Source organism: Inconstantimicrobium porci, from assembly GCF_009696465.1.
In the GTDB taxonomy this organism is placed as follows: Bacteria; Bacillota; Clostridia; order Clostridiales; family Clostridiaceae; genus Inconstantimicrobium; species Inconstantimicrobium porci.
Map to the genome: position 1 here is coordinate 1 of NZ_VULX01000010.1, position 57671 is coordinate 57671.

Below are 57671 nucleotides of genomic sequence, written 5' to 3' on the forward strand. Positions count from 1 at the left end.
AACTTATTCCTTTTTCATTTAAACTTAAATCATACATAAACTCAGCTCCATTCATTTAATATCGACAATTAAATTATAATGGATAATTTATGTATTGGGGAGATGTTTTTACATCTCCTTTATTTTTTATCAATTTTCCTGCCTACAAAAATTATACTCTAACATTTTCAACACCTTACAGCATAAAAATTTCACCTTTTTCGATGCACTTTCCTAGACATTAAAAAAATAGGTAGACCTGCTACAGATAGTAATTCTATTCCAGCTATCTTTTATAAACATTATCCTAAATTTGTAAAAGGCGAAATAAATAAGAAAGAATTTTCTAGACTTTGTAATCTGTCTTATCCTACTATTTATAAATATTTAAAACTAATTGAAACTGCAAAATGAAAGGATTGATTTTATGTCAGATACTATGAATGATTTTAATAATTCTTATAATCAGAAAATTTTAAAAGATTCGATTTCTCGCCTTGAAAATGGACAAGGAATAGTTCATGAAATTATAGAAGAAAATATCTATACTGATGATTCTGATACCAACAAATAAATATTTATTTAAAAAATTATAGGAAAGGATTTGTGCTCCTCTCCTATTTTTTATTATATGATATTAATTTTCACTTAGACTGCTAAACAACAAAAATATCCAATACTCTATATAAACTAAGCTAACACATACCCTGTTAAATTTTTCTCTATAATTCCATCATTATATAATTTTTTGATTCCTTCCAAAATATCATCATTACTAAATCTAGTTGCTTTATCAATTGACCAGCCCTTAAAATGCTGTAGTATCTCTTCTCCACTTAATCCATTTTGCTTTTCTATTATAAACGCAACTGTAGCTATACATTCTAATTCATGATTTGTTTCAATTGAATTAACATACTGAGTAGCCTTTAATATTGAAGGAGTTAATATCTTCATTCTATTTTGAATTTTTTCACTTATTATTTTATTATATAAAATTTTATACGCTTCTTGAGTATTTTTTACATTATGATATTTCTGAAACTCCCTTATAGTTCTGCTGATTATAGATATAGAATTAGCATATGGACCATACTTATGTTTTTTAAATTCAAAGTATTGTTCTTTTGCAAATATATTCATAAAGTATGCTGTCTTTTGTAAACGCAATGTATCAAATTTGTTTAAATCCTTTTTCATCTCCATCAGTACCAAAGCTGACATACTTAATTTAGGTTCAACTGTAGGTAAAGATACATAGTTTTGAGATGGTTCATAAATAAATATATCTATTCTGTCATCTAAAACAGATAACTTCTTTTCTATTATTTCTTTAACTTCGCTCCATATAAGCCCACCATTACCACTACCTAATGGTGGAATTGCGATACTTTTGATATTTAACTGATGTATTAATTTTATTAATTCATCAAGCCCGTCATTTATATATTCAATTTTTGAATTTGCTCTCCACTTATTCTTAGTAGGGAAATTCACTATTATCTTTCCTTTTTCTTTAAAATAGTGTAATTTTCCAACTGTAAGTTCTCCACTTTTACAAGCTTTAACATAATCTTTATTATTTTCTGGATATTGCATTTTAAATTGATATGCTATTCCTTTTCCCATATACCCTTCACAATTAACAGTGTTAACAAGAGCTTCTGCTGATGATTTTAATAAATCTCCAGTTGTATAATGCATCATATCTTCACCTCCTCATAAAATATAAATTTTTAAAACCACTTTTGTACATTTACAAATGGTGGTGGAAAATCCACATCATTTTTGTTTAATAATGATTCCACTAATTCCTTAGTTTCATCATCTTTTACATATATAGATGCAAACCCATCAACTGGTATCATTAAATCTGTTATACATTCTGCCATTTTTACATGTTTTATATATTCATCCTCATTTCCTGGCGTATGCATAGCTTTCCAATCAATTTTGTTAAATCCTTCATCATATTCATATAAGATGCATTCCGATATTGATAAAGGATGTTTCGGTAATATTTTAAAACCATTTGCTCTTGCATCTTCTCTTTTTATACATATGTATATTAAATCATCACCACGATGGTCACTTTTTACTGCTACATCAAATGCTGAGTATGGATGAAAATGAAATGGAACATAATTATCCAACCCAAATTTATTTCTTTTCTCAATTATTTCTGGATTAGCAACATCTTTAAATTTAAGCTTCTGAGCATCTTTTCTTGGTAACAATCCATATTTTATTATAGAAGGTAAATTTTCTAATTCTGTTAAATGATACAGTAATTTTCCTTCTCTAATATTATTTATTGCCATACTTTCTCGTTCCCGCCTATGTATCTTAATATCTTTATTATAATAAATGTTTTAACATAAATATATATTATAATTATTTATTATGACTTTATCTTCGCAAGTAAAACATACTTTCCATTTTCTTTTTCTTCTTTAACTTTTATACTGAATACTTTTGTTGCTTTATATCCTCCAAAAGTGAATTCACCAAATTGACCTGGTAATAGCTCTGTCCCCATTGAACTTGTATATATTCCTCCAAGATTGTATTTACTATTTAACGCTTCTTCAATTTTATAATATGATAAATTATCAACGTACAGTTTATTAAAATTTTCTCTTTCTACTTTATTAGTGTTATTTACTATTCTATTATGAATAGATTCATCATCATTATCCATTTCAATAACATCAGATATATCACAAATTTCTTTCAAATATGAATAATCATAACTATCATGATTACTTACCCAAAACACTTTCTCTGCTTCTCTATAATTTAATATATCACTTATATTAGGGTCACTTATTCCCTTTAAACTATCTATTGGATAAACTACTATGCAATTAAAATTTCTTGGTGTATTATTTTGTGATTTAACATTCATACTATCTACATAGATGGTTAAGTTCTGAACCTTTTTAGGAACACCTGTCTTAAATTTTCCTAATAAATATTCACATTCATTCATCGCATTAATTCTTATAAGAACTTTTAGTTTCATTCCTAAATCATTTAAATACTTAAGTACGTTCAAATGTTTTTTCTGTACATCAGTCCCTAAAACTATGCAGTTACTTGATTCTGATTTGATAAATTTATTTAAGTCTTCAATAACCTTATTTTTATCTCTCATTATAATATTTACCTTCCTTTATTATAATTGTTATTATATATAATATATTTTACCAAATAGTACCAAGCATTTTACTCTTTTTAATAAATAATTCTCAGATACCATTTCTTTTTATTTGTTCTCATATCTAATCAATATATCTAAAGCATCATCTTTCAAGAATTTATCTAAGTATTTTGTTGTAACTCGTAAGGTATCTTCATATTTGGCTTTATAATATTCATTTTCTTCTCTATACCTTATTGTTATTTCCTCTAAAAGCTCTAATGGTAAATAAGACTGTATATTTCCAGTTGCTGAGTTCATATAAAGATAACCATTTTCATTTTTCACTTCTGGATATTGATGCCATCCTGTATATGCTCTTGAAATAAGCTTTGCTGATATATTATAAACTTCATAATTCTTACATATATACAGTATTGATTCAATCATGTCTTCAGGACTATTAAAAATAGAATCTTCTCCTGTTAATCTGTGCATATTAATTCCTCCTACCTTTCAATAGTTTTGTATTTTAATTCTCTCCACTGTTCTTAAAGGTTATTCTTTATTTTTTTGTTCGTAAAATTAATATTATTGTTCTATTTAGGCATCTTCAAAAACAATAAGAACACTGTTGTGCAGTGTTCTTACAATCATAATTTTTAAATAAAAATCTTTTCTATGTCTGTATCTAAATTTCTACATACTATTTTATTTAATATGTAAAGAACTATTTTCTAATTCATATCTTTCTAAATCTTGTTCTGGATTGGTTATAATTAATTAGACAGTAATTATTCGGTCGTGATATAATATAAAAAATTGTGAAAAAGGAGAAGAATATCATAAAGCAGGCAGCGCTGATAATGGCACGAAAATAGAAATAATATTATCTAATAAAAAAAAGTACAGTATCAGCGCAATGTGCAGAGTTTTAAATATTCCTAGAAGCTTAGTATATTATAAAAGGAAAATTAGAGTATGCAATACTAAACTTGAAAATGCAATTATTTCAATATTTAGAGAAAGTAAAAATAACATTATTGATGAAATTCTAGAAACATTTGAAATACAAAGATCTTTAAGTAAGAAAGGCTGTCCTTATGACAACGCCGTGGCGGAAGCTGGATATAAAATAATAAAAACAGAATTTGCATTCAATAGAATTTTTAATAGTTTAGAAGAACTTAAGTTAGAATTAAGAAGTTATGTATTATGGTATAACAATAAACGCATTCATAGTTCTTTAAACTATATGACTCCAGTTGAGTATAGACTTGCAAATATGACCGAATAAAAAATGTATTAAAAAGTGTTGACAATCCATATATGTAGGCATGTTACTTACCTATAACCTTTGCCTGTTCTTTTTGTAATACTAAATTTGAAAGAGTCATATAAAAATCTTGTTCATCTTTTGTCTTTGCTTTTTTAAACATCTCTTTTAGCTGACTATATGAATAATGGCTAAATACATCATATAAATTTATATCATCTTTATTCATTTTATTTCCTCCAATAATAAATACATTTATACATTATTATATACCAGAAAACTAAATTCATAAACTAATCTCTTTTTATTTTGTTTCTCCACATATATGGTTCACTGTATCATAATCAAAAGACAAAACCTTCCCAATATATATTATTACTAGATTTTTTTCAATTTTAAATTTTCATCTTATTTTTTTACATAGAAATAACATAGGAAAACTCAGCCTATCTCCACTATAAATTATTATATAATACTTTAACCTTCTTTAAGAATTTAAGCTTATAGACCCTTGTGGTAATGTGTTAACATTACTTCAAACTGCATAAAAAAGATGGACAATTCCACCTATAAATTATAAAGGCTATATTTCACAACAGATTGAAATATAGCCTTTATTTCAAATAAAGAGAACTCTAATACTAATTGTTAATGATATAGTAATTTAGTAATTTAAATATTTAATATTATATTACTTTATAATTATAATATTAGCTTAAGTTCTTCAGCTTCATTATCATCAGATGTAATAAATGTTCTTACTGATTTAAATCCATGTTTCATTAATATCTTTTGTGATTTTAAGTTTTCAGGTCCAGTATAGGCAGTTATTTTCTTAACTGTTTTAAGCTCCTTAGCCTTTGCAATCATCTTTTCTGCAATTTCTGTGCCATAACCCTTCCCCCAAAACTGTGGCAGAATCATATATTCAATTTCAGCTTCAGTTGAGTCATCATTTACTGTCATTGCCCCAAGTCCAACATATCCTTTTCCTTCTGCTTCATACACTTTATAGTAGCCCGCAAGTTCATTAACATCAGCTTTCAGCAGCCCAGCAAAAGTCTTGTTAGTTTCCTCCATAGTAAATACACGTCCGAAGTTCATATTCATAACCTCTTCATTGCTGCAAAGTCTTGCATAATATTCAAAATCGTCTTTACTAAACTTTTGATAAATTAATCTTTCCATAACAGCCCCCAAATTTAATATATATTAAGATATCTTAATACCTAATTATTTTAATTATAAGATACTATAATCATAATATCTACAATTATTATTAAAAAATAACTCCCAGAAACATTCGCTTCTAGGAGTTTACTTCATAAAATAATATTATTTTTTCTTTTTAGATAAGATAACGCCTACTGCTGCAGATATTGCTCCGATTACTGCTATTACTGCAACTACTATACCTGTTTTTGATGTTTTTTCACTAGCTGCTTCAGTAACTATATTATTGTTAGTACCCCTAAATGGATTGTTTCGATTGGTATGTGGTTTAGCTGCTTCAGTAACTATATTATTGTTAGTACTTTCGTTATTATCAGCTTTATCTGTTGTATTATTATCATTATCTACAGATTCGCTTGTAGAAGAATCAGCTACTTCATTTTCTGAATCAGCTATTAATTCTTCTGCTATATCAGTTGTACCTGTACTATCTGTTTCTTCTGTTGTTTCAAGTGGCTTGCCATAAGTGAAAGCAGAACCGCTATTGCTATTATTTGCGTTATCGTCCTTATTTGTTACAGCAGAGTTTCCTGTAGAATTGTTTACAGAAGGCTTTATAACAGTAGATCCTGAATTTGAATCAGTTGATGGCTTAACTGTATTGTTTGTGTTGTTATTATTGCTTGTATCTACTATATCTATTGTTGTTAATTTTGCAATTTCTTCACCATCTGTAAAAGCAACGCCAATGTCATATCCACTATTAGGACTTAATTTCAGTGTTTCAAATAATTTTGCAAATAAAACTATTCCCCCATCTGTTACAGTATAATACTCATCATTGTTATCTACTAAAGTATCAACTGTTTTAAGTCTAGATAAAGAAGGTTTAGTAATCTTCACTCCGTTTACTACTATGTAATCAACACTTTTGTTAGCTAACTTATTAGAAACAATTTTTATATTATTAGGCTTAGCCTTATCAAAAGTTACTTTTTGTCCCTTATCAATATCTATTACCTGACTGTTGTTTTCAGGCTTCTCTGGTTTTACATCTGTTCCAGGCTTCTCTGGTTTTACATCTGTTCCAGGCTTCTCTGGCTTTGCTTCTGTTTCAGGAGTTTCTGGTTTATTTTCAGGCTCTGATGGTTTTTCTACTACTTCATCATCTGGCACAACTGGAGTATCTGGTACTGTTGGCACATCTGGCTTTGCTTCTGTTTCAGGAGTTTCTGGCTTATTTTCAGGCTCTGATGGTTTTTCTACTACTTCATCATCTGGCACAACTGGAGTATCTGGTACTGTTGGCACATCTGGCTTTGCTTCTGTTTCAGGAGTTTCTGGTTTATTTTCAGGCTCTGATGGTTTTTCTACTACTTCATCATCTGGCTTACTTTCTGAATCTCCACCTGTTCCTGGTGCTTCTGGTACTACCGGTGTATCTGGTGCTTCCGGTTTTACTTCAGTTGGTGGTAATACTGGTTTATTCTGAGTATTATCGTCATTTCCAGGAGTATCAGGCTTTACTTCTGTCTGTGGCTTCTTTTTAGTACCAGTATAAATAATTGTTGGCTTCATTTCTTTTACTATTTCTGTAGTAATAGTTGGTTCACCAACTGGCACACCATTTTCTGTTTTCCATACCTTAGTAACTTTTTCAATTCCATCTTCACCTTGCTCAGTACGAGTTTCGCCTTCCCACATTGTATCGTCAGTCTTATTAACTACAGTTGATTTTATTACATTTTCACTTACTTCAACTTTTTCGCCTACAACTATATCCTTGTATATAGATGTTGTAAAATCATCAGTACTCTTTAAATAAGATTTTAGAATCTGAGTTTTTAAAGTTTTTACTGCGCCTACACCTTGATTAATGTTAACTCCGTATTTCTTATTTGCTCTCATAGCTTCTAAATCTTTCTCAACAGCTTCGTTCATAAGATTTTGTAATTCTTCATAATCAGCAAAAATATCATTTTGTTTTAGCTGCGTTAGTCTACTTGCTCTAAGCGCAAACATTTCCTTTTTAAACTCTGCTAAATTACCATTGTACTTAGTATCTAAAATTGCATTTAAAGCCTCTTTATCATTAGCATATTGATTAGAAATATAAGCTGCCATACCCTTACTGTAGCCATACTGAGCTAACAGTTCATAAGCATTTCTCTTGAAAGAAATATCTCCAACTGCACCCTTATCATTCTGCATAGCTGCATAAATTGGTTCAAATAAAGGTACTACATAATATCCATTATCTTCAGCTGTTCCTGTTGTTAATATACCTTGGAAAGCAAGTCTGCCTGATACTATATTATTATCAATTAAATCATCAACTGTTTTTAACTTTTCTGCAGTTTCATTGCTTATGTTTTTAAAAGTATCATTAACTACATTTTGTTTAGTGCTATGGTCAGTTAATTCAAGCTGGTTATAAAGTATAGCCTTATCTTCAGCTGTTTTGTTTAATGAACTCATAGCTTCTACATAATCTAATGTATAGATAACATCCATTAAGCCTTGCATATACTTTTGCAAATCTGCTTCTGTCTTAAACATCTCTGGTGATTTATTTTGTATTCTTTCATCACCTAATTCATAAGATAAATTCAAATTAAATATTGGCTGTGTAATTAATGATCCACCAGCATTATTAACTATTTCAAATAATCCTCTAGCATAAGTTTCTGCACCTTTGCCTTCTCTTCTACCATAACCATTTAAGAAGACAACTTTATCTAAAAGATGTGTTAACTCGTGAGTATATGTTTCCTGTCCTCTATCTGTTAAAGCTTTAGATAAGAAGTAATTAACTGAATTATCTGGTCCAGCTTGTCCTTCTGCCCTCATGAATGATGTATAAAGACCTAACGGCGTAATAAATTCACGAACACCTTTTAATGCATCTTTTCCTGTTTCCTTAGACCATAAAGTACCTGTAGCATCTGCCTTCCCATAATCTAATAAGCTGTCAACAACAATTATATTTTTAGATTCTAAAAGTTTGTTGTTAACGCTGCTGATTCTATACCAGAAGTCTAAAAATAACTGCTGTTTCTTTGCTGTCTTTTCCATATCAGCTTTTAAATCATCAATTGATGCATTTTTTGTATCTTCAATATAAGCATCAACTACTCCATAAGTTACACTGCTCATAGTACTTATAGCGTAAATACTATTTTCGCCCACTAATAATAAAGGAATAAGGTGAGATTTCAATCTTTCATCCTTAGCCATCTTTTCGTAAATTGAACTTGTACCATATTTACTTTCTGATTCAACTATCCAAGCTTTAGTAGAATTTTCAAACCACTCTTTAGCCGTATTTTCCGTAGCATATGCTTTAACTGCACCTTCAATAAAGTCTAATATATTTTCTTTACCTGTGATTGGTGCAATATTTTTCTTATATGTATTTAGGTTGTACCTTAATTCTAAATCTGAATAGCTTACGTTACCTATTCCAATAAGATAAAATAAAGCATTGTGATTATCACCTTGTAGTCCTGAATTATACAGAATTAAATCCTTGGCAGTTTTATCGCCAAATTTAAAACTATACTGCTTTTCTAAATATGTTAATCCAAGAAGTATTCTATCCTTATTATAAATAAGATTATTTTTCTGAACATAACTTGTCTTTGTAATCAATTGCTTTAATTCCTGTCTTAAGTTTGCTTTTACCTTATTAAAGGCTTCTTCTAAATCAATCTTATCCATATAGAAAGTTTTTAGAGCCTTCTTTATTTCATCTTCACTTGGTTCACGGCCTAATTGCTTTCTTAATTCGTTTATAATATTAAACCTATCTACTCCTTTTTCATAAGGCTTTAAAATATCATATAAATCTTCATATTGAATAGCGTTATATAAATCTATAACTTCATCAATCATTTTTTCTGCATCAGCATCACTTAAAAATTCATCGCCATTTGCTATAGCTTCTACTTTATCTGACTCTAAGACAGTATCTTTAGGCAAATTGTTTTCAATCTTCGCTTCTTTAGAAACTACTATATTTCCTTCGCCAATTTCAAGAGTGTTAGCTGACACTGCTACTGGTGCAAATATAGAAGTTGAAATAGCAACTGAAACTAAGCCAACTGTATATTTTCTAAGAGCATATTTCACTACTCGTTTTTCTTTCTTCTTCTTGTCAATTATCTCTTTCATCATTGTCCCTTCTCTTTATCATAAAAAGTATTTTCCTGTCGTATTTATGTATATATTCGTGCTATTATTTAACTTCTTTATAATATTGTCAAATGTTTTGTTTATAATTTAATTTATTTATATAATTAATTAAAAAGATTAGAGATCTGAGATCAGGGATAAGAGAACATGATGAAATTTATTCAATTATAAAACAGCATTTAGTGCTGCAATCACTAAGGGAATTGTAATCAGTGATAGTACTGTTGTCATGAACACAGCTGATGAAGCTGCTTTCTTATCACCATCATATTTTTCTGCAAATATTCCAAGGAGTATTGCTGCTGGCATTGAAATTAATATTGTACATATATTAATCATTTCTTTATCAGCTTTGATTAATATAAGTACAGCGACAGTTAAGGCTGGTGCTACAATAAGCCTCATAAAACTTGCAAGATAAACTTTCTTATCGCTTAAAATTTCCTTAACCTTGCTGTCTGCAAGCATTGCTCCAATAATAAACATTGCTACTGGAGTTGTCATATTTCCTACAGACTTAAGTGTACTAAGTACAGGCTTAGGAATTGGGATTGAAAAAATAAATATCAAACAACCTAAAAGTACAGCAATGACTGGTGGATTTTTAAAACTGTTTTTTATACTTTTTAATCCTCTCTCCCCTGAAAATAACATGACTCCGTATGACCAAACAAATATGTTCTGTGGAATTGTAAATATTGAAGTGTAAAACACTCCAATGTCACCATAAAGTGCCTGGGCAATTGGATATCCTACAAATCCGCAGTTTGAAAAAATCATGCAAAATTTAAAGATGCTCTTTTCTTTGTCCTCCATCTTCAAAAAAAGCAGAGAACTTACAGCTAAAAGCATCATATGTACAATAGTTGAATAAATAATCATATTTATACTGTTTCTTGCCATGTCTTTAGTAAACTTTATATTAAATGAAGATATTATAAGACACGGAAGGGCAACACCCATAAGTATATTGGTCATTCCTTTGCTTACTTCATCAGTAATCACATTCTTTTTTCTTAGAATAATACCAACAACCATCAATACCGTCAGTACAAATATCTGATTCAGTATATTATCCATCATAACCTTTCTCCTCCAAAATAAACATCTACCTTTAATTATACAATAATTAAAGGTAGATAGGAAAATAATAATTGTATTGTGATATATATGTGTGTCTTTCATTTAAGATATTTATATAAAACTTATCACCTTTATTCAGCTTATCAAGATCAGTAAAAAGTTTTGCTGTAGGCAGTCCTCTATGAGCACAAAGTACAGAATGATTTCCGCATCCTCCTATTGGCAATGCAGTTTCCTTCAAATGCCCTGCTCCTTTTGCTAAATCATCATCATTAACTCCATGATATATTGGTAAGCTTACTTTGATTTTAGGTATCATTGAAAGGATCAGCCTTTGCTTTTACAGCTGGATTATCTTTTTAAACAACTAGAAATAATCCACATAAAATTACAGAAAGACCTGCACCATAATTTACATCATAATAATATACTTCTTTAGTTTCATTATTTATACTTTATTTTTAATCGAATTTTGTTTAAAAAAGTTTTAACATTTATATTATCTTCTATACTAAGTCCAAACCAATTTGATTCAAAGAATATATGATTATATAGTTCATTTGTTTGTACCTCCATATGAGGTAACTTAGCTACATCTAACTCTATTTTCATTTCATTTACTAATCGTGACAACTCAAAAAAAATATTTTTGTAGTATTATACTTCTATATTTAATAAAATATTTCATAATTATATATAATTTAGCACATTACTGCTATCATGTATTTTAGTTATTTTAAACATAAAATAGAATACACATAATCATTTACAGTCTCTTGTAAAGAGAAATTACTAGTGTTGAGTCTCTTTTAATTTATAATTTTCAATTAGTTTTATAGTTCTATCTAGAGCATTGCAAGGATTAACAAGTAAATCCGGCTTAAAACCGCATTCTTCAAATTCATCTCCCAATGGTGTTAAATACAGCATAGAACCCATCTGGATAGCTAGAGAAGAATTATTAAGTTTATAGTATTTTTCGTCTAGTGATAATAGTGCGCCAGCTGAGTTAGTACCTACTGTTATTACATTATCAGCATTAGTAAGAGCTTCAATTAGAGTTTCAGATGCAGATGCTGTGTTTTTATCCATTAAAACAAATAATATATTATCTGTTTTAAATGATTTAGAGGCATGACCAGAGCAATTTAAAAATTCTTCATTATAATTAGTTTGATTTATAGAGCTTATTACTGATGATTGCAAATTTGAGTAGCTACCTCTTAAAAATGGATAAGAACTAACGTCCACATTGTTTTTAGTAATTCCTAAATATGAATTAATCCAACTCATGGCAATAGATATATCACCACCAAAATTACCTCGTAAATCTAAAATTGCTGCTGGTGATTTACGTGCTGTATATGCAGAATTAATAAAGTCATAAACAGATTTATCGTCAGAAGAATCTTTCTTTGTAAATGATGATAAAGATATTATCGGGATTCCTTTATCCTCTGTGTATTTATACATGGTATTATAATTTGAAGTATAAGAGTTTATAGTTGCATTTAACACTAAATCTTTTGATATTTCTTTATTGCTATTGCTTGGCTTTAATTTCAATTCACATGTAATTTGATTTGTACCTGTAAAATCTTTTAATATAGCAATGTTATATACTATATCTCCAGTATCACTAATTGCATAAGTAAGAAATTTATCAATATTGTTATTACCATCTATAGATTTTATATAATATTTTACTGATTTAATAATTAAATAAAATCCTGCCGAATCTTTATATATGGGTTCATCATTCATATAATAGTATTGACCTTTACAAATTGGACCGATAGAGTTTTCCAATATTCTAAAATGGTAATCTTTCAAAAATGATAGATTAGAATTTAGGATATCCTCAAATTGCGACATTAATACTGTTTTATCCTTAGGAAGAGCATTTATCATATCACTTTTTACTTCGCTAAATTTTGAATCACCACCAAAATAGCCGTAGGCTCCATACGTATATTTAAACAAATTAAATAATTGATCTATATCTTTTTTAGCTTCATCATAAGTAAGTTCTTTATTTTTATCAAACTTTTTATTAAAATTAGTATCCAAAACATTAACTGAGTTATTATATTCTCTCATACTAAGAAGTTCATCATTATTAAATGGACAAATATCATCCTTTATCCAATCAGTATAGTTAGATTTTATTGATGTTACTGAATTTCTTACTGAATTTCTTGATTCATTAACTGATTTTATAAATGTATTAAAGTCAGTCTTAGTATATAGTGTCGAATTTTTATTAGTAGTATTTAATGTTGAATACATAATTCCTATTACGATTAATGTTATTACTGTAATTATTAGTGGCAGTTTTAATTTCTTTTTCATATTTAACTCCTTTTATAATATATTTGCATCCTTTCTTCCTGAGCAAACAATAAGTTACTATCGTACCTTCTTCCCTTTTTAATCAGAGCATAAAAGCAAATAACTATTTACATTGTCATTACGATAACATATAACGGAATATTTTTCAATATATTTACTTAATTAGGCATTAATTTCATATTTGATTAAATATATGTCCTTCTTTTATATAATTTAATATTTTGAGCACTATATAGAGTGCTTTCATAATTAAATTAATACTGTTGTGATTAAGTAAAGTTGTAACATGAGTACCTAATAAATTATAATTTTATTATGAAAAGGGGAATGGATTATGGTACAACATTTTGAGGAAGAAGCAAAAAGAAAAATAGTGGGGCTGTCGCATTAGCAGTTAAAAACTGCTGGCGGCAAGCTCCTTCTTTCATATACATTTTTTTAAATTCTACATAAAAAATACACCTATTTAAAAATAAGCGCACTTTAATAGACTATATTAAAAATATAGTTTTTTTATTATTTTATGCTGTTTGTTTTAAATCAAATAGATGTCGTCCTGTATGTTCTGATTGAATTGCTTTGATGTTTCGAGACTTCTGAAATTTCACCAATTTCATAAAGGAAATTAGTTGTTTGAGCAAGAATATGTTCAGCACAAGATGCAAAATGAAGAGTCCTAAATCTTGCGATAGTTGAATGATCTGGGGCTTTTGATCCTTCTAGTAAAAACATAAAATTAATATCTCTGTAGCAGGCTTTTTCAATATCTCTTGATGAATAAAGTCCGTTCATATATCCATATAATATGATTTTTAGTAACTTTCGTGGCGAAGCTTGATTTTCCTTAACTTTGGAATAAGTCATATATAAATCTGATAAATCCTATTCTCTTTGAGTTTAGGATTTGTTTTTTTTTGCATAAAAAAAGAGCCGCTACACAACTAATTTCTAATTAGTTGTGCGACAGCCCCTTTTTAAAAACTATTTATATAAGGAGTTTATTTAATTTTATATAAAAACAGCTGTTGAAAATCTACTTAAGAGCAATCTTAAGAAGAATATTCTCGTTACTGTTAATATATACATGAAGATTGTTATTGTCTAGTATGCAACAATCTTCTCTACCAAGTATAGTTTGTACTTTTTCTGTTTGTCCAATACTATCTAAACTTAAAGTTAATTTCTTATACTCATCATCTTGTGAATTTATATATATTATTGCAGTCTTATCGTCAAATCTTGCATAACTTAATATCCTTTCATCAGCCTTTATGAACTTAAAGCTTCCACTTTTAAGGACCTCTTCTGACTTTCTAAGACTAATCATCTTTTTATACAAATCATGAATTTCTTTATCATAATGGCTGCTGTCCCAATCCATACAGTATCTGCATCCCTGATCATTGCCATCTTCACCATCAATAAGTATCTCATCTCCATAATAGATACATGGAACTCCTATGAAAGTGAGCAGCATGATTATAGAAGCTTTAATGTTATCTTTATTAAGCTTGCCATCATGCATCAAATACTTTGAGTGATGGAATCTAGGAATATCATGACTGCCTAATAAATTAAACTGCAGCTTCTGCATCTGGAATGGCAATCTTCCATAGTGAGCCATAATTTCTCTCATAAATATGTCAGCACTGCCTGTCTTCATTTTCAAGTCTTCAATTACCCATCTGATGTATTTATCAGGTTCACCAAGATATCTTCTGACAGGTCTCATGAAGCCTATATAATTCATTGTGCCGTCCCACATATTACCCTGAAGATATTCTGAGCAGTCTGTCCAGTGCTCAGCAATTATATATGCATCATCATTAGTGTCCTTTATGCTCTTTCTCACATCCTGCCACAATTCCTTATCCATCTGTGTTGCATCCATTTTGGCAACTGTATGTCCAACATCGAAACGCCAGCCATCTAGATTGTAAGGCTTCTTCAGATAATGTTTAAGTACGCAGTCTTCGTTTCTGTAGATAACATCCTGCAGCTCTTTGCAGTTGTAGTTAAGCACTGGCAGAGTCTTTACACCAACCCAGCACTCAAGGCTTCCATCTTCCTTGTTGTAATAATACTGCCTCTTATCCTTAACCCACTTATTTGTAATACCAGTATGATTGATTGAAATATCAAGCATTATCTTCATGTTGTTCTCATGCAGCTTGTTTGAAAGACTTACTAATGCCTCATTTCCACCAAAATGCTTGTCCACATTAAAGTAATCTTCGCAGTCATACTTATGATTAGAAGGTGACTGGAATATAGGATTTAAATATAGTGCATTTATGCCAAGGTCCTTAAGGTATGGAATCTTCTGCTCGACTCCTTCAAGGTCTCCTCCATAGAAGTTAAGATTGCCAAACTCATCATAGCTTCCCGGCTTTTCACCCCATGGAATCTTTCTTGCATGATATCCATACTCCTCATATTCATTATCCTTAACATCATTCTCCTCACAGCCATTGCAGAACCTGTCCACAAAAATCTGATAGAATACTGCATCCTTTGTCCATTCTGGATTAGAAAAGTCACTGATGATTTTGAAATCATAATCTTCATTTAAGATACATTCTGTAAGCCCGCCCTGATTATAAAAATAAGTCCTGCTGTCTGTAAGCAAAATAAAATGATATCTTATCTCTCTCTGGTTGATTTCTATTGATGTCTTGTAGATATCATAAATACCTCTTGTTTTACCATTCATAGGAACAATAGTTCTTTCGCCATTTCTTAAATATCTTAAAAAAACTCTGTTTATCGGTGAGTCTTTACTAAGTCTTATTTTAATCTCAACCTCATCACCTACTTTGGGATTACTTTTGCTTAAAAATAACTTGCTTCCATCTGAAAAAACAGTATCTTGCCAACTGCCATTATATTGTTCCATTTGCTTCATGCCCTCCCCTTAATCTTCTTAAATTTAAGCGTTTAAATTAAATTCATAATATTTTTCATGCTTGGCTATATTTTCATAATACCACTTTTGTAAACATTGTCAATTAAAGTTTCTGCAAATTTATTTGTTTTTTTATTTAACCGTTTAAACTATTTGTATACCTTTTGTAGTATAATACTATTGTATAACTTTTTTGAATGTTTTATATTATTAATAACTTAATATATAGGAGAAAACTTTTAATGAATAACTTAGAAAAAACTACAATAAAAGATGTTGCAAAAGAAGCTGGAGTTTCAACTGCAACTGTATCATACGTTATAAATAATTTAGATAAGATTAAACCTGATACAAGAGAACGTGTCCTTGCAGCAATCAAAAAACTTAACTACACACCGAATAGTGCAGCACGATCACTTGCCAAAAAAGAAGCTAAACAAATAGCACTGATTATGCCTTTTGAAGATAAATCAAAGCGTTCCATACTTACTGAGAACCCCTTCTTTCAGGAATTTATCGGCGGTGTACAGTATAAGTGCAGCGAAACTGGCTACAATGCAACTATCCTTGGAATAGATAATGAGCAAAGATTTTCAGAGCTTATTAATTCTGGTGATTTAACTGGCATCATTGTGCTTGGATATATTGGCGAGAATAACTACAGGCTTTTATCTAAGCTTAACCTGCCTACTATTTTAGTAGATCAGGAAAGAAACGAAAACTGCTTCACAAACCTGCTAGCAGACGATGAAAATGGTGGTCTTATTGGAGCTGAGTATCTTATAAATAATGGACATACTAAAATAGGTTTTGCAGCCGGTAACTTTTGGTCTACACCTATTTACCAATATAGATTTAATGGTTTTCGAAAAGCCTTAAGCCTTCATAATATAAACTTTAATCCTGCTTTAATATTTCAGGATGAAATTTCATATGACGATGGTTTTAAACTGGCCTCAAAGATTAAGGATAATCTTGATAATATGACTGCATTATTCTGCGCCTCTGACATTCTTGCACTTGGAATCATAAAAGGTCTTCATTCTCTAGGCATTAATGTACCTGAGGATATATCAATAATTGGCTTTGATAACATCAAGCACAGCCAATTCTTCATCCCTGGCCTTACAACAATAAATCAGGATATTTTCTCAAAAGGAGAAAAAGCAGTAGACATTATAATAAACAAAGTCTCTTCAAGTGAGAAACTGCAAAATGAAACAATTATATCTAATGTATCACTTGTTGAGAGAGAATCAGTAAAGAAGGGATGAAAGACATATTCCGAAGTCGACGTCGTTCCTTACAGTCTCTCCAAGTCGTTTCTTCATATGTCTTTCACCCCTTAGATTACTAAAGGACGAAATTGCATTCCACCATTTCTTTACACTAAAGTGTGAACCCTTTATCTTCAAAACTTTATAGTATTAAAAAGCGATCTTTTTAAATGCAATTTCCATACATTGAAAAAGATTTGAGAGATGAGATTAGAGATATGAGAAAAGGATGAAAATTAAATGGACTCTGCAAACAAACTGAATGCAGAGTCCCATAATCTAATATGAGGAATTTTGATTATGCAAATTAATTTTTAATTAGCAGTAGGATTTAACCTTTTACTGCACCTGCAACCAGTCCCTTTTCAATATATTTCTGAAGAGACATAAATAAAATTACTAGTGGGATAGCTGCAAGTACAGAACCTGCTGCAAATGTTGTCCAGTGCTGATTAAATTGTCCATTTATATAACTTCTTAATAAACACATTATTGTCTGTGTTTCATCTGTATCTAGAATCATGTTTGAAAAAATATATTCATTATATGTGCCCTGAATACTAAAGAAAAACATAACTGCAATCATTGGTCTTGCTAGCGGATGAATCTCCAGTTCCTAATGATGCTCCTATTATTGATACTATAGGAAAGAATACAATAGCTATACATATCCATATAAATACTCTTTGTAACCACAGTTCTCTTTTCTCAAAACCTGTCAGTTTCTTTTTATATTTCAATTTTTCTTTTGATGATGTATTTATTAAATTACTTGATAAATTGCTCTGCATACTACTCAACCTCCTCAAAAGCACCAGTCTTCTTCATCTGGATAAAACTTAGTGTTCCTATTATCAAAAATATAAGTACACTGTATGCAGCAGAGTAATTATACTAATATTTTTATATTAATTCACATCATCGATTTTCACAAAATTTTAATTTTCAATAGGTTTATTTACTACCTTTTCTACTCCTGAATCATTTTTAGCGTACGCAAACTTCAGCAGAATAGGTGCACTTATTGCAGCAATTATTACTGTTATTATTATTGGTGTTAAGAACATATCATTCATCATGTTCATTTTCATGCCTTTGCTGGCTATTACAAGGGCAACTTCACCTCTTGGAATCATGCCGACACCTACCTGAAGAACTTCATTTTTATTGTATCCGCATACTTTAGCTCCTATGCCACATCCTATTATTTTAGTAATAAGAGCCATAAATGCTAGTGATAATGTTATGATAACTGTGGTCATTCCCATATGAGGAATTTTTATATCAATACCAATGCTTGCAAAGAATATAGGTGTTAAAAGAATATATGATAAAGTATCAAATCTTCTGCTTAAATAATCAGTTTCCTTATTTCTTGATAAAATAAGTCCAGCTATATATGCTCCTGTAATATCGGCAACTCCAAAAAATGTATCTGCACTATATGAAAGAAGAAGGCATACAACAAATGCTGCAATAACAAATCTTCTTTTATCGATATTATATTTCTCAACCCATTTTCCAAATAACTTTGAAACTACCATACCTGCAATAATTGACACTACAAAAAATGCTGCAACCTTACCCAATACTTTTACTATGCTTATTTTAGGATCTGTAATGCTTGTGATAACTGTAAGTACTATTATGCCCATAACATCATCCACAATTGCTGCACCAAGTACTGCGTTTGCTGACTTCATTGACATTTTGCCCATTTCTCTTAAAGTCTCCACTGTTATGCTTACTGATGTAGCTGTAAATACTGCACCTACAAATATATTCTGCATAAGCACAGTTCTGTTTGAGATATGAGGATTAAAAATAGATGCTATCAAAAAACATCCTACCAGAGGCACAAGAACTCCAAGTAATGCTATAATCACAAGATCCTTTCCTGCACTTTTAAGCTGTTCTATATTACTTTCAAGTCCTGCATTAAACATCAGAACAATAACGCCAAGTTCAGCCACCTTGCTTATGAAGTCGCTTTCATGGACTATATTTAAAACAGCAGGTCCCATTATAACACCTGCAACAAGTGCTCCAACTACTTGAGGAAGCTTAAACTTCTTCGTTATAATCCCAAAGAATTTTGTGCTCAATAAAATAAGAGCAATATCTAATAAATATCCCTCTGACATAAAAAATCAACCCCTTTCACTCGCATTCCATTTTATTCCATATTTTTATTATATACCTGAGGCTTGTATTTTAAAATCTAAATGTTAATTTATCTTGTTATATATTACTTTTTCTTGTTCTTCTATAGTTCTTACTTCATGTTGTAGAAGCCATCAAATATAATATGCTCATATCTATAATACATAAAAAACAGCTGATTAATATTATGAATTAAATTCCATAATACTAATCAGCTGTATTCATAATATTACGCAGGAATTATCCTTAACGCTATTACCTATTTCCTTCAATTATTATTATATATTTACTATTCGCGCAAATCAATACAAAACAATATTGAATAATTATGATCGAAATTATCTCTATTCTTAAAGACTCTGACTTTGCAAAAGTCATCTGTATTGGTGGCGAATTTAACAAGGAAGCTGGCGGTATAATAGGCTCTGCTGCAAATAACTGTAGTTTGTCGGAATAATATAATGATACAATAATATTTAAAGATTGAAATATTTTAATACATTAGTAGTTTAGTATTATAGTACTGTAATACTAAACTATTTTTATATTTAATTATTAATGTATTTCACTATTATCATACTGTAGTACCATCCACTTATTTCTTCAGTACTTCTTAATATTAATTGATACTATCGTACTAATATACCTACATATTAGAATACTTTAATACTAATATATCTTAATATTATGCTCTTAAAATAAAATGCTGAGCTGCTTCATATTGTTTAATACTATACTATTATAATATTGTAATACTAATATATTATTAATTTCTAATATTTAAGTATTATAATAATATAGTATTATATGTATCAATGTAGATTTAAAGCCAGGTCCAGCTATTAACATGAGGATTATTTCACATTCTCATCATTAATAATACTAGTACCTGGCTTATAATATCTTGTTATTTAAGAGAAAATAATGGTTTATAAATTAAGGGTTCAAGGAATTATTCAATTTTAATTCTGTTACTATTAACTTGTGTTTTATATTTCTTAGGGAGTATAACCTGCAGCTCATTGTTCACAAATCTTGCTCTTATATTTGCTTCATCAACATTGTCGATGTGAAAGCTTCTTGTAAACTGCTGACTACATCGCTGCCTCATCATATAGTTGCTGTTGTCATTATTCTTCTCAGCATTTCTCTGTGCAGAAATAATTAGATTGTTATTCTTATATTCAAGTGAAATATCTTCCTTATTAACGCCAGGAAGACTAGCCCTTACTGCATAGTTATCTTCATTTTCCTTAATATCAATAGGTGAATATGAATTCATGTTCATATTATTATATGATGCCATAAAACCATCATTAAAGAACATATCTATAAAGTTTTCAAATTCATTCTCAAAAGCATCAATATCATAACTTCTACGTCTAAAAGGTATTACACCAAACATGCTAAAGACCTCCTAATTGTATTAATATTATTCAATTGCAATCTTTCTAGAATTTTCAATATTTTTATTTTTCTTAGGAAGAGTTATCTCAAGCTCACCATCATTGAATTTTGCTTTTATATTTTCTTCCTCAATATTTTCTACATAAAAGCTTCTTGTAAATTCACCATAGCTTCTTTCTTTTCTAATGTAATTTTCCTCATTCTCATTTTTCTCTTCATTTCTCTTTGCTGAAATAACAAGATTATTATTGTTATAATCTATAGCAATATCCTCCTTCTTTACTCCTGGAAGATCAACCTTTACTGTGAAGTTGTCCTTGCTTTCCTTGATATCAGCTCTTAAATCACTTCTTCCGTGAAATACTGGTGCAAAATCATCATTAAAGAAGTTATTTACAAATCTTTCAAATGAATCACCAGCCTCCTGTAAATCGTTATTTGTTCTAAAAGGTATTAATCCGAACATACTAAAGACCTCCTAATATATTTAAATTTTATATACTTGCTGATTGTTCGAGAAGAGAAACTTTAAAAAGATCTATCATTTCATCTTCTTTATTTTTCTCTCTTTCTCTTTACAACTTTATTGTAGTTTTAAGGTCAAGGAAAGTCAAAGTTAACAAAATAGTACTCTGACCTTCCTTATTTTTTAGAAGCTGTTTTGATTAAATTATCTTCGTTTTACTAATTGTATCTTAATATTACTAATTATTTCTTGTGTTTTTGACCTTTATATAAAATTCCTTCTAAATTATTCATTAAAATTTGCATAAAAAAGTAGTGGACAATCTTTATTGCAATGATTTTAAATAATCATCTTATAAAAGCCTGTCCACTTATCTATATTAGGATATTTAATTATCTCTACAAACTTCGCTTAACACTGTATTTACAGACTGTCATATGCAATATTTTAATACCTTTATATTTTAATATTATATTATTATAGTATTAAAGTATATTGATATTTGGATAGTTTTATACTCTAGTATTTTAAATTTTTAATAACATGATAGCCTATTACTAAAATAATAGGTTATAATATTTTGATTATTTCCTTTAATTCAGCTATTTCTCTATCTGGTATATATCTATCATCTATGGGAACCTGCATTCCTCCAAAACCCTGTTTGATCCAGATTCTTTGAGTGCTATTTCAAAAAGCTTAACATCAGGCTTCATAACCTTATAGTCCCATGATGATATTATATAATCAAAATATTTAAGTATTCCCCCTAATCGCTGTATTTAAGCAGTTTAAGCCTTATTATTTAATATTAATATTAATATATTTGTATTAACATATCTTAGTATTAACATATTGTGAAATCAAAACATCTTAATATTAAGATACTAAATAGTTATGTATTCTGACACACAAATCTTACGTTATCTTACTATCTTAATATTAGGATATCATTTTACTATAGTACTATATTACCAACATACTGTGGTATTACTATACTACAATATCTTATAATTTTATATTTTAATAATTAAAATATATTAATACCCTGATTACTTAAATACTTTATTATAAAAATATTATAATACCAAACTATTAAGGTATTAACTCTGTATTGCTTAAACTTCAGATTTTCTTTACTTTATATTAAGAAATTACTGCTATACTTTAGATTATTAAGTTGAGCGATAAATCATATTTTTTAAGTTAGGAGTGTTAATAATGAAAAAGTATAATTGGCTCTTTTGTACCAAGCATAACAGCACTTTTTTTTATTTACCATTATGAAGGGAAGGAGAAATTAAAAAAATGTCTTAAGAAAGTTGCTGCCTTTAAAACTAATCCTCTAATTTATTTATTCATATTTTCCTACTCAGTAATCATCATATTCTTACCACTTTTTATATGTAATTCTCTAGGATTCAATTATTCAATAAATATTTCCAGCAATGTGTTTGGTTATAGTACGCATTCAGTAATTCAGGTTTTTCTCTGCCTGCTGCTAATATCTATAGCGGGTAGTCCCTTAGGTGAAGAAATAGGATGGAGGGAAACTTGTTTATAGTAATCTTGTTTCATGCAATAGATGATTTTGTAAACTATAGCTGTCTTCATGATCTCATGAACCTTTTAAACACTTCAAATATATATCGCACAACATACTATGCTGTACTCTTTATCATTCTCTTGTTAATCAGTATTGATATGATTAGAAAGCCAGTAAAATATGAAATATAAATCATGTTTTGGTGGGTTACTTTGATATTCGTATACTTGAATACTTTATTATTAAAGTATTATGTTATATTAGTATTTGAATTATTGAGTATTTTAGTATTTTAGTATTAAAAGTAAAACTAATAATATAAGTTACGAGCATAGTATTTAATTATTATAGTACTATGTTATCTTAATATTAGTCCTTTTAGCCCGCATACTTTCTATACTTTACAAGATACTGATAATATTAAAGTATACTGAAATACCTTAACATTATAATTACTTAATATTTTATAATTATAATATTAAAAAATCTTATACGTGTTTCATATTTCTTATACTGCCAAATCTTTTGTATGTGAATCAGCAATTACTTCAATTTTTATTTCTGTGTTCGAGTTAGAATTTACTTCTGGAAAGAATTCGTAATTGATATCATTCATCTATTTATTCCTCAACTTTAATTATATTCTTTATTTAGAATACAGGAGACAATCTAAAAATTCGATTGTGATATTATAGTATAGTAATACTATAATACTTTTATATTTAAATATTTTATTATTTTATCACCTTAATATCTTGTCTAGTCAGCTTAGTTTTCTTTATTATCATATTTACAAAAATAAACATGTTTCACGTGAAACATGTTTATTTTAAGCTCATTTTTTAGATGATTTTTAACAATAATTAAGTGATGAAATATAACTCAAATTCTAAATAGATTTTGTTAATAAAATACATAAATATATTCTTGAAATATGAAATTATATTCACCAGTTAATTAAGAGTATTAAAGATAAAACTTAATATAAAATGGATTGCAAGACATATTACGAAGCCTCCGCTCTAACACGCTACAAGTCCGCTTCTTCATATGTCTTGCAGCCCAACGATTAACTACAGTATATGCAGTTGGAAGTATACGTGCACTTTCATGCATGGACATACCTTCATCAATAATCCTACTAACAGCTTCTAATCTTTCTTCATATGAATATTTAGTCAAAAAAATACACCTACAAATGATAGATAATTAGTCTAACATTTGTGGTGAACTTTAAATTAACTGATTCCTAATCATAAAAAATCGAAGATTTGGAATGCCTGCTTAAATTCGAGTACCCAAATCAAAGATTTGGACTCTCACTTAGCACCCTGTAGATTTATAGTGTCTTATGCCAAATCTCCATAGGATTTCGCATGGGATTGCAAAGAGTAGTGTAACTAATGGAGAAAACATATATAATATGCTGTTGCCTGGACATTTATCTATAAGATATAAAAACGGATAATAATTTATAAATGCAAGTGGTACAACATAAGTAAAGAATAGAAGTACTCCTTTCTTATAAATATCTAGTGGATATGAAGCGATTTCTCTTCCTCCATCAGTAAAGATGTTCATGAATTCTAATCCTTCTATAGTAAAAAAGCATAAAGAAGCATAAATTTTAAAAAGACAAAAGAAGAAAAATGCTCCTGAAAATATCATTAGTAAGAGAGTAATTGTTTTAGAAGCTGTCCAATTAACTTTGCAGGTATTAACTGCATAAATCATGATGATTATAGCTTCAATAAATCTTCCTATCCTGCTTAGTTCTATCTTTGTGCCAAGAACCTGTAGCGTAATGCTTCTTGGTCTGACCATTATTCTATCAAACTGTCCATTTGAAATTATGCTTGAAAACTGATCGAATCCTCTGGCAAAACATTCTCCCAGTGAAAAAGACAATGTTATAGCACTAAAACATAATAGAATTTCATTAAATTTGTAGCCTTCAATTGATCCAAACCTGTCAAAGAGCGCATATATTCCTATAAATGAAAACAAAGTAGTAATAGCCTGTCCTAATGCTGTTAAAATAAATGATGTTTTATATTCCAGCATTGATTTTAGATGAATAGATAAATATTTTAAGTAAAGCCTCATATCTTAACCTCCTTGTACTACAACTTTCTTTAACGTTCTTCTCATTAGCAGTTTTCCAAAGGAAACAAGCACTACAGCCCAGAAAAACTGAATTAGTATTACTGTTAATGCTTTTTCAGCACTTATATCGCCACTATAAATCCTAAAAGGAGTGTTCTGCATATAAGCAAAAGGAGTCAGATTGATTATCTTTACTAAATTATCAGGAAGAAGCGGTATAGGGACAACCCCACCTGCTAAGAAATCAGCAGTAGTCGTAAAGACTATTTTAAGTCCTATAGGAGAAACTGTATAAAAACTAAGAATATAAATAAACATGTTATAGGATACAATCACAATAAGAGCTAAAATAATTGAAATAAGAAATAATATAAAGCTCTTAAAACTATATGGTAGTGAAAGATTATAAGGTTTAGGAATTAAAAGAGATACAATTATTATTGGAAAGCATCTAAGCACTGCTTTGGCAACTCTATTAGCACAGCTTTTGGAAAACCAGGTGTCATAAAGACTTATAGGTCTTACAAGTTCATATGCCACATTTCCTGATGTAATAAGCTCTAATATGTCATTATCAACAAACCAAGTCATAAAAAGAGCTAAAAAAGCCTGCTGAAGCCATATATAACTAACTAGTGAAGGTAATTTCATACTAGCAGCTGCTGGATTTGATTTATAAAATGCTTCATACATCATGATGTACATAAATCCCCAGGCAAGCTGAGTAATAACTCCTGCACAAGCTGCAGTTCTATATTGAAGCCCATTGATAAACTTTATTTTAAAAAATGATAAATATGATTTCACATTCATATTTTGTACTCCTTATAAAGACCTACTACCAACTGCTCAGTAGTTATATCCTTAAGGCCATTTTTAACTTCAAATTCTTCTTTGAGCTTATTTAGGTTTCCGTCTAAAAGAAGTTTTCCTTTACCAATAAGTATTATTCTGTTTGTCAGTGCTTCAATATCCTGAGTATCATGTGTTGTTAGAATTACTGTAGTTTTTCTTTCCTTATTTATTTTATTAATAAAGTCTCTTACAGCTATTTTAGAAACGGCATCAAGGCCAATTGTAGGTTCATCAAGGAATAAAATCTTGGGACTATGTAATAAAGACGCCACTATCTCACATCTCATTCTTTGTCCAAGACTTAACTGCCTAGTCGGCATTTTAAGAAGTTCTTCAATATCAATCATATCAGTCATCATTTTTAATGTTTCTTTGAATTCTTTATCGGGAATTTTGTAGATCTGCTTTAATAAATCATAGGAATCTGAAACAGCTATATCCCACCACAGCTGACTTCTTTGTCCAAATACTACACCGATGTCTTTAACATAGATTTTTCTGTCCTTCCAGGGAACTTTACCATTAATAATGCAGTTTCCGCTGTCTGGATAAAGAATTCCACTCATAATCTTAATGCTTGTACTCTTTCCAGCACCATTAGGACCAATATATCCTACCATTTCCCCTTCATCAATATGAAAAGAAATATCATTCAGCGCATTTACCGTTTCATATTCTCTCTTCACAAACGATTTAATGGAGCTTACCAATCCAGAATTCTTCTTGTGGATCTTAAATGTTTTTGTAACATTCTTCATTTCAATCATAGACTCACCTCATATTCTATTTTTATTTGTTATCATACTACTTTAATTTAAATAAGATAAACATCAAATAAAAATATGAATTAATAAAGCAGCTTTAGCAATTAAGGATGGAATTGCATTCATCAATCCCACAGAATGCTTGGCGGAAAATCCTCCAATAAAATTAAAAATACTTAAGCTTTGCAAGAGTATCTCTTTCCTTTATTCATTAATCTTCATTCTGCTTTCATCATTATCTCATCCATCTAAATCAAAGTAATTTGTATATTATACTATTATATTAAATATTTCTCAATACAGTAATAAAATATATTTTTTGTGTATATTTATTATATTTAATGTCAATAATCACAATAAAGAAGATGAAAGGAAGGTTTTTAAATATGAATAAAAAAGCAATTTCAATGGTTGCTGCAATATTAGGAACAGCTGCGGTATGCACTTACATACTCTTACCTAGAAAAGATGCAACTGTTAAATCTGCAGACAATACTAAACAGATAGCTGATAACAACAAAGTACAATCTACTAATCAGGAGGGAGAAAATACTGCACCAAATTCTCAAAATAAAGATACAACAAATGTAGCTCCAAATGCATATAAAGAAAAGGTATCTGCAAAAAATACAGATTCAAAGCTAGCATCACTGACACTAGCTGATTATGCTAAGTCATTAAAGTGTACTGATTACACTGTTAAGATGGGAGATACAATTGACTCTTTGAGCAAGAAGTACACAGGACACTGCAATTTAAACACAGTTAAGAATTTATTATGCCTTGTTAATAATAAGAAAAGTTCAGATGACTTAATTGTTGGTTCAACTTTTAAGATTCCTGAAACAGCTTTAACTTCAGGTACACTACACAAAGTAGCAAAAAATGATACATGGTATAAGCTTGCAAAGCAGTATTATAAGAATTACAAGGTTGAAGATGTAGAAAAGTTTATATGCAGCTTAAATGATATGAAGAATAATACTCTTGTACTTGATACAACTGTATATCTTCCAAATATACAGTAGAAATTATATCTTGCTATTTGCATAAACACATAATTTTGTCCACCAAAAAAGCTATGCTGGGAATTATCCTGGCATAGCTTTTACATATTAAAATATTAAATTACTAAGTAATTTTAGTATTACAGTATTTTTATATCCTATTCTCTACTCTCTTAGTTCTTATCTCTTATCTAAATTAGTGACCAACGCTTATAAAACTAAAAATAAAACATAGCAAAGTAATATTCCTGCAAATGATGAAATGACAAGTGCCTTATTTTTCATCTTATCTTTGAATGTAAGAAGCAGAAGCATAAATATGTTGGCTAAAAGACCAAAGAACACTAAGTTCTGTGTCTGATGATCTGCGAAACTATATATGCTTCCCTTAACATATAAAACGTCTACGACAAATAAGATAAAGAAATTAAAGATACTGCTTCCCACAATATTTCCTATTGCCACATTGAAGTTTTTCATCTTGAACAATGACACTGAAGAACTTAGCTCAGGAAGAGAAGTAGCAATTCCAAGGAATAGAGCTCCTGCAAGACCTGCTCCAAGATTTAATTCTGCTGCTATCTTATCTGTAACATTCGTAATCATGATACTCGATACTATAAGACAGATACTTGCTAAAACAAACCTAAACGCAATTTGTTTTGTCGTAAGACTGCTGTCTATAGCTACTTCTTCATCAGCCTCTGCAGAATTGTCATCTGAAGACATATACTTAATGCTAAAAATATAACATACAAGAATGATAATTGATGTTATAGCAACCGTAGCAATCTCTATATTAAGAATACCGAATACGTTAAGTAAAAGCACTATATATACTATTAAAACAAAAATTGTTGTCTTTGCATGACTGCTGCCTATTCTACTATTTAATAATGATTTTGCAGTAAATAAGCCTAGTACTCCTATAATCGCAAGGTTGAATAAATTACTGCCTAGAATGTTTCCAAGGCAGAGACTTGGATTCTTAAGCCATACAGTAGCAGATATGCTTGTAAGCAGTTCTGGTAGCGATGTTACTGCTGAAAGTATAATACCTCCTATTAATGCTCCTGAGATATTTGTAGTTTTATCAATTAAATCCACGTATTTAGCAAGCTTAATTGATAGGAAGACTACAAGTACTGCCAAGATTATATACTCTATATAAATCATAATATCCCTCCATACTTTATATTTTGACTATATTTCACTGTAATATTGTATCAATATTACCACAAATTCTTTTATTGATACAACTTATTTTAAGATTTATTTCATATGTATCTTATTATATAGGTTTAATAGCAAAAGAAAATTTCCACTTAGTAACGTAAGATTACGGACAGGTACAAAATTATCTTAGTTTATTTCTTATCTTACAATTTATATTCTTATCTTTCTATTTATTTATTATCATACAGTTTATTATATTTACTTACAGTTTATCGTCAGCGTAAAATCTACTCTAAGCAAGCATCCATCAAGGATTACACGGTTTTTATTTTTAAACAGCTTTTTCGCATTTTTGACGAAGGTACAAATTATTTTGATGAAGTTATCCACAATTTTGACAACTAGAATATTTCTTTAAATAACTTTACATGAAAATGGACAGTAAATGTAACTGTATTTTTAGTATTTGTAATTTCATTAAATTTATTTGTAAAGTTGTTTATCTATTTTGTAAAAGTATTTAATATATATCCAAAGTTGTTAAATCATTTTGAAAAGTTATTTAGATATAATGTAAAGTTATAAAATTATTTTGTAAAGGTGTTAAAATGCAATGTAAAGTTGTTTAAAAATTTATTTGGTAGGGTGCTTTTGATGAAATCATATGTGGAATTAGTATAAATAAAAAAAAGAATATGAATTTGCATTCATATTCTTAAAAAAAGCTATATTTATTGTTTTTTTGCTAACCACAAAAAGCCCTAGTGATTTTTACGAAAAAATCAAGGGCTGCATTAGAATAAAGATAATGATTTTTCAATATCATATGAGATATCTTCGTTAACGTTATTATCAATATATTCCATGAAGTATTCGCCAACCTCGTACTTTTTAACATTTTCTAATGAGATTGATGATTTAAACTGTCTATATTCTTTTACTACGGCTTTTACAACAGCTGCAGCGTATGCTGGAAGAGATTTAATGTTTTCTCTGCTGTGGTAAACCTGAATTGCTCTGTATTTATTAACGATAAGCTGGACAACTCTCTCTTTGATGAACCATTCCTTAATATTCGAAATAGCTCTTACAAAATGCATAACTAGTTTCTTTGATAAAGTAACTTCTGCAAATTTAAGCTTATCCATTATCATATTGTATTCTTTAATGTTTGCAAGCTTAACAAGCTCAATAGTATCTTCTTCTAGTTTTCTTGTATCCAGTGATGGACAGTAGAAGGAGAATTTGAACTTCTTGTTTCTGTCTGGAGAATAATCTCTCTGTCTAAAGTCTTCAGATGTATCTTTAAACAGATCTGAGTATTTATTCAGCAGTTTTTCAATTGTATATTTTGCATAATATCTGCATTTAGTCTTTAAGACCTTTAGCCAGCCACTGTTATGCTTTAAAAGATTCATTGAGAATCCATTATGGAATTCTGATGCTTTTGAGTCAGATAGCTGTGCCATGTACACAATAAGCCTTTTTTCTCTGGCTTTCATATTACTAAATTCGTCTGTGAAGAAGAAACTTCTGATCTTTGTATAACCAGTAAAAGCATTATCTTGTAGCGTTATTGCATTGTCAGCTGACTTTGTCATGTTCTCCATGTCATTAAGAGTCCATGCACCTATAGTGTTGTCGTATGATATGATCTTCTTTTCTATAAGTGTATTTAGACAGTTAAATACTGTCTTGTATGACGCTTTTACATATCTGTTTCTAATTAAAGATATAAGATCAGCTTTTGAATCACTATAATTCTGTATAATGTACTTTGAATTTACTTCGCTAGATATATGCACTAATGCCATATATGTGTCTAGTATGTAATATTCATTGCAGCTATACAATATAGTAGATAAATGTGAGTTATACATCTTAGTTGCCATAGTCCTTCTTCACCTCCTTATAGTTCATTTCATATGATAAAGTAAAAATCATCTTTGTGCAAAGAGCTCAAAATTTCCACACAGTAACGTACTATTTTGGACAGCTGTCACGAAGTAATGCCACTTTGCAGAGTTTTTTCCACACAGTAACGTATATCATAGGACAGCTCTGCAAACTGTGTTATCCACAGGGGTACGAGCTAGTCAAAAGTTATCCACTGTGGATAAATTCTTAAATTCATAAAATTTAAATTTTTTTTTCCACTCAGTAACGTACAGATTTGGACAGCTTCAAGGCAAAATGATTAAAATCATTAAAAATTCCACTGCGTAACGTACAGATTTGGACAGATAGCCTTATTTTTTACACATATTGACATAAAAAAAAGTTAAAAAAAATATAAAAAAACGCTCAAAAAAGCATAAAACCCAATGAATTTATAAAATTTTACGGTTTTTTCAATGATGTCATGCAAAATTTCCACACGGTAACGTAAATTCCTGGACAGTTTCCACACAGTAACGTAAGTTTTTGGACAGTTTCCACTTAGTAACGTACATATCTGGACAGCTCCAGGAAAAGTGCATATATCCTTTAAAATTTCCACACAGTAACGTAAATTCTTGGACAGTTTCCACACAGTAACGTAGATTCTTGGACAGCTTCCACACAGTAACGTAAGTTTCCGGACAGCTCTCATAGTGTATATATGCAATAATTTAAAAATTGATAAAAAAAATAAAAAAAATACTGCAAAGCTGTTATTTTCAGTTTGACAGTATTTTTTTCAGTGCTATTTCTGTCTTTTTAATGAATTATTCAATTCTTTTTAGATGATTTCCTTCGATAACATTCTGTTTTTCGGAAACTGGAGTATTGATTCTTGCCAGTTCTATTGGTGAAAGTGGAATGTATTCTACTTCGAATGAGAATATCTTCTTGGCATAAGTAAAATCTTTAATTATAAGATTACTTTTCTTAAGTTCATCAAGAGCCTTTATAATTCTGTCTCTCTTTCTGTCCAGTCTTTTTGTATTCCAGTATATCGCTGTTGAAAACTTTGAAAGATGGATTGTTTCATCATATCCTTCGTTTGTAATGCTTGCTTTATACCTTCTCTTCTGTAGCCATATTGCAAGCTGCTGGGCATCTCCACCCAATGAATTGAATATATCGCCATCATATTCTAGTGTACTCTTCTTGATTATCAGTTCTTTAAGTATGCTACCTAAATAAACTCTTGCCATCTTTACACCATTGCTTACATAGATAGAACTTTCAAGAAGGATACCATTAACAGAGTTTCCTTCCAGGTTGTAGCTTAGCTTAGTACTACCTAGCTTTGCTATTGAGTTTTCTACAGCTTCATAATTCTTAACCTGGTTTGACAAGCCAAGGTCAAGAACTATCTGATAGATACTTTTTTCAATTGGATCACCTAACACTATCTTGTGGAAGTGAGTATAATAATAACTTATTATTTTTACATCAAGAGGGTTTAGGTATTTTACTGATTTAATCAGCGCTATCTGAGTAAGTAAGTCAGACACTTCACCTGAGTTACCACCTTCCTTTATCTGAATGTATGTCTTTTGCTCAAGCTGTAGAAGAAGTTTGTTCTGTTCATTTTCATCGATCATTATATATCTGTCGATTGTCGAAGGAGTATCTATATTAGTTCGCTTATCAAGGTCTTTCTTTTGCTCTTCTGTTAAAAAAGACATCTTAGATGTTGTATCAACAGGAATCTGCGATAATATTGTCGGGACTTTTGTAGTATTATCCTTTCTGCTTTCTTCTTCATAGCAAAGTTTTGAATAAACAACGATAATATCATTTCTAAATGCACTCTTAAGTGCAACTTTATTCATAACTTTCAGCATTGGAAAATCAGTAAGCAGTGATTCTGTACTGTTTTTCCACTCTTCAAGAGGCTCAAGTTTATTTTTGATATATGTTTCAAGGTCTGTTGTTCCAAAGTAACTTTCAAATTTCTTTAGGGACAGCTTTTTGTTCAGTACTTTATTAAATTCACTTTTGGCAAATTCTATATCCTGCATATACTGAGATGATTTATCCCTTAGGATTTTATCAAGCCATCTTTTTTTAGTTTTTTTTACGTTTGAGAAAATATTTTTTAAAATAAGTTCTCGACCTTGGATATCATCTATGCTTGTTAAATCTGCTCTTAAACTGTCATAGAAAGAGTCAAAGTCTCTACCTAGGAGATTTTCATAATTCACTTTAAATTTATCAAATAGTACTGTTCTAAAAATTTCACCCATAAACTTACCTCTTAGATTAATAGATTTATTAATATTATATCATTTATTGTCTTGCTATAATAAATTATTTTTGTTTTTAGCGCAAAAAAAGGCTTCTGGAAATTAATCCAGAAGCTTGATTAATAATTACTTAAAGTCATATTTTTCTGTATTTTTACCTACAAGTTGTGCACTAGCTTTTGAAACAAGTGATCCCTTTGATGTAATGAAGATATCTTTTTCTATTATGGTGTCCATAAGAGCAGATATCTGTTCCTGTGAAATTTCAGATTTAACATCAGATATTCTGATAGCAGCTTTCTGCCCTTCTGATGTGACAAAATTCAATGTTAGTGAATATTCCATCGTTATTCCTCCTCCCTATATTATTTTTTTAATTATTCATTGATTACTGCTGATGAGTCGTTAAGATAATAACCTTCTGCAGGCTGTAATAATACATTCTTTATAGCTTCTGCTACTGCATAGACATTATCAGATGGAGCATCAGTTTTTACATTTTTGAAGTTTTTCTTTGCATAAAGCTTCTTACCGTTTTTGTCAGTTCCCTTTTCAACTTCAATGCATAGAACTGTTGTTCTTAATACCTTCTTTACTGCCATGTTAAATTACCTCCTTTTTTGTTCTTTCATCTTGTATATATGCGGGAGGAAAAAAAGTTGGTAAAAAAATATAAAAATTTTTGAAGTAGGTTGAAGTGCAAAGATAGGGCACAGGTCACAGATAAGAGATAAGAACTAATAGAGAAGAGAAAAGGAGGAAACTCCATAACGGGAGTTTTGAGATAATAGCGTGGCTGGACAAGCTATTCTTCAACGTGGAATTGCGTTAGCAATCCCACAGGAGTTTTGGAGGATTTGCCTCCATAAAAATTAAGGAATCAGTAAGCATCGCGAACTGATTCCATCATGTTCTATTCGTTGTTCTCTAGTCACTATTCGTTGTAACTAGATATTAAAATATTAATTCTAAATGAGTTATGATCTTTAATAATTCTTTTTTATTTGATTTATGAATTTAAATATTGTTGATGAGAGCATGATGCCAAATGCTATAGCACCGCCAATTGCTAAGGTGAAGGCTGCTTTTCTAAGTGCTTCATTAAAATTGCCCTGAACTATGTAATTTATTGTGCTGTAGGCTGTTATTCCTGGGACAAGTGGGAAAATGCCGGGTACATAAAACATTGAAGCAGGCGTTTTTTTAATTCTGGCCATTACTTCACTGTAGATATTAACAGCAAAGGCACCAAAGAATGAGCCTATTACTGTGCTGCCACTGTAATCAAGAGTAATGCTGTAGGCTATCCAGCCTAAAGCTCCCCCGATTCCTGTCCAAATAATTTTTTTTCTGTCGATGTTAAAAAGAATTACAGGAAATACACTGCCGAGAAAAGATAATATAGTCATTTTTAGTAACATGTCTTACATTCCTTTCAAAGATAATAATGCTGTTGCTATTCCTGCACTGACTGCAGCTATGACAATAAGTGCTTCTGAAAAACGAGATATGCCTGATGAAAAATCACCATAAAGCATGTCCTTAATTCCGTTGGTAAGGATAACTCCTGGAAGCAGGATCATTATTGATCCAGTAATAACATTATGAGAATTAATGCTGCCAATCATCATATGGGACAAGATGCTGCAAAGTCCGATAATAAGTCCAGATACGTAGTACTGCAGAAATTCAAAAAATCCCAGCTTTGATATCTTCTCGAGAATCCAATATGTAAAAGAACAAATTATGATTGATACAATACCGTCAACCATTGTACCATTGAAAAATAATGTATATATAAAGCCAGTCATACATGAAGCAAAGAGTCTCACTTTATATGTAAATGTTGGCGAGTTACTAATATAATTAAGTCTTTTCATTGCTTCGTCAGCTGGAAGCTGCTTTTTGCATAACTTTCTTGAAAAATCATTAACGAGTTCGATTCTGTATAAATCAACGCTCTGCTTTTTGACCTTCTTCACAGAGGTGATTTTTTCTTTACCTTGACCTATAGTAAGCCATAAGCCTTTTGATACTGTAAGGCATTCCGCATCATAACCATATGAGTTACATATTCTTATTACAGTATCTTCAATTCTGTAAGTTTCTGCACCATATCCAAGCAGTATTTCGCCTGCAGTCAGTGCAATGTCCATCACATCATGAGCATTCATATGTTGTCCTCCAATAAGTAATTTACTCTGCTTCTCAATAAAACATTGCCTAAAACATCAAAAGCTTTATGAGAATAAATTTTTATTAATTGACATTAAAAAAGGCACCTAAGTACGGCATAATTAATATATTAAATAAACGTATTATCAATAAAGTTAGGCACACTTTTATGATATATCAAAATAACTTAAATTAAAAGCAATAAAAAGAAATTGTAATAAAATTATCCATTAATTTTAAAAATAGTATTGACAATAAATTACCAAAAGAATATTATAATAACAAATATAAATCCTTTGATAAGGAATAGTAGCCATGATGTAATGTTAAAGAGAGCTGATGGTGGTGTGATATCAGTACAATAGCTATTGGTGAATGGGCCTTTGAGGAGCAAGGTGAAATATTTCTAGAAAGTAGCTAAGACGTAAGCCACACGTTACAGTGGACAGGATATGATAGTATCTGAGAAGAGAGGTATGTTTTTTACATACAATTTAGGTGGCAACGCGGATAATCTCCGTCCTATTAATTAGTAATAGGACGGAGTTTTTTATATTTAGGAAATTGCATTTGAAAAGGAAAATTCTATTGCTGTAAAGCCTTGCAAACAAAGAATTTAAAGATTAGTAGCTTAAAGGGGGAATAGATCATGTTGTGAAAGGAATTATTTTTAGAAGAAGTAAAAACGTAAAAAAGATTTTTAATTATTAAGGAGGATATATCTTATGGAAACAAAAGCAATCAGTATCAAGAAAATGAATACAAAGAGGATGGTTACAAACGCAATTTTAATAGCAATAGGAGCAATATTACATGAAATAACACCTGGAGTAGCTATGCAGCCTGATTTATCACTTGCAATGTTATTTATAATAATGGTATACAATAGAGAGTACAAGACATCATTAATATGTGGAATAGCTATTGGTATTTTTGCAGCAGCTACAAGTAAAACACCAAATAGCCAGATTCCTAATATAGTAGATAAGATTATTACATGTAATATTATGTATTTTGTTTTATTACCATTAAGAAATAGAATAAACAGAATGGTTCAGATGGTATTTGCATTATCTTTAGGAACATTGATTAGCGGTACAATATTTTTAACAGTATTAATGATGTTCAATGGATTCCCAATGAAAACATTCAACACATTATTTATTACAGTTGTTTTACCTACTACAGCTCTTAATATAATACTAGGCAGTATTTTATATAAGGTCGTTGGACGAGCAATAAAGATCACTGGAGCATATGAAGTAGAAGACAAAGTAGGACAAAGGGCACTTAAATAGGTAACAGGATACTGAATAGGTTACAGGTAGAAGGTCACAGGTTGTGGTAGATTATAGGTGACAGATAAGAGATAAGAAATAAGAGACAAGAGAAATGGAGAAAATTCATCAGACTTCGCTCACGTATTTTTTGAATTATGTGAATATATAAAAAGATTCTACAAACTCTAATAAAGAAGTTAATTTTAAGGAGTGATGAAGATGAACAATTCAAATAATAAAAATTTAAGCGAGGATATTGCTTCACCAAATTATAAAAGAAAGCTTAAAGAAAAAGCTAATGAAAAGACACCATACTGTAAGGATGAGCCATCAAACCATCCTGAACACAGATAGAAGCAGAGCTAAAAGGCCCTGCTTCTATTTTTAATGCGTTTTAATATCAAGGTATTATAAAATTATAATACTAGAGTATTTTAGTATGCAAATAATAAAGTACGTTAGTTGTACATTTTCTACTTTGTTGTTCTCTATGTGATACTCATTACTAGCTAATAATATCATAATTATATAATATTATAATACGATAATATTTAGGTAATAATTTTTTGTATCTCTTCAATATAAGTAATTATCTTCTGATCAAGATTATGCTTATCAACAAATTCTTTAACTTCTTTATTTGTTTTATCATTAAGATCAAAATCTATTTCATCAAGCCCATGATTCATTCCAACACTAGCTTCTAAAGTGCCATCATTTACTTCAAGAAAAGATACATATACTCCTTCAGAAAAATATGCTTTAAAATCTAATCCATATATATAAGGTCTTCTCATGCTGAAGTCATCGACTTTTAGATTAATTTTTTCTGCTGCTCTGCTTACTATGGCATGTATTTTTTCAGCTTTAACCATAATAACATCTCCTTACATTTTTCCTATATATTTATTATATAACTTTTTGAATTAATTAATGAAGATTTAAGCATAAAAAAATTGTCTGAAATTTTACTATATATAATAGGAAGGAAAAAATATAATTTATAGCATAAAATATAATACTTTAGTATTAAAATATCTAAATAGCAAAATATATTGATAGAAAAGTAATAATTTATCTTTATATTTTAATTTTTTGATAGTATAATACATAAGTATAAAGGTATTATATTTGGTTTTTATAATATTTGTATAAAAGCATAAATTATGGATAAAATAACAAGAGGAGTGATTATTTTGGTTAAAACAATTGCGATAGCTAATCAAAAAGGTGGAGTTACTAAGACTACAGCAACTTTTAATATAGCTGCCGCTATGGCTGAACAAGGAAAAAAAGTCCTAATGGTCGATTTAGATAGCCAGGCAAGTTTAACTATATCAGCAGGACTTGAACCACTTGATATGGAATATACAGTGTGCGACTTACTTAAAAAGAGACGCGTTGAAACTGCAAAATGTGTTTATAAATTAGAAAACATTAAGAATTTATCTATTATTCCTTCTATAATAGATCTTGCTGCTCTAGAAATGGAACTTCAGGGAAGAACATCAAGAGAGAAAATTTTATCAAGATCATTAAAGGAAATAAAAGATGATTATGATTATATAATAATTGATTGTCCACCACAATTAAGTATACTAACTCTTAATGCATTAGCGGCCTGTGATTATGTAATTATTCCTTGCAAAACTGATTATTTATCATATAGAGGTCTGGAACAGCTTAATGAAACTATAAAAGATGTACAGGATCTTGTAAATCCTGCTATTTCTGTTAAGGGTGTAATTGCTACATTATATGAAAAGAACGTTAAGGATCACAATGAAATTCTTGATATGTTAGCAAAGCAGTATAGAATTATCGGAACAACTAAGAAAACTGCTGAAGCAACTAAAGGTGTGTATGATGGTATGCCTGTAGTTCTTAAGAATAAGAGGACTGATATTGCAAAAGAATATATGAACATTGCAAAAATAATAATGAAGGAAGGTAACTAAGATGGGGTTAAGCGATAGAGAAAATAGAAGGAAGAAGAGCGTAGTCAACAGTTTAATTGATGGAAGAGATTCAGTTAAAGATACTAAAGAAACTGTAAAATACAAACAAAAAGCATATTATATAACTGATGATATATATAAAGCTGTTAACTTAAAGGCTGCAAAAACTGGTAAAGATAAAAGCGCTATCGTAAGAGATGCCCTTAGCATTTACCTTAAAGATATACTTAAAGAACTTGAAGATGAAAGATTAAACAAGTAATTTGCTATGAAACTGGCTTTTAGCCAGTTTTTTTTGTATTGCAACATAAATTGATTAAAACCAATACTGGTATTATACACCACAAAAAAACATCCATTTTACTGGGAAAAATAATGTAGCTTAGCCACTGGAGTCACTTGTCTAAGGATTAATTATGAAAAATATGGATTGATAAATTACCCATGTATAATATAACCATGTAAGAAAGGATGTGCTTTTATTAGTAAGAACCTTTTTTGAATACGGCTGTTTTAATATGTTATTCTTCTTGTGCGACGATTACCAAAATAAATCTTAAGGAGGAAATTAGGTATGAGAAACAAAACAATATCTAAAATTTTAATAGCAGCTGGATTAGTTACAGTTGTAGGAGCAGGTGTATATGGTACAAGCCATAATACTAATAATAAAGTTGCAGCTAATAATGCTATAGCGCAGGAGAAAAATCCATTTAAAGGTTTAATGATGTCATTAAATCAAAATGAAGATGAAAAAGTGGCAGCAGACAAAAATGCAGATAATAATAACTCAGTAGTAAGAAATGGTGTAGGGTTAGGACAAGCAGTAAATGCTGAAGATAATAATATATTAGAAGAAAATATATTTAGTAGTGATAATAATGCAGTAGCAGAAAATACTGCAGCTCGAAATTTAGTAAAGGATGATAAGACATCATTAATGAATAAACTTAATTTAACAAGTACTGTTAAGAGACCATCATCATTCAAGTGGCTTAGCTTTAATCAGAATACTGTTAAACCTAATAAGAATAATCAGTGTAATAATGGTACAAGCTCAGGCAGTAACAGTAATAATACTGGCTCTAATTCTGGAAGTAATGCAGGACAGATTACACCTGATAAGAATGAAAACAATAATAACGCAGGAAATGAGAACAATAATAGTTCATCAAATAATGGTATTGTAAATAACGGAAACAAGCCAAATAACAATATTGGTACACAGAATAAACCAGTAGAAAGTACAGATAGTTTTATAGCTGAAATTGAGCAGCAGATTTTCCAATCTGTTAATGCAGAAAGAGCAAAAGCTGGATTAAGTGCACTTTCATACAATAATACTATGCAGAAATATGCTAGAATTAAGTCTAAGGATATGGGTGACAGAGGATACTTTGATCACAAGAATCCAGAAGGACAGCTTATCACAGCACAGATGCAGAAAGATGGAGTTAAATACAATGCATGGGGCGAAAATATAGCATATATCAGTGGAATGAGTGGCAACTCTGCTATTGCCAATAAGTTCATGACAAACTGGATGAATTCAGATGGACATAGAGCTAACATATTATCTACAAACTTTTCAAGCATAGGAATTGGAGTTTACAAGATAGGAAACAAGTACTACGCTACTCAGGAATTCTACAGATAAAAGATTAGAGATATGAATTAAGAAAGTAGAGTTTGGTATGAAACTTCTCAGAGTTTCTTATATAGAAGACAAGCCTCTCTATATAATTCATTAATATAAAGATACCATAATACTAGTATACTAATATACTAAAGTATTATAGTATCTTATTAATGGCTAGGAAATTGCATTAAAAAGGTAAAATTTTAATGCTGTAAAGTGTTGAAAACAAATGATTTACAGCTTAATTCAAAAACATGATATAATGCAATTCACCGTTTTTTATATGAAAGTATAAAATACTAAGGCAAAACAATGATAAATTATTTCGTATTATAGTATTCTAATATTGTTATATTAAAATAATAAAATAAATTATTATTAAATTACTTTATTATTTTAATTATATCCTTTATAGATTCAGTAATCATCAGCTTTTTGTCGATTGTAGCATTATTATATATAAACTGATGGCATACTGAGTTTACTATTTCTGAAATTATGAATAACTGTTCTTTTTTATGAATAGAATTTAAAGAAATATTATTATCTTTTAATATCTTGAGAATCTTTTCTAAAATAAGATTCTTTTTTTCGTTATAATAATTATTAATATTACTATTTATAAGACACTGAGCAGAAAGTTCGTTATGAAATTTTTTTGACATTGAATGTATCTCTATAAATGAATAAATATAAAATTCAACAATTTCATTTAAATTTTTGTGAGGAATTTCATGTGACAACTCCTCTACCCTATTTATTATATTGTCCATATATAAATCAATAACGTAATAAAAAATATCATTTTTATCTTCAAAATAACTATACACGCTGCCAGTTGCAACTCCAGCTTGTTTTGCAATCTCAGCAGTATTAGTTTCATAATAACCTTTTGAATTGAAAAGCTCATAGGCTGCTTTTATAATTTTCTTCTTTTTTTCAATGGATCTTTCCTGCTTTGGAACTCTTACAACTGACTTCATTAAAAACACCTCAATAATATTGTATATTTACAATATTATCCAGTCAATAACCTGAAATAAAATTCATGTTTAAACTTAGTTTAAGATACCAAAGTTATAGCCTTTTGACTGAAGCTTTTCGATTATGTAAGGTAGAGCTTCAACAGTTGATTCCTTTCCATATGTATCATGCATAAGAACTACAACAATATCTTGTTCTTTAAATGTTTGATTAAATCTGGCTATTAGTTGTTCTTTATTTTTTCTATAACCTTCAGCATCTCCGTTTAAAACATTCCAGTCCACATAATTTACATGACATTCCTTAAAAGGCTCCTTTAAAGCTTTAGTATTTTTCCATGAAGCGAATCCCCCAGGAAGACGTACAACACTGCAGTGAAAATCCTCTCCAAGAACTTCCTTCATTACTGATTCATTTTTCTTAAGATCTTTGATTATATGGTTTGCATTTGCATACCTGTTTGGATATAGGTATTTATAATCATGACAAAATGTATGATTTCCAATGGCATGACCCTCATTATACATTCTCTTAAGCACAGCTTTACAGCTATCATTATTAAGTTGCTCACCTAAGATGAAAAATGTGGCTTTAACATTGTAAGCTTTAAGTACATCTAATATTTTAGGCGTGTTTGTGGTAGATGGACCATCATCAAATGTTAAAAAAGCAACTTTCTGGATATTATCTTGAGAAGTATTGCTTCTGACTGAACGGATATTATCTTCAATTATCTTTGTGTCATAGGCATAGGATTTTATCATTATCTCCCGTTCTTCTTTTTTTAAATGATCATTTTTCGCACTGCTTTGAATCTGTGGTGTACTTATATTTGTAATATCATTGGCTTCTGTCATACATATACTAGTCAACATGCAGAAGGATACCAATGTTGATAAATATGCTTTATTCAACTCTAACACTCCTAACATAGTAAAATATCTTACACACTTAGCTTATCCAAATACGATAAATATAATCACTATATTGATATCTTATAACAAAATAATTAAAATACTTTACAATTATAATATTTTAATATTTAGATATTAAAACACTGTAATACTATAATAGATGATGTTTATAAAATATGTTGCAATTATAAAATCAGATAATTAAAAAGATTTAATACTATAATACTTATGTACTATAAAAATAAAATATCTAAATATTAAATAACAAGAATACTAAAATAATAAAATATTGAGATATTAGAGGGCGAAAGATCATATAATATCATACATTGATATTATATTAATTTAAAAGAAGATGTGTTTTACGGGAATAATAAGTAAAGTTTTGTATAAAACTATTATATCTGCAGGGGCTATTGTAGATAATAAGCTGGAAAGAGATACAAAGCATGCACTTAATGTCAACGAAAAAGTTTTGAAGAATATACTTAAGAGAAATGAAGAAAGTGAAATAGGGAAAAAGTATGATTTTAAAAATATAAAAACTATAGATGATTATAAAAATAAAGTGCCAATCACAAAATATGATTATTATGAAGAATATATAAAAAGGATGGCCAAGGGCGAAAAGAAAGTTTTAATGTGTGATGAAGTAGAATACTTTGGACATACATCAGGAACAACTGGCAAACAGAAGCTTATTCCATCAACAAAGAAAGCCAGAATGATTGCTTCAAAATATATGGCATTTTTATTAAACAGATATGCCTATGATAATCTTAAATACGAATGGAAGTATGGAAGAGGACTTCTTATTGCAGATATAGTTATGACTTCATACACTGAAGGAAATATTCCTGTATGTTCAGCTACATCTGGTGGCATGAAGGCGATGGGTAAAATGATTAAATATTTATATACTTCGCCATATGAGGTTATGACTATAAAGGATAAAGAGTCATCATTATATCTTCATATCCTTTTTGCACTTAAGGAAAGAGGATTGACTTTTATTTCAGGAGTATTTATTTCAAGTGTGCTTGATATGTTCAGGATTATGGAAGAAAATCATCTTGATCTTGTTAAAGATATTAGGACAGGTAAAGTTAACAGGAACCTTGTAATAGATGACGATGTAAGGGAAAAGTTAAATTCATATTTAGAGCCTGATGCTATGAGAGCAGATGAGCTTGAAAAGATTTTTAAGGATGGCTTTAGAGCATGTGCAAGAAAGATATGGCCTAGCCTAGTTTATATAGGAACTGTTACTGGAGCTAATTTCTCTATCTATGATGACAAGGTAAATTATTATACAAACTATCTGCCTATTTATTCACCTTGCTATGCAGCTACAGAAGCAACAATCGGTATGAACAAGAATGTGGGCATAATTAAATATATAGTAATTCCTGACACAGTGTTTTATGAGTTTCTGCCAGTAGATATGGAGAACAAACAAGGAGGAAAGATTATTACGAAAAATATTGATGAGCTTGAAATTGGAGAAAAATATGAAGTGCTTGTTACAAATTACTCTGGCCTTTATAGGTATAGGCTTGGTGATGTTGTAAGAGTAGTTGGTTACTACAATAATTCACCTGAGATAGTATTTGAATATAGAAAGAATCAGGTGCTTAATATGGCTTCTGAAAAGACAAATGAAATGCAGCTTGTGGCAGCACTAAGGAATACTGTTAAAATATTTGAACTTGAAATTATAGACTATATAACAGAACCAGATAATAATGTTTCACCAGGTAGATATATAATTTATGTAGAATTTAAAGATCCTCTAGATGCATTTACCCTTAAGAGGGTGGAAAAACAGTTGGAGATAGAACTTAAAAGGACAAACATTGCATATGACAGGGCAAGATATAACTTTAAACTATCACCTCTTAAGCTTGTCCAGCTAAAGAAAGGCACATTCAATAAGGTTAAGGAATCAATGTACCATAAAGGTGTGTCCAAGAATCAAATCAAAGTACCAAGAGTAATTAATAAGGAAAACATCAGGCAGATAATTAAAGAAGGAAGAATGTAGAAGGTGTTCAGGTCAAAGACAAGTCACAGGCTTTAACAGGTCAAAGGTCAAAGGTAAGGAGAAAACTCCCCAGCGGGAGTTTTTAATATAATTGTGTGGAGGGCTTGTCCTCCCTTAATTTTTTTCAAATTAAACACATTTTTTTGACAGATGAAATTACTGAACGTAATTTCATTTTTGCTAAACATAGCTTGTCCCACCATCCCACACTTAATTTGTGAAAACTCACGATAGGGAGTTTCATCCAAACTTGTGACCTTCAATCTGTGACCTATTATCTGTGATCCGTTATTATGAGATTTATAAGTGCAATTAAGTATCTTTTTCTTTTCACCGCCAGATAGTGTTGTACCATTATCCTTAATAACCTTGACTTCTTTATTGAGTCTGCAGTAAGCTTTAACTTGCTGTAATGAATCATCTGGTATATTTCTATGTGTTATAATTTTCAAATAATCATCTATCGATTCATTAAGAAGCATTTCATCTTGTGAAACATAACATATTTGTTTATATAAGTTTTGTTTATTAAACTTATTAATATTTTCATAATTTTGTTTCATTAGTTCTATAATATATATTTAGTTTTTATCATGTATATAATATTAATTTCACAATAATTTTATTTTGAAGTTTTGTCTATAGATAAAAAGCTAAAAATCTTTATTTTTTCTTTAGTTTTAATAGATTTTTACTCCATTTGTTTTGTTTATCATTTAATTATGGTTTGAGATTGTAATCAAGCATTAAATGATGAAAGAAAAAATATATGGGGTGATTTTTTTATGATAAAAATTAAGAATCTAACTAAGGATTTTACAAGAGAAGGGATAAGAGAAAGGGTGCTTAAGGATGTGAGCAGTCTTTTTGGTGGTGAAGCACAGAGAGTTGCCATTGTCAGATCGCTTGTCAACAAGCCTTCAATACTGCTTTGTGATGAGCCTACTGGTGCACTTGATTCAAACAATGGCAAAAAGGTTATGGAGCTGCTGCTTAATATCAAGAAGCAGAATAATACAACTCTCATAATCGTAACTCATGACAAGAGAATTGCTGACATGGGTGAGAGAAGATTATTCTTAGAGGATGGTGAGATTCATGAACTGTCTTAATATTTTCAAGATATATAATAAGAAGCTTATAAAAAAAGAAAAGCTGATGTACAGTTTTAAGGATGTGAAAAAGAATTTTATGTCCTTTATTCTTGTAGTTGTCAGCATCACCATGACTTTATGGTTTGTGCTTATAGGATATTACCTTAACAGCACAATAAAAAATAACATGCAGAAAGCCATAAGTTTATCTGTATTCCATTTGGAGGCTTAATTAAAAGAGAGCCAGGCTACAGCGAAAGCATGGAAAATATTCGTATGTATAATAAGGATATTGTAAGAGAACTTTCCAGTGCCAAGCTATATTCCAGCAATAATTCTGATATACAGGAGGTTTTCAACAAAATCTCTGACAGCTACAAAATGAAGGAAAGACCAGAGCTATACATGACAGATGAAAAAGGCAATATTTTATGCAGCAATAATAAAACTCCAGTGAATAATATTAATATAAGTGGAAAGAATGAAATAATAGAAATAAATGACAGATATTATATTTGCACTAATATTATGAAGAAGAGTGACTCGAGATATATTGTAGCTGTAAGCAGAGGGTATATTGGTGATGACTTAGATTTAATGGTTATTTGGTTTATTATTTCAATGATAGTGTTCTTTATCATCACATACAGAAAAGTTGATTATCTCAATAAGATTTCTGAGTACGTTAAGAAAATTGCACAAGGAGATTTAAAGACTAGAGTTCCTATTAAATATAATAAGTAGGAAAGCATCATATTTAAAATCAATGATGGATGATTTCTTTTATTATTCAAAGCTCAGCTCAGATGATATTCCTAATAGTCATCAAGGGGTGAAAGACATATGAAGAAACGACTTGGAGAGACCGCAGGGAACGAGGTCGGCTTCGGAATATGTCTTTCATCCTTTTTTAATAATATTGTAAGAGAAAAGATATATTGATATGTTACTATTAATAAAAGGATGCATATAATATATAATCTGCAAATTTTATTAAGAGGGGGCGGTTTAAATGAAAACTAAGTTCAAAGTGTTTATAGCTTCATTTTTAATAATTACTGTTTTTCTTGCAGTCATTCCTAGAAGCGAAAATGAAATAAGAAATATAGAAACATTGAGAGCTTATGCTTCTAATGTTAAAGATATATTATTTATAGGACATAGAGGATTTGTATCAGCTGCTCCCGAAAATACTGTCCCTAGTTATATCATGGCAGGACGTGAGAAATTCTGGGGTGGTGAAACTGATATAAATACAACAAAGGATGGCAAGTGGATTGTCCTTCATGATAACAAGATTGATAGGATGACAAATGGTACAGGAAAAGTAAAAGATCTTACTTTAAAAGAAATAAGAAAATACCACATAAAATGCGGCAGAAACTTAAAACTTTATGGAAAGCTGAAGATTCCTACTTTTGAAGAGTATTTAAAAACATGCAGAGACACAGGCATTGCTCCAGTTATTGAGTTTAAGCCTGACTGTGATATTACAAAGGTAAATGCTGCAGTAGATATAATAAAGCATTATGATATGGTTAAGAAGTGCATCTGCATAAGCTTCAGGCTACCAGTTTTAAAGGAAATTAGAAAAAATGATAAAGACATTAAACTTCAGTGGCTCATAGGATCTGAACTTGACGAAAATCATTTAAGGAATGCATCACAGCTTGGACCTCATGCTGGTATAGATATTAATCAAAAATATTTATCAGAAGCAATGATAAGAAAATGTCATGAGAAGAATCTTGAGGTAAACTGCTGGACTGTTAATGACAAAAAGATGGCATCAAAGTATGCAGACTGGGGTGTGGATTATATAACTTCTGATAAAATAAGTACGTTAAAGAAATAAGTTAGATAGCTGCCTATGTGAAAGGTAATAAGGAGATCTTTTGCAGAAGGCGGCTTTTTTAATCTTTGGAACTAATATTACAATATAAAAATACAAAGGTACTTAAGTAAATTAATATTGCAGTACTAAATAATTATAATATTAAAATTGCATTATTATGATGATTGAGGACATAAGATGCAGCAGATTAGTATGTTACGTTTGAAATTATGTGATAAAATGAAATCAATAAATTAAGTAATGTTAAAAGTGGAGATATTTATGTACAAGATAGAAAATTATAAGAAAAACACTATTACACTTGATGAAATAGAAAAACTATTAAAAATCGATGATTATACAGTCTTGTATGATGAAGTGAATAAGCTTATTGATGAGGGTAGAATAAATATCATAAAAAGCAGCGGAGGAAATGGAAGAAAGCCAGGATTATATATGAAATATCGAATTATAAGGGATGAAGAGGAGCTGAAGCAGTATGTTGATGAGATTGAGTATAAGCTTTCAACTAGATTTGATGTTTCATATTATAGAAATCATTTGAAAAAGTATAAGGAACATAGAAAATATATTCTTATGCTTAATGACTTTATTATTAATAAGAAAGAGAAACTTCAAAATTATATATCAATGAATGAGAGAAGTTTTGAAATATGGCATAGAGAAAAGTTTCTTCAAAAAGAGGAAGGAAAGACGATACTTAAAAACCTCAAGTTTAATATTACAGAATTGAATTTTTATGAAACATCTGAGCCACTTGCTTATTATTCAAAATGTGTAAAGACACCTCAGAATATTCTCATTATTGAAAATAAGGATACATATTATACATTTAGAAAGTATTTAATAAACAATGATGGAAATCTGTTAGGCAAAGAAATTGATACTGTTATTTATGGTGCTGGAAAAAATATAATTAAAGCATTTAATGATTTTGACATTTCAGTTGAGGATTATATTGCAGATAGAAGAAATACTCTATATTATTTTGGCGATCTTGATTATGAAGGGATAATAATATATGAAAGCTTTTTACAAAAGGCAGAGCAGGAATATGATGTATGTCCATTTGTAGAAGGATATATAAAGATGATAGATAAGTATAATAGCGATAAAATTAACCTTCCTGCAACTAAAGAGGGACAGAATAGAAATATAAAGGATAGTTTTCTTGATAGATTTAATGACGAATACAAGAAGAAAATAAAAGATATTCTTGAGGCTGATTTATATATACCTCAGGAAATTATAAATATAGATGATTTATAAAGAAATACAGAAGGAGACATTATGGATTTTAGTTTTTTAGATATGCATCATGTAAGAATGAAGAAAATAGGTGCATTTTCACTGTTATTTAGAAACAGTATATCAAAAGGAACATGGAAAAAGTATGGTTTTATCGAAGGATATGAACAGGACAATATTATATTTGCAGTACTTCTATATATTATGGAGCAGTCTTTAAAGGAAGAAATTGCTACCATTGATTATATAGGAAGTTTTATAGATGAGATAAACTCTTTATATTTAAAGAAACCACTAACATATAATGAATGTAAAGAACTTGCGGAATTTATAGTGAATAATATCCTTTGTGATGAAGGTAAAGCCATGTATTTTAGAACTTTTAATTTTAAAAAGGCAGATTATGAAGATGTTAATATTAGTTTTGTCAAAAATAAAATTGAATATGTTGATGGAGTAAGAAAGGTATCATATTCCCTTACTGAAGAAGGGTATTCACTTCTTCTTTCTACTCTTGAAATTGAAGAAAATTTAAAGGTGACTATCGATGAAATAATATTTAAGATGCATCTTGATAAGGCTTCTTATGATAAAGCTGTTGATGATATAAAGAATATTTTTAATAGTATGAGGATAAGAGTGCAGAGTATGGATGATGCAATAAGAAGGATAAGAGAAAATCCTCTTAGTTATTCTATAGATGATTATAAAAAGATGATGACAGGAAACCTTGAATTAATTAAAAATAGTAAGGAAAAATTTATACTTCACAAGCAGAATATAGATCAGAAGATTAAAGAGTTTACAGAAAAAGATATTCATATAAGTGAACTTACAGATGAAGAAAAAGAAAATTTAAATAACTTAAGGATTATTAATAAGTATCTTGGACGTACAATAGATGAAGATCAGAGAATAATGAAAAAACATTTTAGTCTTAAAGAGATTTATGGAAAAGAGCTTGAGAACATATCAAAGATGTCACTTATCGAAAGGTTTAACTTTAAGACGGAAGTATATAATAGAATACTTGATAATGCAAATCTTCTGGAAAATGTTGATGATATTTTAAGACCGCTATTTATAATGGACCCAGTAAAGAGATACAACATAAATAAATCACTGGAGTATCAGAAAAGCATTAAAAATGAGTCAGTAGAAGAAGATGAACTTCTAACATTTGATGAAAAAGATATGATAGAAGAAGAAAACAGAAAGAAAATAGAAAGACTTAAAAAATATAAAAAGGTTATTGAAATAATACTCATGTTTGCAGTTAAAAAGAATAGCATTACGCTTAATGAGATAAATAATATGATAAGTGAAAATGAAAGCTTGAAAGAAAACCTTATTCCTGATGTAAGAATTTTTAGAGAAGTTATAATTGAAATGCTTAAAAATGGATGCGTAGATATTGAAGAGGTCAAAGAAGAAAGAAAAAATACTGTTGAAAGTGAAGAATTTGATTTTCAGCTTAATAAGAGCATTGTAGAAGCAGTTGATGAGAATAGAAGTCTTATGAGAATTAAGAAATTTTATGCATTAAAATGTAAAGACGATACAGATGTTGTGCTTAAGAATGTTAAAGATGAGAATGGTAAATATAGAAATTTTATATGTAGTAATGTTGTATTTAGAGTTGAAGAAGGGAGCATTATATAAAAATGGGCTACTCAATAGATGAAATTAATGTGAGCAATAAGATATTTTATTATCTTCTTAAAAATGGCGAGCTTAGTGAAAGTGAACAGGATTTATATAAATCATATTGTGAAAATGAACATATAACAGAGCTTGTTAAGAATCTTGGTGAAGCTTCTGAAGTATACATAAAAAAGTACGGGGGAGTTATATATCTCATACCTAAGGAGGAGAATGATTTTCTTGGTTATTCAAAAGGAGAACTGAAAAAACTTTTGTGCAAATCAGGAGCTAATGACAAGGATTACTACCTTTCACAGTTTGTAATTCTGACACTTCTTGTAACTTTTTATAGTTCACAGGGGATTACGAGTAAATGCAGGGATTATATTAAGGTTGGTGAATTCCTTAATATAATAACTGACAGACTGACTGAAGGAGCAAAGAGATGCGAGGAAAGCGAAAAAAATACTGATGGCATTGCTTTTCAGAATATACTTGAAAGATTTGAAGCACTTAAAAGCAGCGATAAGAAGACTACTGCCAAAACTACGAAGGAAGGTTTTATCAACACAATATTAAAATTTCTTGATGACCAGGGACTTATTTACTATATACAGAATGATGATATGATAAAACCAACTAAAAAACTTGATTCATTTATGGATTGGAATATTCTTAATAAGAATAATTATAAGAGAGTACTTAAGGCTCTTGGGGAGGAAAGCAATGAGCAGGATAAATAAATATAGATTTGTAAACTTAAATTATAATAATAACTCAATGAAGATAGATGATGAAAGCTTTTTCCTTGACTGCGAAAATACAATGTTTAATTTGAGAAATGGTGGAGGAAAATCTGTACTTGTGCAGATGATGATGGCTCCTTTTGTACATAAAAGATATAGAGATTTTAAGGATAGACCTTTTGAAAGTTATTTTACATCTAATATTCCAACATATATCATGGCAGAATGGAAACTTGAAAATGAGGCTGGATATGTTCTTACAGGAATGATGGTGAGAAAAAGAGAAGTTCAGTCTGATGAGGATTCAAAAGAAAAGCTGGATATAATTAATTTTATAAGCGAATATAGAATAAAGAATAATTGTGATATTGATAGTTTAAAGATTGTAGAAGAAATTAATGGACACAAAGCTGTAAAAAGTTATGCAAATGCAAAAAAATTATTTGAGGAACTTAAAAAAAATCCTGATGTGAAATTCAGTTATTTTGATATGTCTAATTCTGCAACAAGCAAAGCATATTTTGATAAGCTGCTAACTTATAAGATTAATTATAAAGAGTGGGAAAATGTAATCAAAAAGATTAATCTTAAAGAATCAGGTCTCTCTGAACTTTTTGCAAATGCAAAAAATGTAGAAGGTCTTATGAAGGAATGGTTTCTGCCAGCCATTGAAAACAAGCTTAATAAAGATGAAGATAGGATTAAAAACTTTAGGGAGATTATTTCTGATTATATAATTCAGTACAAGGAAAATAAGCACAGCATTGATAAAAAAGCAAAGATGGAGTTGTTCTGTAAATTATCAGGTAACCTTTATGATGAGTGTGATAAATATATTGAAACTATTGAAAAAAGAGAAGAACTTGAAAATGTAATGGCTAATGATATTGCATATTTAAAGCAGAGCAAGCTAAATTACGAATCAGAACAACAGGAATTAGATAAGGATTGTGAAGCATTAAATGATGCATTAAAGGAACTTATGTATGAGGAAAAATCTCTTGAAATTTATGAAGAAGAAGATAAAAGAGATGATATAGAAAGAAAGCTTGAAGATTTAAAGAATTACTTAGACAGTCTTAAGTCAAAAAAAGAGGAGTTAAGTAAAAAACTTAATGTTTTAAGATGCGCTAAAATTCACAAAGAATATATGGAAAGATCTCAGGAATGTCAGGATTATGAGAATAGACTGAAGGTATTAAACAGCAGAAACAAAGATTTTGCACCAAGAATAAATGATTTAGGGTATTCTATAAAAAGTATTTTAACAAAAGAGCTTTTATTAGCAGAGAATGAGCAGCATCAAAATGAAGATTTAAAGAAATCATTAATTGAAGAAAAGAAGAAAATTGAGATTTCTATAGAAGATAATAATAAAACAATACGTGCAATGTCTAAAGATGAAGGAGATTTAAGCAGCAGTATAAGATATTTTGACAAAGAGCAGGATAGCTTTAATAAAAAATATAATGAAAATCTAATTAGAAATATTGAAGGTTATTTTAATGATCATGATATATTTGAATTAGACAAGGAAATTACTGATTCCAGTGCAAAATTTGAGGAAAGCAAAAAAGCAGTAAATGAGAATATATTTGAATTAGAGGAAGAGTTAAAAAGTGTTACAAGGCAGAAAGAAACAGCATCAAACAAGAGTGTACAGATAGATAGAGATCTTAAGTACAAAAATGAACAGGCTGAAAAATATGATGAAGATATTGAAAAGAGAAAAGAGATAATTAAATATGTTGATCTTAATGAATCATATGTATTTGATACTGATAAAATAAGAGAGCTTTTTTATCGAAAGATTGCAGATATAAAGGAAGAAGAAAATAAGCTTAGAATATTGCTTGAAAAGAAGAAAGAGGAACTTTTAAATCTTGAAAGTGGCAAGGTGCTTAAGCTTCCAAAGGATGTAGAAAAAGAACTTAAAAAACGTGATATCAATATAATTTACGGTATGGACTGGCTTAGAAGCAATAGTTATAGTGAAGCTGAAAATAAAAGATTTATAGAAAGAAATCCTTTTATACCTTATTCCCTTGTTATGAATGAATCTGATATAAATGTTTTGAAGGATAATCCGATAAACTGCTATACATCCGCACCAATATCAATTATACGAAGAGAAAAACTGACTGATTCTTTAAAGGATAATAGTGAGATTATCACAAGCATAAATGGAGTTGAGTTCTTAATTTCATTTAATGATAAGCTGTTAAATCAGAAGGAACTTAAAAACCTTATAAACTCAAAGAAAGATGAAATAGTAAAAATAGAAAATGATATTAGTGTAAAAGAAGATTCTATAATGTTTTATGAAGAAAAGAAGAATATCATTGAAAAGTCAGATATTACATTAGAAAAGTACAATAATCTTAAGGAAACAATAAAAAGCCTTAAAGATGAACTAGATAATACAAAGTCTGATTTAATAACTTATGAAAAGAAAAGGCAGGAAATTAATTCTAAGATTAATGATGGAAATAATGAAATTAAAAAGCTAGAGAAAGAAATTGAAAGATATAAGAATAAACGTGAAGCTTATGACAATTTAATTGCTTCTTATAATATTTATAAAGAAAATAAGCAGAAGCTTGATAACGTTAAAGATATTATATCAGCATGCAAGAATTCAATAAGCAACTTAAAGAAAGACAAAGATAAGAATGAAGAATCTTCTAGAGAATGTGACGAAAAAATAATTCATAATAGAGAAAATATAAAAGCTATAAATGATGATATGGCTGTTTATAACATGTACACTAGTGGTAATATAATTGAAAAAGATACTGAAGATTTAAAAGCTGAGTATGCTTCACTTACTAAGAAGATTTCTGAATCTGAAAATGAATTAAAAGAAAAAATAAAAATTAGTAGTAAAAAGTTTAAAGATACAGAACTGGAACTTATAGCAAAATCTAAAAAATATGGTATTAAAGATAGTGAGTATACAGCTGTTTTATATGATGTATACAAGGAAAATGAAGCTGAAGATAATCTTTCTCTTTGTGAAAAAGATATTGTTAAAACAAACGATGATATATCACCATTGAATGGTGAACTTAAGTTTATAAATAAGACTTTAACAAAATGTTATAAAGATTTAAAAAATAATTTCGGATATGATACTGCTAAAGACAGAAGTTTAATATTTAATAAAAATTATAAGGAGGAAGAAGCTTCAGTAGAGTTTAAAATTAAAAACAACAGACAAAAATCACTGGAAGTAGCCGATATATTATCAAAGATAAGTAGTTCATTAAGCAGTGTAAGTGAATATGGAAGTCTGTTAATTAAAGAGAATATAGACACATTTATAAAGATATCAGATTTAGATGAAACTTTAGGAAAGCTTAAAAGAGATTTATCAAAACTTAAAGAAGATGAGTCAAAGAATGAAAATAGCCTGCAAAGAGCTGTGTATAAAGTTCAAATAAATGATGAGTTCAAAGATGAGGTTTTCTTTAAAGAGCCTATAGATACACTTTTAGCAATTGTTTCAAAGCCATATGAGTTTAAGGAACAGCTTACAATGCTAAATGATTCTTACAATAAGCTTATGGAAAAATTAAGCTATGATATCGAGCTTATTGAAAAAGAAGAAGCTAATGTTTTAGAAAATCTATTAGATTATATTAAGACAATACATGAAAATATATCTAAACTTGATGACAATTCAAGCATTACTATTAAAGATAAGAGAATAAAAATGCTTAATATAATTGTGCCAGAGTGGCAGGAAAATGATGATTTATACAAAGTAAAACTTAGAGAGTATATTGAACAGCTTAGAAACCAATGTGTTATAACTCTTGAAAATAATGAAAGCATTGAGGAACTTATAAGTAACAACATCAATACATCTAAACTTTATGATGAGGTGGTTTCCCTTTCTACAATTAATATTAAACTTTACAAAATTGAAGAAGATAAACAGAGACCAATAAGCTGGAATGAAGTATCTTCAAATTCAGGCGGTGAAGGTTTCCTTTCTGCATTTGTTATTTTATCAAGTCTTCTTTCATATATGAGAAAAGATGATAGCGATGTATTCAGCAGAAGAGAGGAAGGAAAGGTGCTGATAATGGATAATCCATTTGCTCAGACAAATGCGGCACATCTGCTTAAACCGCTTATGGAAGTTGCAAAGAAGAGCAATACACAGCTTATATGCCTTACTGGACTAGGTGGAGATTCAATATATAATAGGTTTGATAATATTTACGTTTTAAAGCTGATTTCATCAAAGATTAAAAATGGTATGAAGTACTTAAAAGGTGAACATGCAAAGGGTAATGATGAAGCAGAATATGACATTGAAATGATGGAGTCATCAAGATTTAAGATAGAAGATATGGAACAGACCAGACTATTTTGATAGATTAGAGATATGAGAGAAGAGATTAGAGAAAAGGAAAAAATTTATTCGCTATGCTTATAAATTTCTAATTCAAATGGAGGATGCTCCTCCATGCCTTCTGTGGGATTGCTGGACGCAATTCCACCTGTGGCTTTTTCAGGTGGAAGGTGATTGTTTTGAGAATTGTTCAATAATTCAGTGATAGTGAGTGTTCTAATTGATAATTTTTATGCTTTGCATGGCCAAGCATGTAATTGAAATTTTATATTTAAATATTAAATAGCGATATATGTTATAATAAGTTAAATAACTAAAAAGATGTAAGTGGGGACTAAAATATGAAGTGTAAGGTGTCTGTTATTATTCCTGTATATAACAGTGAAAAATATCTTAAAAGGGTAATTTTATCATTAAAGGAACAGACGTTAAAGGAGATGGAATTCATTTTTGTCGATGACTGCTCTACTGATAATAGTCTTAATATTTTATATGAATTTGAAAAAATAGATCCAGAAAGAGTGCTTGTAATTAAGCTTGATGAAAATCTGGGACCAGGTGGTGCGAGAAATGCAGCACTACAGTATACTAGTGGCGAGTATATAGCCTTTGCTGACAGTGATGATTATATGGATAAAAATACGTATGAGCTTATGTATGAGAAGGCTAAGGAAGATGATTATGATATTGTGGACTGTGGCTACTACAGTGAGAGAAAAAACAAAGATATGTACTTGTGGAATAAAAGCATGGAGGGAGAAGTAACTTTAGAGAAGAGAGTTATGATGTTTATTACATGTGGATTCCTCTGGTCAAAGCTTTATAAGAGCGATGTAATAAGAAATAGCGGTATACAGTTTATTGAAAGACTGCAGTATGAAGATGTGGACTTTCTTAATAGACTATACTGTAGAATACATAAGGTGGGTATATTAGACAAGCCATTATATCATTATTGTAATAACGAAGACTCATTTACTAACAAGGGAAAAAGGAATGGTTTTTTTAAGATTAATGATATTTTCAGCAGTAAGTATCTAGACAATATGAGAAGGGAAAATAAGTTTGAAATTTTAAGACCAGTTATTGAAAATGTTGTTTTAGGTATATGGTTTGACATGTTTAAAACATATGTAGCAGTGGAAAATAAAAATATGGATGATTTCCTAAAAATAATTGATAAGGAAATCAAAAAATATATTCCTGATTATGGTCATAATCTGTTCTTTGAAGAGCAGGCAAAAAAGGATAAGGTTAAAGCGGCTTTTCTTATGAACTGCTATGATAGAAATAAAGCTAAGAGATTAATAGATGCTATATCAGTATGATTTTAAAATATATAATTATTGATACAATGTCTAGTATATGGTTATAATATAGTATGTTGTTAAAATAAGGAGTGGTTATAAATGATTATAAAAATGACTAAATCCTGCCCTCATAATGTAGATACAATAGTAACTTTTACAAAGTTTGATACTGCACCAAAGTTTACTTGCCCTACATTACAGAAGATATATGATGAATATTACGGAAACGATGATACTTCATTAAAAGCAGGAGAAATAAAATATAGAAGAATTAAAATTGGTGAAGAGTTCAGAAACCTTCTTATAGTAGGTTTTGATTGTCATAGAGAAGATGCTTTTGCTTTCTTCAGAAAGACTGTATTAAAATTAGGTTCAAAATTAAAAGAAATAAATTCTAAGGCGGCTTTTATAGACAAGCTTACTGAACTTGTGTTTACTGACGACAAAGAAGAAATCGTTAAGCAGTTTGCTATGACTATGCCTATGAGTGAGTATACTTTTGATAAATACATATTAGACAAAAAGGACAAGCAGGAAAAAGAAATTTATATATATGGTGATTATGTTGAGGCATTAGAAGAAGCTAACAACATAGCTGAAGGAATAAAGATTTCAAAAGACCTTGTAAATGAACCTGCAAACGTGCTTACTCCAGCAGAACTTGCAGAAAGAACTGTTCACCTAGGTACTAAGTATGGATTTGATGTTAAAGTTTATTCAAAAGAAGAATGTGAAGCTTTAGGAATGAGCGCATTCTTAGCAGTTGCATCTGCAAGCGTTAATGAACCTAAGTTCATTGTTATGAAATATAAAGGATTAGACAGCGATTCTTACGAAGGAATAATTGGTAAAGGATTATGCTACGATTCAGGCGGATTATTCTTAAAGCCAGGCAGAAGCATGGTTGAAGAAAAGAGTGATATGGCTGGAGCTGCATCTGTTATTGGAGCAATGTGTGCAATGGCAGCTAACAAGGTTAAGAAGAATATCGTAGCAGTAGTTGCTGCATGTGAAAACATGGTTGATGGCAAAGGCTACAGAAATGGCGATATCCTAAGCACTATGAACGGCAAGTCTGTATTTATCGGTAGCACTGATGCTGAAGGAAGACTTACTATGGCTGATGCTCTTACTTACCTTGTAAGAAAAGAAAATGTAGACAGCATAGTAGAATTTTCAACTTTAACTGGGTCTTGTGCAAACTTCTTTGGTGATGTATGTGCAGCAGTTTTAACTACTGATGATGATATGTATGAAAAGATGGTATCAAAGAGCACATTGACAGGGGAAAAGTATTGGAGAATGCCAGTATTTGATGAGTATAAGGAAATGATAAAATCAGATATAGCTGATCTTAAGAACAAATCA

At 29.7% G+C, this 57671-nt stretch carries 52 protein-coding genes, 2 pseudogenes and 1 other annotated feature (1 of these 55 running past the window's edge); of the genes and pseudogenes, 21 read left to right on the top strand and 33 right to left on the bottom strand.

What is annotated here, in order from left to right; all coding sequences use genetic code 11:
* Nucleotides 1–406 precede the first annotated feature (406 nt).
* The gene (locus tag FYJ33_RS08095; RefSeq protein ID WP_154531252.1) at nt 407–553 is read left to right on the top strand and encodes a hypothetical protein; all 147 of its coding nucleotides are present in this window, start codon (nt 407–409) and stop codon (nt 551–553) included.
* Nucleotides 554–669: 116 nt separating this feature from the next.
* Here FYJ33_RS08095 and darG read toward each other — a convergent pair whose 3' ends face one another.
* From darG to FYJ33_RS08115, 4 genes are all read right to left on the bottom strand, one after another.
* On the bottom strand, nt 670–1686 hold the full coding sequence (gene darG, locus FYJ33_RS08100) for a type II toxin-antitoxin system antitoxin DNA ADP-ribosyl glycohydrolase DarG (RefSeq protein ID WP_154531253.1): 1017 nt from the start codon (nt 1684–1686) through the stop codon (nt 670–672).
* Nucleotides 1687–1715: 29 nt separating this feature from the next.
* Nucleotides 1716–2300 (bottom strand): DarT ssDNA thymidine ADP-ribosyltransferase family protein, encoded by a 585-nt coding sequence (locus FYJ33_RS08105; protein ID WP_154531254.1) that lies wholly within the window; start codon nt 2298–2300, stop codon nt 1716–1718.
* Between the two features lie 80 nt (nt 2301–2380).
* Nucleotides 2381–3136 carry a hypothetical protein gene (locus FYJ33_RS08110; protein WP_154531255.1) on the bottom strand — a complete coding sequence of 252 codons (756 nt, stop codon included), beginning with the start codon at nt 3134–3136 and terminating at the stop codon, nt 2381–2383.
* 111 nt (nt 3137–3247) lie between these two features.
* A complete protein-coding gene (locus FYJ33_RS08115) occupies nt 3248–3619 on the bottom strand; it encodes a hypothetical protein (protein ID WP_154531256.1) in 372 nt (123 codons plus the stop codon).
* 526 nt (nt 3620–4145) lie between these two features.
* On the opposite strand from FYJ33_RS08115, the pseudogene FYJ33_RS17130 reads away from it, so the two are divergent.
* Nucleotides 4146–4418: pseudogene (locus FYJ33_RS17130) on the top strand (IS3 family transposase); the annotation flags it as partial.
* A 43-nt stretch (nt 4419–4461) separates the two neighbouring features.
* Here the strand turns inward: FYJ33_RS17130 and FYJ33_RS08125 are convergent.
* The 9 genes and pseudogenes from FYJ33_RS08125 to FYJ33_RS08165 form a co-directional block, all read right to left on the bottom strand.
* Nucleotides 4462–4626, bottom strand: coding sequence for a hypothetical protein (locus FYJ33_RS08125; RefSeq protein WP_154531258.1), 165 nt, complete (start codon nt 4624–4626; stop codon nt 4462–4464).
* Nucleotides 4627–5099: 473 nt separating this feature from the next.
* A complete protein-coding gene (locus FYJ33_RS08130; protein ID WP_154531259.1) occupies nt 5100–5585 on the bottom strand; it encodes a GNAT family N-acetyltransferase in 486 nt (161 codons plus the stop codon).
* A gap of 147 nt (nt 5586–5732) precedes the next feature.
* Entirely contained in the window at nt 5733–9746 is a 4014-nt protein-coding gene (locus FYJ33_RS08135; RefSeq protein WP_154531260.1) for a ZmpA/ZmpB/ZmpC family metallo-endopeptidase, read from the bottom strand.
* Between the two features lie 183 nt (nt 9747–9929).
* Complete coding sequence (locus tag FYJ33_RS08140) at nt 9930–10847, bottom strand: AEC family transporter (RefSeq protein WP_206046645.1); 918 nt, start codon at nt 10845–10847, stop codon at nt 9930–9932.
* Between the two features lie 46 nt (nt 10848–10893).
* Nucleotides 10894–11166, bottom strand: coding sequence for a sortase (locus FYJ33_RS08145; protein ID WP_154531262.1), 273 nt, complete (start codon nt 11164–11166; stop codon nt 10894–10896).
* 125 nt (nt 11167–11291) lie between these two features.
* Entirely contained in the window at nt 11292–11480 is a 189-nt protein-coding gene (locus FYJ33_RS08150) for a hypothetical protein (RefSeq protein WP_154531263.1), read from the bottom strand.
* A 159-nt stretch (nt 11481–11639) separates the two neighbouring features.
* Nucleotides 11640–13199, bottom strand: coding sequence for a S41 family peptidase (locus tag FYJ33_RS08155; RefSeq protein WP_154531264.1), 1560 nt, complete (start codon nt 13197–13199; stop codon nt 11640–11642).
* Nucleotides 13200–13796: 597 nt separating this feature from the next.
* Nucleotides 13797–14081: pseudogene (locus FYJ33_RS08160) on the bottom strand (transposase); the annotation flags it as partial.
* Nucleotides 14082–14232: 151 nt separating this feature from the next.
* Nucleotides 14233–16095, bottom strand: a complete 1863-nt coding sequence (locus tag FYJ33_RS08165) for an alpha-amylase family glycosyl hydrolase (protein ID WP_206046647.1) — start codon at nt 16093–16095, stop codon at nt 14233–14235.
* Between the two features lie 251 nt (nt 16096–16346).
* Here FYJ33_RS08165 and FYJ33_RS08170 point away from each other — a divergent pair, with 251 nt between their 5' ends.
* Complete coding sequence (locus FYJ33_RS08170) at nt 16347–17378, top strand: LacI family DNA-binding transcriptional regulator (protein ID WP_206046648.1); 1032 nt, start codon at nt 16347–16349, stop codon at nt 17376–17378.
* Between the two features lie 334 nt (nt 17379–17712).
* Here the strand turns inward: FYJ33_RS08170 and FYJ33_RS08175 are convergent, their stop codons facing one another.
* The 3 genes from FYJ33_RS08175 to FYJ33_RS08185 form a co-directional block, all read right to left on the bottom strand.
* Nucleotides 17713–17955 (bottom strand): hypothetical protein, encoded by a 243-nt coding sequence (locus FYJ33_RS08175; protein ID WP_154531267.1) that lies wholly within the window; start codon nt 17953–17955, stop codon nt 17713–17715.
* Complete coding sequence (locus tag FYJ33_RS08180; protein WP_154531268.1) at nt 17942–18172, bottom strand: hypothetical protein; 231 nt, start codon at nt 18170–18172, stop codon at nt 17942–17944. Before FYJ33_RS08180 ends, FYJ33_RS08175 begins: the two co-directional genes overlap by 14 nt.
* Before the next feature lie 147 nt (nt 18173–18319).
* A complete protein-coding gene (locus tag FYJ33_RS08185; protein ID WP_154531269.1) occupies nt 18320–19525 on the bottom strand; it encodes a cation:proton antiporter in 1206 nt (401 codons plus the stop codon).
* Nucleotides 19526–19872: 347 nt separating this feature from the next.
* Here FYJ33_RS08185 and FYJ33_RS16655 point away from each other — a divergent pair, with 347 nt between their 5' ends.
* The gene (locus FYJ33_RS16655) at nt 19873–20001 is read left to right on the top strand and encodes a sugar phosphate isomerase family (protein WP_268891452.1); all 129 of its coding nucleotides are present in this window, start codon (nt 19873–19875) and stop codon (nt 19999–20001) included.
* Between the two features lie 495 nt (nt 20002–20496).
* Here FYJ33_RS16655 and FYJ33_RS08190 read toward each other — a convergent pair whose 3' ends face one another.
* From FYJ33_RS08190 to FYJ33_RS08215, 6 genes are all read right to left on the bottom strand, one after another.
* Entirely contained in the window at nt 20497–20949 is a 453-nt protein-coding gene (locus FYJ33_RS08190; RefSeq protein ID WP_154531270.1) for an Hsp20/alpha crystallin family protein, read from the bottom strand.
* A gap of 27 nt (nt 20950–20976) precedes the next feature.
* Nucleotides 20977–21417 (bottom strand): Hsp20/alpha crystallin family protein, encoded by a 441-nt coding sequence (locus FYJ33_RS08195; RefSeq protein ID WP_154531271.1) that lies wholly within the window; start codon nt 21415–21417, stop codon nt 20977–20979.
* Between the two features lie 2512 nt (nt 21418–23929).
* Nucleotides 23930–24145 (bottom strand): hypothetical protein, encoded by a 216-nt coding sequence (locus FYJ33_RS08200; protein WP_154531272.1) that lies wholly within the window; start codon nt 24143–24145, stop codon nt 23930–23932.
* A 141-nt stretch (nt 24146–24286) separates the two neighbouring features.
* The gene (locus FYJ33_RS08205) at nt 24287–25069 is read right to left on the bottom strand and encodes an ABC transporter permease (RefSeq protein WP_154531273.1); all 783 of its coding nucleotides are present in this window, start codon (nt 25067–25069) and stop codon (nt 24287–24289) included.
* Between the two features lie 3 nt (nt 25070–25072).
* A complete protein-coding gene (locus FYJ33_RS08210) occupies nt 25073–25882 on the bottom strand; it encodes an ABC transporter permease (protein ID WP_154531274.1) in 810 nt (269 codons plus the stop codon).
* A complete protein-coding gene (locus FYJ33_RS08215) occupies nt 25879–26691 on the bottom strand; it encodes an ABC transporter ATP-binding protein (RefSeq protein ID WP_154531275.1) in 813 nt (270 codons plus the stop codon). The genes FYJ33_RS08210 and FYJ33_RS08215 overlap by 4 nt, the downstream gene beginning before the upstream one ends.
* A gap of 383 nt (nt 26692–27074) precedes the next feature.
* Between FYJ33_RS08215 and FYJ33_RS08220 the strand changes: the two genes are divergently transcribed.
* Entirely contained in the window at nt 27075–27716 is a 642-nt protein-coding gene (locus FYJ33_RS08220) for a LysM peptidoglycan-binding domain-containing protein (RefSeq protein ID WP_206046649.1), read from the top strand.
* A 189-nt stretch (nt 27717–27905) separates the two neighbouring features.
* On the opposite strand, the gene FYJ33_RS08225 is transcribed toward FYJ33_RS08220, so the two are convergent.
* The 7 genes from FYJ33_RS08225 to FYJ33_RS08255 form a co-directional block, all read right to left on the bottom strand.
* Entirely contained in the window at nt 27906–28871 is a 966-nt protein-coding gene (locus tag FYJ33_RS08225) for a sodium:calcium antiporter (RefSeq protein WP_154531277.1), read from the bottom strand.
* Nucleotides 28872–29665: 794 nt separating this feature from the next.
* Nucleotides 29666–30763: a hypothetical protein gene (locus tag FYJ33_RS08230; RefSeq protein ID WP_154531278.1), complete on the bottom strand. Its 1098-nt coding sequence runs from the start codon at nt 30761–30763 to the stop codon at nt 29666–29668.
* A gap of 816 nt (nt 30764–31579) precedes the next feature.
* Nucleotides 31580–33049 (bottom strand): hypothetical protein, encoded by a 1470-nt coding sequence (locus tag FYJ33_RS08235; protein WP_154531279.1) that lies wholly within the window; start codon nt 33047–33049, stop codon nt 31580–31582.
* Between the two features lie 126 nt (nt 33050–33175).
* On the bottom strand, nt 33176–33394 hold the full coding sequence (locus FYJ33_RS08240; protein ID WP_154531280.1) for a DUF2922 domain-containing protein: 219 nt from the start codon (nt 33392–33394) through the stop codon (nt 33176–33178).
* Between the two features lie 32 nt (nt 33395–33426).
* Nucleotides 33427–33651 carry a DUF1659 domain-containing protein gene (locus FYJ33_RS08245; RefSeq protein ID WP_154531281.1) on the bottom strand — a complete coding sequence of 75 codons (225 nt, stop codon included), beginning with the start codon at nt 33649–33651 and terminating at the stop codon, nt 33427–33429.
* Nucleotides 33652–34035: 384 nt separating this feature from the next.
* Nucleotides 34036–34470, bottom strand: a complete 435-nt coding sequence (locus FYJ33_RS08250) for a threonine/serine exporter family protein (RefSeq protein WP_154531282.1) — start codon at nt 34468–34470, stop codon at nt 34036–34038.
* Nucleotides 34471–34473: 3 nt separating this feature from the next.
* Complete coding sequence (locus tag FYJ33_RS08255) at nt 34474–35223, bottom strand: threonine/serine exporter family protein (RefSeq protein WP_154531283.1); 750 nt, start codon at nt 35221–35223, stop codon at nt 34474–34476.
* A 288-nt stretch (nt 35224–35511) separates the two neighbouring features.
* Nucleotides 35512–35752, top strand: a binding site (T-box leader).
* Nucleotides 35753–35979: 227 nt separating this feature from the next.
* Here FYJ33_RS08255 and FYJ33_RS08260 point away from each other — a divergent pair.
* Complete coding sequence (locus FYJ33_RS08260) at nt 35980–36522, top strand: tryptophan transporter (protein ID WP_154531341.1); 543 nt, start codon at nt 35980–35982, stop codon at nt 36520–36522.
* 201 nt (nt 36523–36723) lie between these two features.
* Nucleotides 36724–36858 (top strand): hypothetical protein, encoded by a 135-nt coding sequence (locus tag FYJ33_RS16660; RefSeq protein ID WP_268891453.1) that lies wholly within the window; start codon nt 36724–36726, stop codon nt 36856–36858.
* 197 nt (nt 36859–37055) lie between these two features.
* Here FYJ33_RS16660 and FYJ33_RS08265 read toward each other — a convergent pair whose 3' ends face one another.
* A complete protein-coding gene (locus FYJ33_RS08265; protein ID WP_154531284.1) occupies nt 37056–37379 on the bottom strand; it encodes a hypothetical protein in 324 nt (107 codons plus the stop codon).
* 291 nt (nt 37380–37670) lie between these two features.
* On the opposite strand from FYJ33_RS08265, the gene FYJ33_RS08270 reads away from it, so the two are divergent.
* From FYJ33_RS08270 to FYJ33_RS08280, 3 genes are all read left to right on the top strand, one after another.
* Nucleotides 37671–38462: a ParA family protein gene (locus FYJ33_RS08270; protein WP_154531285.1), complete on the top strand. Its 792-nt coding sequence runs from the start codon at nt 37671–37673 to the stop codon at nt 38460–38462.
* Nucleotide 38463: 1 nt separating this feature from the next.
* Nucleotides 38464–38724 (top strand): ribbon-helix-helix protein, CopG family, encoded by a 261-nt coding sequence (locus FYJ33_RS08275; RefSeq protein ID WP_154531286.1) that lies wholly within the window; start codon nt 38464–38466, stop codon nt 38722–38724.
* A gap of 312 nt (nt 38725–39036) precedes the next feature.
* Nucleotides 39037–40119: a CAP domain-containing protein gene (locus FYJ33_RS08280; RefSeq protein WP_235900806.1), complete on the top strand. Its 1083-nt coding sequence runs from the start codon at nt 39037–39039 to the stop codon at nt 40117–40119.
* Between the two features lie 365 nt (nt 40120–40484).
* Here the strand turns inward: FYJ33_RS08280 and FYJ33_RS08285 are convergent, their stop codons facing one another.
* Together FYJ33_RS08285 and FYJ33_RS08290 are read right to left on the bottom strand one after the other, a co-directional pair.
* Nucleotides 40485–41084 carry a TetR/AcrR family transcriptional regulator gene (locus FYJ33_RS08285; protein WP_154531287.1) on the bottom strand — a complete coding sequence of 200 codons (600 nt, stop codon included), beginning with the start codon at nt 41082–41084 and terminating at the stop codon, nt 40485–40487.
* A gap of 75 nt (nt 41085–41159) precedes the next feature.
* Nucleotides 41160–41999 carry a polysaccharide deacetylase family protein gene (locus FYJ33_RS08290; RefSeq protein WP_206046650.1) on the bottom strand — a complete coding sequence of 280 codons (840 nt, stop codon included), beginning with the start codon at nt 41997–41999 and terminating at the stop codon, nt 41160–41162.
* Nucleotides 42000–42384: 385 nt separating this feature from the next.
* Here FYJ33_RS08290 and FYJ33_RS08295 point away from each other — a divergent pair, with 385 nt between their 5' ends.
* Complete coding sequence (locus FYJ33_RS08295; RefSeq protein ID WP_328598666.1) at nt 42385–44043, top strand: GH3 auxin-responsive promoter family protein; 1659 nt, start codon at nt 42385–42387, stop codon at nt 44041–44043.
* Between the two features lie 47 nt (nt 44044–44090).
* Here FYJ33_RS08295 and FYJ33_RS08300 read toward each other — a convergent pair whose 3' ends face one another.
* Nucleotides 44091–44606: a P-loop NTPase family protein gene (locus FYJ33_RS08300; protein WP_154531290.1), complete on the bottom strand. Its 516-nt coding sequence runs from the start codon at nt 44604–44606 to the stop codon at nt 44091–44093.
* A 222-nt stretch (nt 44607–44828) separates the two neighbouring features.
* Here FYJ33_RS08300 and FYJ33_RS08305 point away from each other — a divergent pair, with 222 nt between their 5' ends.
* The 10 genes from FYJ33_RS08305 to FYJ33_RS08350 all read left to right on the top strand — a co-directional run.
* Entirely contained in the window at nt 44829–45155 is a 327-nt protein-coding gene (locus FYJ33_RS08305) for an ATP-binding cassette domain-containing protein (RefSeq protein ID WP_154531291.1), read from the top strand.
* A complete protein-coding gene (locus FYJ33_RS08310) occupies nt 45142–45369 on the top strand; it encodes a hypothetical protein (protein WP_154531292.1) in 228 nt (75 codons plus the stop codon). The genes FYJ33_RS08305 and FYJ33_RS08310 overlap by 14 nt, the downstream gene beginning before the upstream one ends.
* Before the next feature lie 29 nt (nt 45370–45398).
* Nucleotides 45399–45881, top strand: coding sequence for a HAMP domain-containing protein (locus tag FYJ33_RS08315; RefSeq protein ID WP_154531293.1), 483 nt, complete (start codon nt 45399–45401; stop codon nt 45879–45881).
* 268 nt (nt 45882–46149) lie between these two features.
* Complete coding sequence (locus FYJ33_RS08320; RefSeq protein ID WP_154531294.1) at nt 46150–46992, top strand: glycerophosphodiester phosphodiesterase family protein; 843 nt, start codon at nt 46150–46152, stop codon at nt 46990–46992.
* A 261-nt stretch (nt 46993–47253) separates the two neighbouring features.
* Nucleotides 47254–48261, top strand: coding sequence for a Wadjet anti-phage system protein JetD domain-containing protein (locus FYJ33_RS08325; protein ID WP_154531295.1), 1008 nt, complete (start codon nt 47254–47256; stop codon nt 48259–48261).
* A gap of 21 nt (nt 48262–48282) precedes the next feature.
* Nucleotides 48283–49902 (top strand): hypothetical protein, encoded by a 1620-nt coding sequence (locus FYJ33_RS08330; RefSeq protein WP_154531296.1) that lies wholly within the window; start codon nt 48283–48285, stop codon nt 49900–49902.
* Nucleotides 49903–49904: 2 nt separating this feature from the next.
* Nucleotides 49905–50627, top strand: coding sequence for a DUF6063 family protein (locus tag FYJ33_RS08335; protein ID WP_154531297.1), 723 nt, complete (start codon nt 49905–49907; stop codon nt 50625–50627).
* The gene (locus tag FYJ33_RS08340) at nt 50611–55014 is read left to right on the top strand and encodes a hypothetical protein (RefSeq protein WP_154531298.1); all 4404 of its coding nucleotides are present in this window, start codon (nt 50611–50613) and stop codon (nt 55012–55014) included. The genes FYJ33_RS08335 and FYJ33_RS08340 overlap by 17 nt, the downstream gene beginning before the upstream one ends.
* A gap of 320 nt (nt 55015–55334) precedes the next feature.
* On the top strand, nt 55335–56321 hold the full coding sequence (locus FYJ33_RS08345) for a glycosyltransferase family 2 protein (RefSeq protein ID WP_154531299.1): 987 nt from the start codon (nt 55335–55337) through the stop codon (nt 56319–56321).
* Nucleotides 56322–56402: 81 nt separating this feature from the next.
* Nucleotides 56403–57671 carry the 5' portion of a leucyl aminopeptidase family protein gene (locus tag FYJ33_RS08350; protein ID WP_154531300.1) on the top strand. 156 nt of this gene lie beyond the right edge of the window, so the window shows 1269 of its 1425 coding nt (coding positions 1–1269); it begins with the start codon at nt 56403–56405; its stop codon lies beyond the right edge, outside the window.

Bases quoted from the DNA above. Each gene is read 5' to 3' on its own strand.
- FYJ33_RS08240 (WP_154531280.1), bottom strand. From the start codon at position 33,394: ATGGAATATTCACTAACATTGAATTTTGTCACATCAGAAGGGCAGAAA.
- FYJ33_RS08270 (WP_154531285.1), top strand. From the start codon at position 37,671: ATGGATAAAATAACAAGAGGAGTGATTATTTTGGTTAAAACAATTGCG.
- FYJ33_RS08225 (WP_154531277.1), bottom strand. From the start codon at position 28,871: ATGATTTATATAGAGTATATAATCTTGGCAGTACTTGTAGTCTTCCTA.
- FYJ33_RS08185 (WP_154531269.1), bottom strand. From the start codon at position 19,525: ATGTCAGAGGGATATTTATTAGATATTGCTCTTATTTTATTGAGCACA.
- FYJ33_RS16655 (WP_268891452.1), top strand. From the start codon at position 19,873: ATGATCGAAATTATCTCTATTCTTAAAGACTCTGACTTTGCAAAAGTC.
- FYJ33_RS08165 (WP_206046647.1), bottom strand. From the start codon at position 16,095: ATGGAACAATATAATGGCAGTTGGCAAGATACTGTTTTTTCAGATGGA.
- FYJ33_RS08330 (WP_154531296.1), top strand. From the start codon at position 48,283: ATGGATTTTAGTTTTTTAGATATGCATCATGTAAGAATGAAGAAAATA.
- FYJ33_RS08205 (WP_154531273.1), bottom strand. From the start codon at position 25,069: ATGAGGCTTTACTTAAAATATTTATCTATTCATCTAAAATCAATGCTG.
- FYJ33_RS08115 (WP_154531256.1), bottom strand. From the start codon at position 3,619: ATGCACAGATTAACAGGAGAAGATTCTATTTTTAATAGTCCTGAAGAC.
- FYJ33_RS08110 (WP_154531255.1), bottom strand. From the start codon at position 3,136: ATGAGAGATAAAAATAAGGTTATTGAAGACTTAAATAAATTTATCAAA.
- FYJ33_RS08170 (WP_206046648.1), top strand. From the start codon at position 16,347: ATGAATAACTTAGAAAAAACTACAATAAAAGATGTTGCAAAAGAAGCT.
- FYJ33_RS08315 (WP_154531293.1), top strand. From the start codon at position 45,399: ATGGAAAATATTCGTATGTATAATAAGGATATTGTAAGAGAACTTTCC.
- FYJ33_RS08220 (WP_206046649.1), top strand. From the start codon at position 27,075: ATGAATAAAAAAGCAATTTCAATGGTTGCTGCAATATTAGGAACAGCT.
- FYJ33_RS08195 (WP_154531271.1), bottom strand. From the start codon at position 21,417: ATGTTCGGATTAATACCTTTTAGAACAAATAACGATTTACAGGAGGCT.
- FYJ33_RS08125 (WP_154531258.1), bottom strand. From the start codon at position 4,626: ATGAATAAAGATGATATAAATTTATATGATGTATTTAGCCATTATTCA.
- FYJ33_RS08265 (WP_154531284.1), bottom strand. From the start codon at position 37,379: ATGGTTAAAGCTGAAAAAATACATGCCATAGTAAGCAGAGCAGCAGAA.
- FYJ33_RS08135 (WP_154531260.1), bottom strand. From the start codon at position 9,746: ATGATGAAAGAGATAATTGACAAGAAGAAGAAAGAAAAACGAGTAGTG.
- FYJ33_RS08230 (WP_154531278.1), bottom strand. From the start codon at position 30,763: ATGGCAACTAAGATGTATAACTCACATTTATCTACTATATTGTATAGC.
- FYJ33_RS08250 (WP_154531282.1), bottom strand. From the start codon at position 34,470: ATGTTACTAAAAATGACTATATTATCTTTTCTCGGCAGTGTATTTCCT.
- FYJ33_RS08210 (WP_154531274.1), bottom strand. From the start codon at position 25,882: ATGAATGTGAAATCATATTTATCATTTTTTAAAATAAAGTTTATCAAT.
- FYJ33_RS08325 (WP_154531295.1), top strand. From the start codon at position 47,254: ATGTACAAGATAGAAAATTATAAGAAAAACACTATTACACTTGATGAA.
- FYJ33_RS08145 (WP_154531262.1), bottom strand. From the start codon at position 11,166: ATGATACCTAAAATCAAAGTAAGCTTACCAATATATCATGGAGTTAAT.
- FYJ33_RS08130 (WP_154531259.1), bottom strand. From the start codon at position 5,585: ATGGAAAGATTAATTTATCAAAAGTTTAGTAAAGACGATTTTGAATAT.
- FYJ33_RS08280 (WP_235900806.1), top strand. From the start codon at position 39,037: ATGAGAAACAAAACAATATCTAAAATTTTAATAGCAGCTGGATTAGTT.
- FYJ33_RS08175 (WP_154531267.1), bottom strand. From the start codon at position 17,955: ATGTTTTTCTTTAGTATTCAGGGCACATATAATGAATATATTTTTTCA.
- FYJ33_RS08215 (WP_154531275.1), bottom strand. From the start codon at position 26,691: ATGATTGAAATGAAGAATGTTACAAAAACATTTAAGATCCACAAGAAG.
- FYJ33_RS08180 (WP_154531268.1), bottom strand. From the start codon at position 18,172: ATGCAGAGCAATTTATCAAGTAATTTAATAAATACATCATCAAAAGAA.
- FYJ33_RS08285 (WP_154531287.1), bottom strand. From the start codon at position 41,084: ATGAAGTCAGTTGTAAGAGTTCCAAAGCAGGAAAGATCCATTGAAAAA.
- darG (WP_154531253.1), bottom strand. From the start codon at position 1,686: ATGATGCATTATACAACTGGAGATTTATTAAAATCATCAGCAGAAGCT.
- FYJ33_RS08245 (WP_154531281.1), bottom strand. From the start codon at position 33,651: ATGGCAGTAAAGAAGGTATTAAGAACAACAGTTCTATGCATTGAAGTT.
- FYJ33_RS08335 (WP_154531297.1), top strand. From the start codon at position 49,905: ATGGGCTACTCAATAGATGAAATTAATGTGAGCAATAAGATATTTTAT.
- FYJ33_RS08300 (WP_154531290.1), bottom strand. From the start codon at position 44,606: ATGAAACAAAATTATGAAAATATTAATAAGTTTAATAAACAAAACTTA.
- FYJ33_RS08105 (WP_154531254.1), bottom strand. From the start codon at position 2,300: ATGGCAATAAATAATATTAGAGAAGGAAAATTACTGTATCATTTAACA.
- FYJ33_RS16660 (WP_268891453.1), top strand. From the start codon at position 36,724: ATGAACAATTCAAATAATAAAAATTTAAGCGAGGATATTGCTTCACCA.
- FYJ33_RS08155 (WP_154531264.1), bottom strand. From the start codon at position 13,199: ATGAAAAAGAAATTAAAACTGCCACTAATAATTACAGTAATAACATTA.
- FYJ33_RS08320 (WP_154531294.1), top strand. From the start codon at position 46,150: ATGAAAACTAAGTTCAAAGTGTTTATAGCTTCATTTTTAATAATTACT.
- FYJ33_RS08255 (WP_154531283.1), bottom strand. From the start codon at position 35,223: ATGAATGCTCATGATGTGATGGACATTGCACTGACTGCAGGCGAAATA.
- FYJ33_RS08340 (WP_154531298.1), top strand. From the start codon at position 50,611: ATGAGCAGGATAAATAAATATAGATTTGTAAACTTAAATTATAATAAT.
- FYJ33_RS08345 (WP_154531299.1), top strand. From the start codon at position 55,335: ATGAAGTGTAAGGTGTCTGTTATTATTCCTGTATATAACAGTGAAAAA.
- FYJ33_RS08305 (WP_154531291.1), top strand. From the start codon at position 44,829: ATGATAAAAATTAAGAATCTAACTAAGGATTTTACAAGAGAAGGGATA.
- FYJ33_RS08260 (WP_154531341.1), top strand. From the start codon at position 35,980: ATGAATACAAAGAGGATGGTTACAAACGCAATTTTAATAGCAATAGGA.
- FYJ33_RS08095 (WP_154531252.1), top strand. From the start codon at position 407: ATGTCAGATACTATGAATGATTTTAATAATTCTTATAATCAGAAAATT.
- FYJ33_RS08140 (WP_206046645.1), bottom strand. From the start codon at position 10,847: ATGATGGATAATATACTGAATCAGATATTTGTACTGACGGTATTGATG.
- FYJ33_RS08235 (WP_154531279.1), bottom strand. From the start codon at position 33,049: ATGGGTGAAATTTTTAGAACAGTACTATTTGATAAATTTAAAGTGAAT.
- FYJ33_RS08190 (WP_154531270.1), bottom strand. From the start codon at position 20,949: ATGTTTGGTGTAATACCTTTTAGACGTAGAAGTTATGATATTGATGCT.
- FYJ33_RS08275 (WP_154531286.1), top strand. From the start codon at position 38,464: ATGGGGTTAAGCGATAGAGAAAATAGAAGGAAGAAGAGCGTAGTCAAC.
- FYJ33_RS08310 (WP_154531292.1), top strand. From the start codon at position 45,142: ATGAACTGTCTTAATATTTTCAAGATATATAATAAGAAGCTTATAAAA.